General features: G+C 41.1%; 46 protein-coding genes and 1 pseudogene. 37 read left to right on the top strand and 10 right to left on the bottom strand.

The features are described from left to right. Positions 1-698 precede the first annotated feature (698 nt). The 21 genes from gvpJ (CUU66_RS11560) to CUU66_RS11660 all read left to right on the top strand — a co-directional run bounded on the left by gvpJ (CUU66_RS11560) (position 699) and on the right by CUU66_RS11660 (position 15,370). Complete coding sequence (gene gvpJ / locus CUU66_RS11560; RefSeq protein ID WP_101642268.1) at positions 699-959, top strand: gas vesicle protein GvpJ; 261 nt, start codon at positions 699-701, stop codon at positions 957-959. Between the two features lie 68 nt (positions 960-1,027). After that, positions 1,028-1,600, top strand: a complete 573-nt coding sequence (locus tag CUU66_RS11565) for a gas vesicle protein GvpP (protein ID WP_257967972.1) — start codon at positions 1,028-1,030, stop codon at positions 1,598-1,600. A gap of 28 nt (positions 1,601-1,628) precedes the next feature. Further along, positions 1,629-2,096: a gas vesicle protein GvpQ gene (gene gvpQ / locus CUU66_RS11570; protein WP_101642270.1), complete on the top strand. Its 468-nt coding sequence runs from the start codon at positions 1,629-1,631 to the stop codon at positions 2,094-2,096. Positions 2,097-2,122: 26 nt separating this feature from the next. Next, complete coding sequence (gene gvpA, locus CUU66_RS11575) at positions 2,123-2,383, top strand: gas vesicle structural protein GvpA (RefSeq protein WP_101642272.1); 261 nt, start codon at positions 2,123-2,125, stop codon at positions 2,381-2,383. A gap of 157 nt (positions 2,384-2,540) precedes the next feature. Beyond that, entirely contained in the window at positions 2,541-2,807 is a 267-nt protein-coding gene (gvpO, locus tag CUU66_RS11580; RefSeq protein WP_101642274.1) for a gas vesicle protein GvpO, read from the top strand. Between the two features lie 24 nt (positions 2,808-2,831). Then, positions 2,832-3,746 (top strand): gas vesicle protein GvpN, encoded by a 915-nt coding sequence (gvpN, locus tag CUU66_RS11585; RefSeq protein ID WP_257967973.1) that lies wholly within the window; start codon positions 2,832-2,834, stop codon positions 3,744-3,746. Between the two features lie 21 nt (positions 3,747-3,767). Beyond that, positions 3,768-4,544 (top strand): GvpL/GvpF family gas vesicle protein, encoded by a 777-nt coding sequence (locus CUU66_RS11590; RefSeq protein WP_101642276.1) that lies wholly within the window; start codon positions 3,768-3,770, stop codon positions 4,542-4,544. Beyond that, entirely contained in the window at positions 4,534-4,794 is a 261-nt protein-coding gene (locus CUU66_RS11595) for a gas vesicle protein GvpG (protein WP_101642278.1), read from the top strand. Before CUU66_RS11590 ends, CUU66_RS11595 begins: the two co-directional genes overlap by 11 nt. Positions 4,795-4,801: 7 nt before the next feature. After that, positions 4,802-5,611 (top strand): GvpL/GvpF family gas vesicle protein, encoded by an 810-nt coding sequence (locus CUU66_RS11600; RefSeq protein WP_101642280.1) that lies wholly within the window; start codon positions 4,802-4,804, stop codon positions 5,609-5,611. Positions 5,612-5,621: 10 nt separating this feature from the next. Further along, positions 5,622-5,897, top strand: a complete 276-nt coding sequence (locus CUU66_RS11605) for a gas vesicle protein (protein WP_101642282.1) — start codon at positions 5,622-5,624, stop codon at positions 5,895-5,897. Next, the gene (locus tag CUU66_RS11610) at positions 5,863-6,147 is read left to right on the top strand and encodes a gas vesicle protein K (protein WP_050183853.1); all 285 of its coding nucleotides are present in this window, start codon (positions 5,863-5,865) and stop codon (positions 6,145-6,147) included. The genes CUU66_RS11605 and CUU66_RS11610 overlap by 35 nt, the downstream gene beginning before the upstream one ends. A 27-nt stretch (positions 6,148-6,174) precedes the next feature. Beyond that, positions 6,175-6,507, top strand: coding sequence for a gas vesicle protein (gvpJ, locus tag CUU66_RS11615; protein WP_101642285.1), 333 nt, complete (start codon positions 6,175-6,177; stop codon positions 6,505-6,507). Positions 6,508-6,522: 15 nt separating this feature from the next. Next, positions 6,523-8,430: a YtxH domain-containing protein gene (gene gvpT, locus CUU66_RS11620; protein WP_101642287.1), complete on the top strand. Its 1,908-nt coding sequence runs from the start codon at positions 6,523-6,525 to the stop codon at positions 8,428-8,430. A 2-nt stretch (positions 8,431-8,432) separates the two neighbouring features. Beyond that, positions 8,433-8,831, top strand: a complete 399-nt coding sequence (gene gvpU, locus CUU66_RS11625) for a gas vesicle accessory protein GvpU (protein ID WP_101642289.1) — start codon at positions 8,433-8,435, stop codon at positions 8,829-8,831. A gap of 467 nt (positions 8,832-9,298) precedes the next feature. After that, the gene (locus CUU66_RS11630) at positions 9,299-11,332 is read left to right on the top strand and encodes a Na+/H+ antiporter (RefSeq protein WP_101642291.1); all 2,034 of its coding nucleotides are present in this window, start codon (positions 9,299-9,301) and stop codon (positions 11,330-11,332) included. Between the two features lie 45 nt (positions 11,333-11,377). Next, complete coding sequence (locus CUU66_RS11635; RefSeq protein ID WP_101642293.1) at positions 11,378-11,569, top strand: hypothetical protein; 192 nt, start codon at positions 11,378-11,380, stop codon at positions 11,567-11,569. Between the two features lie 96 nt (positions 11,570-11,665). Continuing rightward, positions 11,666-12,241, top strand: a complete 576-nt coding sequence (locus CUU66_RS11640) for a TetR/AcrR family transcriptional regulator (protein WP_101642295.1) — start codon at positions 11,666-11,668, stop codon at positions 12,239-12,241. 129 nt (positions 12,242-12,370) lie between these two features. Beyond that, complete coding sequence (locus tag CUU66_RS11645; protein WP_101642297.1) at positions 12,371-14,485, top strand: MMPL family transporter; 2,115 nt, start codon at positions 12,371-12,373, stop codon at positions 14,483-14,485. A gap of 16 nt (positions 14,486-14,501) precedes the next feature. Next, entirely contained in the window at positions 14,502-14,849 is a 348-nt protein-coding gene (locus CUU66_RS11650; RefSeq protein ID WP_101642299.1) for a hypothetical protein, read from the top strand. A 13-nt stretch (positions 14,850-14,862) separates the two neighbouring features. Next, positions 14,863-14,985, top strand: coding sequence for a hypothetical protein (locus CUU66_RS24850; protein WP_257967974.1), 123 nt, complete (start codon positions 14,863-14,865; stop codon positions 14,983-14,985). Positions 14,986-15,166: 181 nt separating this feature from the next. Further along, positions 15,167-15,370: a hypothetical protein gene (locus tag CUU66_RS11660; protein ID WP_101642301.1), complete on the top strand. Its 204-nt coding sequence runs from the start codon at positions 15,167-15,169 to the stop codon at positions 15,368-15,370. 447 nt (positions 15,371-15,817) lie between these two features. Here the strand turns inward: CUU66_RS11660 and CUU66_RS11665 are convergent, their stop codons facing one another. After that, on the bottom strand, positions 15,818-17,416 hold the full coding sequence (locus CUU66_RS11665) for a serine hydrolase domain-containing protein (RefSeq protein ID WP_101642303.1): 1,599 nt from the start codon (positions 17,414-17,416) through the stop codon (positions 15,818-15,820). Positions 17,417-17,565: 149 nt separating this feature from the next. Here CUU66_RS11665 and CUU66_RS25410 point away from each other — a divergent pair, with 149 nt between their 5' ends. Next, a complete protein-coding gene (locus CUU66_RS25410; RefSeq protein ID WP_142383723.1) occupies positions 17,566-17,652 on the top strand; it encodes an IS3 family transposase in 87 nt (28 codons plus the stop codon). 109 nt (positions 17,653-17,761) lie between these two features. Here CUU66_RS25410 and galU read toward each other — a convergent pair whose 3' ends face one another. Both galU and CUU66_RS11675 read right to left on the bottom strand, forming a co-directional pair. Continuing rightward, entirely contained in the window at positions 17,762-18,652 is an 891-nt protein-coding gene (gene galU / locus CUU66_RS11670; protein WP_101642305.1) for a UTP--glucose-1-phosphate uridylyltransferase GalU, read from the bottom strand. 121 nt (positions 18,653-18,773) lie between these two features. Further along, positions 18,774-20,300, bottom strand: coding sequence for a glycosyltransferase family 2 protein (locus CUU66_RS11675; protein WP_257967975.1), 1,527 nt, complete (start codon positions 20,298-20,300; stop codon positions 18,774-18,776). 360 nt (positions 20,301-20,660) lie between these two features. Between CUU66_RS11675 and CUU66_RS11685 the strand changes: the two genes are divergently transcribed. After that, positions 20,661-21,005, top strand: a complete 345-nt coding sequence (locus tag CUU66_RS11685) for a helix-turn-helix domain-containing protein (protein ID WP_101642310.1) — start codon at positions 20,661-20,663, stop codon at positions 21,003-21,005. A 391-nt stretch (positions 21,006-21,396) separates the two neighbouring features. On the opposite strand, the gene CUU66_RS11690 is transcribed toward CUU66_RS11685, so the two are convergent. Further along, a complete protein-coding gene (locus CUU66_RS11690; RefSeq protein ID WP_101642312.1) occupies positions 21,397-22,599 on the bottom strand; it encodes an MFS transporter in 1,203 nt (400 codons plus the stop codon). 453 nt (positions 22,600-23,052) lie between these two features. Here CUU66_RS11690 and CUU66_RS11695 point away from each other — a divergent pair, with 453 nt between their 5' ends. The 6 genes from CUU66_RS11695 to CUU66_RS11720 all read left to right on the top strand — a co-directional run bounded on the left by CUU66_RS11695 (position 23,053) and on the right by CUU66_RS11720 (position 29,981). Then, the gene (locus tag CUU66_RS11695) at positions 23,053-24,042 is read left to right on the top strand and encodes a LacI family DNA-binding transcriptional regulator (protein ID WP_101642315.1); all 990 of its coding nucleotides are present in this window, start codon (positions 23,053-23,055) and stop codon (positions 24,040-24,042) included. A gap of 123 nt (positions 24,043-24,165) precedes the next feature. Continuing rightward, on the top strand, positions 24,166-25,134 hold the full coding sequence (locus CUU66_RS11700; RefSeq protein WP_101642318.1) for a substrate-binding domain-containing protein: 969 nt from the start codon (positions 24,166-24,168) through the stop codon (positions 25,132-25,134). Between the two features lie 80 nt (positions 25,135-25,214). Beyond that, the gene (locus tag CUU66_RS11705; protein ID WP_101642320.1) at positions 25,215-26,729 is read left to right on the top strand and encodes a sugar ABC transporter ATP-binding protein; all 1,515 of its coding nucleotides are present in this window, start codon (positions 25,215-25,217) and stop codon (positions 26,727-26,729) included. Continuing rightward, positions 26,722-27,696: an ABC transporter permease gene (locus CUU66_RS11710; protein WP_101642323.1), complete on the top strand. Its 975-nt coding sequence runs from the start codon at positions 26,722-26,724 to the stop codon at positions 27,694-27,696. The genes CUU66_RS11705 and CUU66_RS11710 overlap by 8 nt, the downstream gene beginning before the upstream one ends. A gap of 13 nt (positions 27,697-27,709) precedes the next feature. Further along, a complete protein-coding gene (locus tag CUU66_RS11715; protein WP_101642325.1) occupies positions 27,710-28,744 on the top strand; it encodes a Gfo/Idh/MocA family protein in 1,035 nt (344 codons plus the stop codon). A gap of 190 nt (positions 28,745-28,934) precedes the next feature. Next, positions 28,935-29,981, top strand: coding sequence for an aldose epimerase family protein (locus CUU66_RS11720; RefSeq protein ID WP_101642327.1), 1,047 nt, complete (start codon positions 28,935-28,937; stop codon positions 29,979-29,981). 48 nt (positions 29,982-30,029) lie between these two features. Here the strand turns inward: CUU66_RS11720 and CUU66_RS11725 are convergent, their stop codons facing one another. After that, positions 30,030-31,091: a sulfite oxidase gene (locus tag CUU66_RS11725; protein ID WP_101642329.1), complete on the bottom strand. Its 1,062-nt coding sequence runs from the start codon at positions 31,089-31,091 to the stop codon at positions 30,030-30,032. A gap of 409 nt (positions 31,092-31,500) precedes the next feature. Here CUU66_RS11725 and ypfJ point away from each other — a divergent pair, with 409 nt between their 5' ends. The 3 genes from ypfJ (at position 31,501) to CUU66_RS11740 (ending at position 35,500) form a co-directional block, all read left to right on the top strand. Further along, positions 31,501-32,343: a KPN_02809 family neutral zinc metallopeptidase gene (gene ypfJ, locus CUU66_RS11730; protein ID WP_101642331.1), complete on the top strand. Its 843-nt coding sequence runs from the start codon at positions 31,501-31,503 to the stop codon at positions 32,341-32,343. 654 nt (positions 32,344-32,997) lie between these two features. Beyond that, entirely contained in the window at positions 32,998-34,779 is a 1,782-nt protein-coding gene (locus CUU66_RS11735) for a sensor histidine kinase (protein WP_101642333.1), read from the top strand. Further along, positions 34,754-35,500 (top strand): LytR/AlgR family response regulator transcription factor, encoded by a 747-nt coding sequence (locus CUU66_RS11740; RefSeq protein WP_101642335.1) that lies wholly within the window; start codon positions 34,754-34,756, stop codon positions 35,498-35,500. The genes CUU66_RS11735 and CUU66_RS11740 overlap by 26 nt, the downstream gene beginning before the upstream one ends. Here CUU66_RS11740 and CUU66_RS11745 read toward each other — a convergent pair. Further along, positions 35,481-35,708 (bottom strand): annotated as a pseudogene (locus CUU66_RS11745) (serine protease); the annotation flags it as partial. The gene CUU66_RS11740 and the pseudogene CUU66_RS11745 overlap by 20 nt on opposite strands. 571 nt (positions 35,709-36,279) lie before the next feature. Here CUU66_RS11745 and cstA point away from each other — a divergent pair. Continuing rightward, positions 36,280-38,082, top strand: a complete 1,803-nt coding sequence (gene cstA / locus CUU66_RS11750; protein ID WP_101642340.1) for a carbon starvation protein CstA — start codon at positions 36,280-36,282, stop codon at positions 38,080-38,082. Between the two features lie 319 nt (positions 38,083-38,401). On the opposite strand, the gene CUU66_RS11755 is transcribed toward cstA, so the two are convergent. Together CUU66_RS11755 and CUU66_RS11760 are read right to left on the bottom strand one after the other, a co-directional pair. Beyond that, positions 38,402-40,051: a M20/M25/M40 family metallo-hydrolase gene (locus CUU66_RS11755; RefSeq protein WP_101642342.1), complete on the bottom strand. Its 1,650-nt coding sequence runs from the start codon at positions 40,049-40,051 to the stop codon at positions 38,402-38,404. A gap of 92 nt (positions 40,052-40,143) precedes the next feature. After that, positions 40,144-41,031, bottom strand: a complete 888-nt coding sequence (locus CUU66_RS11760; RefSeq protein WP_101642344.1) for a DMT family transporter — start codon at positions 41,029-41,031, stop codon at positions 40,144-40,146. 200 nt (positions 41,032-41,231) lie between these two features. Between CUU66_RS11760 and CUU66_RS11765 the strand changes: the two genes are divergently transcribed. The 4 genes from CUU66_RS11765 (at position 41,232) to CUU66_RS11780 (ending at position 45,933) form a co-directional block, all read left to right on the top strand. Then, entirely contained in the window at positions 41,232-42,428 is a 1,197-nt protein-coding gene (locus CUU66_RS11765) for a class I SAM-dependent rRNA methyltransferase (protein WP_101642362.1), read from the top strand. A 209-nt stretch (positions 42,429-42,637) separates the two neighbouring features. Further along, positions 42,638-43,699, top strand: coding sequence for a hypothetical protein (locus tag CUU66_RS11770; RefSeq protein ID WP_101642346.1), 1,062 nt, complete (start codon positions 42,638-42,640; stop codon positions 43,697-43,699). Positions 43,700-44,118: 419 nt separating this feature from the next. Continuing rightward, positions 44,119-45,309: a ParM/StbA family protein gene (locus CUU66_RS11775; protein ID WP_101642348.1), complete on the top strand. Its 1,191-nt coding sequence runs from the start codon at positions 44,119-44,121 to the stop codon at positions 45,307-45,309. A gap of 12 nt (positions 45,310-45,321) precedes the next feature. After that, entirely contained in the window at positions 45,322-45,933 is a 612-nt protein-coding gene (locus CUU66_RS11780; protein ID WP_101642351.1) for a hypothetical protein, read from the top strand. A 117-nt stretch (positions 45,934-46,050) separates the two neighbouring features. Here CUU66_RS11780 and CUU66_RS11785 read toward each other — a convergent pair whose 3' ends face one another. Then, positions 46,051-47,961, bottom strand: coding sequence for an N-acetylmuramoyl-L-alanine amidase (locus tag CUU66_RS11785; protein ID WP_101642352.1), 1,911 nt, complete (start codon positions 47,959-47,961; stop codon positions 46,051-46,053). A gap of 165 nt (positions 47,962-48,126) precedes the next feature. Further along, positions 48,127-49,308: a NupC/NupG family nucleoside CNT transporter gene (locus tag CUU66_RS11790; RefSeq protein ID WP_101642354.1), complete on the bottom strand. Its 1,182-nt coding sequence runs from the start codon at positions 49,306-49,308 to the stop codon at positions 48,127-48,129. Positions 49,309-49,527: the final 219 nt, after the last annotated feature.

Here is a 49,527-nt window from a genome sequence, read left to right on the forward strand (position 1 = left end):
GGCTAACGCACGATGCACAGGATGTGCGAGCCAGGCGGGGCCACAGGACGTGGCCGTTCAAGCGTGGTAAGGGCGACTAAGCTTCTGTCTTCGCTATCGCTTGCCAATCAGCAAGTCTTCTTTATCAGGTGTCTGCTTTTCTTTTAGTGTCTTGCCTCTACTTTAATAAAGATCATCATTCAGCTTTTGGATGGAACTTTTCTTGAAAAGCACCGTCCTCCGCTTTTCGAGCAGGTGAGACCCCACAGGCGAAGCCGAGGAGGCTCAGCGCCCGCCCCTAAGGTCCGCGAGCATCCTCACGTTCCAATCAACCTCCTTGTTCAAAAACAACAAAGTTTGCGAAAAAAGCCTTTCATTTTTATAAATCTGAGCTTTTTTAGAATATAGTGTTTGACCAATAAAATTACAGATTACACCTAACAAGGATGAACATGGGATATATACATGTTCTTTTTTTCTTACATTTAAAAAGTAATCTGTATGTAATAAATGAAAATAAAGCCTTGAAAACATTGAAGCTGCCGCTTTTCTTATATTACTAAAAAGGAAAGGTATGATATTCCTGCATAAAATTGGTGTTTATGGTTAAGAAGTCCTCGTTTAGTGAGAGCTAGAGAAGGTATATAGAGACTAAACCCGCTTAAATTGTTCGTCCAAGTTGCCTCGCTGTATATCAAATTGTGAGAGGAGACAAAGACATGAGTGTTCAAAAAAGTACAGATAGTTCTAGTCTTGCAGAAGTAATTGACAGGATTCTGGATAAGGGGATTGTAATTGATGCCTTTGTAAGGGTCTCGCTCGTAGGGATTGAAATTCTTACCGTCGAAGCCCGCGTCGTAATCGCCAGTGTCGATACATGGCTCAGGTACGCGGAGGCTGTCGGGTTATTAAGTGATGAAGTTCAAGATGAAGGTCTTATGAATAGAAAACAATCTGCTGATGCGCAATTCAGTACGTAAATGATATGAAAAAAACTTAAAGCTAAGAAATACGAAAATAAATAGAACTAAGAAAGAGGTAATCGTTCATGGAAACACAAGAATTGCAAAACAAAGAAGTAAGTAACAGTAATGAATCAAGTAAGAATCAGACCGACACAAGCCAGTCTCAAAGCGGGAATCAGGGCGGAACAAATCAAGCTCAAAATGAAAAACAAAGCGAAACAATTCAAGCCCAAAATGAAAATCAAAAGCAATCTCAGAGTGAGAATCAATCAAATGAGAAAAAGGGCAATCCTTCATTGAATCTGGCGCTCCTGGGCGGAGTGATCGGTGCCGGGATTGGTCTGCTTGCCAACCAGGGAACTGGGAAGAAAGTATTGAAAAACTTAGGTGAATCCGAATTCATGAAGGTCGCCGGCCAAGAATTTCGAAAAACGGCACAGGAACTATTGGCGGGCCAAGCCCAAAGCAGTGTGAAACAGCTGGCTTCAGGTTATTTAAGCAAAATTGAAGAAGGTCTTCTGTCTCCTAAAAAGGGTAAAGGCAGCGGTGAAAATCAGCCATCTGATTACAAAGAAATCAAGGAAGAAAACAAACAGTTGAATGACCGACTTCAAAAAATTGAACAAATGCTGGGCGATCTGGCTGGATCTAAATAATACCGCTGCCCTTAAAGGGGGTGCCTGAATGGACAAACGTGTGAAAAAAGCGGCGGGGAAAGCCGCTAAGAAAGTAATCGACCATGCTCCTGAGCCTGTGAAGGAAAAAGTGAAAGAAGTAGTAGTGGAAAAAGCGAAAGAAAAAATCGTGGAGCATGTACAGGATAAAGCCCATGAATTTACGGAAAATCTGGAACATGCCAGAGACGGGTTCGCTGATAAAGTGCATGAAAAAGCGGGGGAAGCAAAGGAAAAAACCCAGGATGTCCTGCTGACAGCCCGGGAAAAACTGGGGAAAGTGGTTGAAGCCGGGGAGGATTTTCAGAAGAAAATTTCTTCCGGACAAAATCATGATGATGATCGAAAAGTAAAAGGAGTCAAACATATTAAAGGCATCAGCCAAGTAAAGACATCTAAGGATATCAAGGGTGCTACCAAGATCAAAAGCGCCGAGAAAATTAAATCAAGCAATGATATTAAGACGATAAGCTCTTAACCAGCAGATGAAAGGAGAAGGTAAGAATGGCACTACAAAAGAGTACAGACAGTTCAAGTCTAGCAGAAGTAATTGACCGTATTTTAGATAAAGGAATTGTAATCGACGCATTTGTAAGAGTATCCGTTGTAGGTATTGAGATTTTAACAGTTGAAGCAAGAGTAGTTATTGCAAGTGTTGATACATGGCTGCGCTATGCCGAGGCGGTTGGACTGCTTCGTGATGGAGTAGAGGAAAACGGGCTTCCGGCTCAATCAAATGAACGTAATGCACGCTTTAGTATTTAGTGTGAAATCCTATTCTTGGTTTTGCACTGTATTGAATGAAGCGAAAAAGAGAGTGCCTGCAGCGGAATTCAACAGGCATTTTAACAGAGCTAAGTAAAAGGCAGGCGAGGATTCACTAAGGATCCTGGCTTGCCGTGATTTTTAGCGGGAGGCCACTATGGAAATTAAAAAGATTCTTGGAAATGTTACAGAATTCTTCAATGAATTTGTAGCTCCAGTCCATAAAATCACCTCTGTAGAAGAAAGTGATCAAAATGGCTGGAAGCTTACGGTCGAAGTCATTGAAGAAAAGGAATATATGAAAAAGTATGCAAAAGATGAAATGCTCGGTGTTTATGATGTGTTCCTAAACGATGAGAAGGAAATAACATCCTATAAAAGACGGGATATCCGTTACAGAAGTTCACTTAATCAAGATGTGTAGGACGTGGGAGTAGGAGGAAAAAGAGTGACGGTCTTAAATAAAAAGATCCATAACAATGCAAAAGCCATGGTACAGGATGAAAAAACAGAAGACTTACTTTCCCGCTCATTACAATACTTGAAAGCTGGCTATCCTATCCATTTTACAGGCCCGTCTGGAACAGGGAAAACATCCCTGGCCCTCGCTCTTGCGAAAAGAAGAAAAAAACCAGTCATGCTCATACACGGTAATCATGAATTAAACAATAAAGACCTAATTGGTGATTTCACCGGATATACGAGTAAAAAAGTGGTCGATAACTATGTTCGTTCTGTTTACAAAAGAGACGAAAGTGTGACAGAGACTTGGAGGGACGGGCGTCTCCTAGAGGCAGTGAAGAATGGATACACTCTCATTTACGATGAGTTTACCCGGTCACGGCCAACCACCAATAATATCTTTTTATCCATATTAGAAGAAGGAATCCTCCCATTATACGGAACAAAAATGACTGAACCTTTTGTCCGTGTACATCCTGACTTTGCCGTGATTTTTACCAGCAACCCAGAAGAATACGCAGGAGTCTATCAAACTCAGGATGCACTGCTTGATCGGCTTATCACGATATTCATCGACCATAAAGACCTTGATCGTGAGGCAGCCATCGTTTCAGAAAAAGTAGATATCACTAAGAAAGACGCCAGAGCCATCACTGCCCTGATCGCAGAACTGCGGAAAGAATGCAAGACAGACAGCGGTCCGAGTCTGCGGGCATCGTTGATGATTGCCAAGCTGGCAAAAGAAATGGATGTTCCGATCGATGGTTCAGACCCAGCTTTTCAGCGTCTCTGCAAGGATATATTAGGACATCAAATAAGCCGGTGCATTGAAAATGATGATCCGCTTAAACAAGCGGAAGCATTGATTATCGATGCATGTAAAAATATGAAGGTAACCTAAGAAATAAAGGAGCGTTTTACAATGAGCCAGGAAGAGTCTATGGGGATTTATATTTTTTGCGGAATCCAGACAGAAACCGATGAATCCTTCGATACCGTTGAAATTGAAGGAGAAACAAAAGAACTGTTTACAGTCCGGTATAGGGATGCTGCCATTGTAGCGGCAGAAGTCCCGATGAAAATTTATCATCCGAATAAGGAAAACCTATTAATGCACCAAAATGCAGTTGCTAATGTCATGAAGAAAAACGACACCGTCATTCCAGTCAGCTTTGGAAATGTATTTCAATCAAAAGAAGATGTGGGTGTACTTTTGGAAAACTTATACCCGCAGTTTGAAAAGCTATTCCCGGAAATCAAAGGCAAGATTGAACTGGGCTTAAAAGTGATTGGAAAAAAAGAATATCTGGAGTCACAAATCAACGAGAATTCAAAAATTGATAGAATGGCGAAATCCGTTAAAGGAAAATCCGAAGCGGCGAGCTACTATGAGAGAATCCAGCTGGGCGGAGCAGCTCAAAAAATCATTACGTCCCTGCAGCAAGAAGTCAAGAGTGAAGTGAGTGCTCCCTTAGCAGAATTAGCTGAAGCTTCTAAAATAAATGATCCTATTGGGGAGAAGATGCTGCTGAATGCAGCTTTCCTGGTGGACCGGGACAAAGAAGCGGAGTTTGATCAAAAGGTAAACGAAATTCATGAAGAATGGAAGGATAAGGTTGACTTCAACTATAGCGGTCCTTGGCCCGCCTATAATTTCATTAATATCAGATTGAAAGTTGAAGATCCCGATGCTTCATAAATTAGTTTCGGCACCTATTAATCTAGTTATAAAAATTGGAGAAAAGGTGAAAGAAGAAGCTGATAAAGAGCTGTACGACCTTCCGACCATTCAGCAAAAACTGATTCAGCTGCAAATGATGTATGAGCTCGATGAAATTCCGGAAGAAGCTTATAAAGCAAAGGAAGAAGAACTGCTGATCCGGTACGAAACAGCGAAACGCTTGGAAATTGAACAATGGGAACAGATGACAAAAAAGAAGGAAGGATAGCAGGAAGATGGACGGTCTTATTTATTTGTATGGATTAATTCCAGCGCATGAATCAAGGGAACGAACACTTCCATCCTTAAAGGGCTTCGATGGCAGAGGTGAGATATATACGATCCCAATAGGCAGTATAACAGCCCTAGTTTGTAACCTTGATCCCCATGAGTATTCAGAAGACAGTATAAAAGATAAAACAAATAACGATATGGAATGGCTGCAGGAAAAAGCATTTCATCACCATGAAACAGTATTAAAGCTTTCAAAAATGTACACGATTATACCCTTGAAATTTTGCACATTGTATATGAATCAAACAAGCTTGGAAAAAACAGTCAGGGATCACGAAGCGAAAATGATGGATACGTTCGAATTATTAACTGGAAATGAAGAATGGAATCTAAAAATTTATTGTGATGATGAGCTCTTAAAAACAAAAGTGAGCCAGAACAATCCAGTTTTAGAAGCGAAAAGAGCGGAAATTAGTGAATTGCCAAAGGGTAAGCAATTTTTCGAAAAGAAAAAGTTAGATAAGTTACTAGAATCAGAACTTGAAGAAGAAAAAAACAAAGTCAGTGAAAAAATTCATGAGCATCTAAAAGAATTTGCTCTGAAAGGCAATGTTAAGAAAACCTGGGGCAGCAATGTGACAGGAAGAAAAGACGATATGACCTGGAATGGTGTCTATCTAATAGGTGATTCCAAGGTAGAGGAATTCCTGGGACAAATCCAGCAATATGAAAAGGATATGAAAGAAACAGGATGGCGGTTTGAGGCGTCAGGGCCGTGGCCAGCCTATCATTTTTCGAGCTTTTCAAAGTGAGGACGATTATATGTCACTTAGAGAAACGGTAGAAAACAAGGATATCGCGTTAATTGATATTTTGGATGTCATCCTTGATAAGGGTGTCGCAATAAAAGCGGATTTAGTGATTTCTATTGCAGGCGTCGATTTAGTTTATTTAGATCTGCGATTACTGATAGCTTCCGTAGAATCTCTCGTTCAAGCCCAGGCGGGTGGGCGAAAAACGATTTCGTCAGACCAATTTGATAGACAGAGGGAGGAGCTGATCCATGCAACCGGCCAGCCAGACAAATGGAAAAATTAATTTAGATCCAGACAATGCAGAACACGGACTCGCACAGTTAGTGTTAACAGTCATCGAATTGTTAAGGCAGATTGTGGAGAGACATGCCATCAGGCGTGTTGAAGGCGGGACCCTTACAGACGAGCAGATTGAAAATCTAGGCGAGGCATTAATGAACTTGGAAGAAAAAATGGAAGAATTAAAAGAAATTTTTGGTCTGGATGCCGATGACTTGAACATTGATCTTGGTCCTTTAGGAAGCTTACTTTAATTCAAAATACTAAAGGTGGAATTCAAAATGGCAATCGAACACAATATGCAGTCCAGTACGATTGTGGATGTATTAGAGAAAATATTAGATAAAGGTGTAGTTATTGCGGGTGATATCACAGTGGGAATTGCTGATGTGGAACTGCTGACGATTAAGATACGCCTGATAGTTGCCTCAATTGATAAGGCAAAGGAAATTGGGATGGACTGGTGGGAGAATGATCCCTATCTTTCTTCTAAAGCATCGGATAAAAATACAAAGGCTTTGGAGGAAGAAAATAAAAAGCTTCAGGAAAGGCTTGAAGCACTCGAAAAAAGCATGTCAAATAACCGTTTAAATTCAACTGAATTCAACTACTAATAGGAGGTCTTTACAATGGAAAAAGCAAAAGAAATGGAAAAACAAAATCAGGATAAGAAAACAGAAAGCAGCACGAACGGCAGTACGCTCATCCGTTCAATCGCAGGAGGTTTGATCGGTGCCGCAGTGGGTTATGCAGCAACACCTGAGAATGGGAAAAAGCTTGTAGAAGGTATGAGCGGGGAAAAATTAAAAAGCACAGGGGCTTCATTAGGTAAAGCAGTCAAGGATAAGTCGATGAAAGCGGTCGATTCTATTAAACAATCAGCCGGCAAGATCTTTGACAAGAAAGAAGATGTGGATATCGAAGGGTATTCAAATGAACAGGATTCAAAAGGGGAAAATGAAACCAGCGTTCAGTCTTCAGTTGGAAATGCAAAAGAATCTTCTGGTAATGAAGATGTTAACAGCCGATTAGACCGTTTGGAGGAAATGCTGACAAAGCTGATTCAAACAAAGAGCGGTGAAAGTAAAGGCCAGGATCAAGAAGAATCTAATCAAGCCTCCTCCTCCAATGAGTTTAAAAAAGACGAGTCCAGATCTAAAAAGGAAGATGAGTCACAATCAGAAGGCCAGGAGAACAATGCATCAGGGTCATTTTTGCAGGGTCCTTTGAGTAATCAAGATTCACAATCTCCAGAAGGCGATGAATCAAAGGCGTCTGGCAGACAGGAAGATAGGGAGGACAAGCCATCTCAATCAGAAGGCCAGGAGAATGGTGAAGATACAAAGGCAAAAGATAGCAGCCAGGGAGATAATGAGGACTCGGAGACACAAGAAGGAAATACAAGTTCAGAGCAGTCCCAAACAGCCGGAGATGAAGTCAGTGAAGACGCAAAAGCTGAATCCGGCAGTCAAGAGGAATCTAAAGATGAACAATCAGAGCAAGCCGAAGAAACGCCAAACAAAGAATACAAGTCCCTAAAAGAAGAAAATGAAAGGCTTCAGGACCGCTTAGGCAAAATCGAAGAGCTCTTATCCAATTTAGCTCAGGAAAAAAACGGCCAGAGCCAGGATTCCAATCAGTCTGACGGAACGGAAAAAGAGGATAACGCACAAAATTCTCAAAAAAAAAACGGGTTAAATCCTAACGGAGAGGAACAAGGCTCAACAGATGATCAGGATGATACCGAAGAGTCTGTAAAGCCGGAAGGTCAAACGGACAATGACGCGGGAGATTCAGAGGATGATGAGAAGGAAGATCCGCAGGCTAAGGCTAATGGTGGGGATACTGAAGAAGAAACAGAAACCCAGGAAGATAGTAATCAGGAAGCTTCAGATAAAGATCAAGAGGTAAAGAATCCAGTGGAAATTCAGGGTGACAGCCAGGAGAATGATGGAGCAGAAGGCCAGAAAGAAAGTGAAGAGTCTGATGCTGAGGAAGACAATGAAGAAAAGAATAGTGGCAAGCTAAAAAATCAATCAGAAGACCAGGCAGACAGCCAGGAGAATGACAGCAGCGATGGCCAGAAAGAAAGTGAAGAGGCTGATACTGAGGAAGACAATGAAGAAACAGATAGTGAAGAGGTAAAGGAGCAGGCAAACGATCAGGAAGACAGCAAGGAAAATAAAGGCGACTCAGATAATCAAGACCCTGATGAAGAGACTCAAGATGGGAACAGCGAACAGGACGATTCTGAAGACCTAGAGGAAAGTGAAGAGGAAGAGACTGAAGGGAAGGATAAAGAGGCAAAGGGTAAGAAGCAAAACCAAGATAGCGGGAAGAAGAAAAGTAAGGGCAAAGACCAAACTGAAAACAATTCAGTAAATGATCAAGCTGATAAGAGTAAAAAAAGCAATTCAGATAAAAAAGGGGTAAAGTCCAAAAAGTCTGATCAGGCAGAGAAGGTAGATTTCTATAATGTTCTTAACGATGATCAGGACACCTATCTGCTACTAAACGAAATAAAAAAGGAGACCTGATGATGAGTTCTGGCATAATGAAAGACAATATACTTGAATTCTTTGTCCAAGCGGCCAATAAGCATGATTTCTCCTTGGATATCACTTTAAACGTTAAAGGTTCAGTTATTACTGGAACGATGATATCTGCCAAGGAGTATTTCAATACGATGAGTGAAACGTTCGAAGACGGAAATGAAATTGCACAAGCATTAAGCGAACAGCTTGGGCGTGCCGGAGAGGCGGCTCAAAACAATGACGATTCCGAAGCCTATTTTCTCCATATGAAGGATACCAAGGTATACGTCGGTGATAGCAAGCCTACCCCGTCCAAGGGGAAAATACTCTGGCGGGGCAAATTAAATGAAATAGATGGGTTCTTTTTAGGGAGAATATACGATAGCAGCGAAAATGAAACATAGTAGTGAACGGAGTCCATCCTGCAAATTCTTCAATAGAATACATTCATATTTTCCTGGCTGTTCCTAATTTTTTCTGGGAAGAGTCCTGTTTTTCCATTAGCTGCGCCTGCAAGTCAGAATAGTCTGGGTACAATAGGTGCTCAGGCTATTTAAGCTGCGGTTCAAGTGATGCATGAGAAAATGTCTCAATATTGGAACTCAGGAAAATAGGGAATGAATGTTGCTTACTTACCCGTAAATCGAAAACCTGAGATAATCTCCCCCGATATCCTTACGGCTATGGAGTAAGTCCAGCTAAAAAAGCCTATTGGGGCTTTGAAGGCAGGATCCAACCCTCACACAGCCGCAGTGCGTACAATAAGGATAGTCCTCTGTCCTTTGTTATACTTAGAACTATATAGGCAAACTATGGTTGTGTTAAGTGAAATTGGAGAAAATAGAACAGTACTTCTGGGGGGAGAGCTTAAATGGATTTATTGATGACCGTATTATTGCTGCTTATATGTTTACTACTATCCAATATCATCAGCCATTATATTCCATCCATTCCTAATGCGTTAATCCAGATCGCTTTTGGAATTATAGCGGCCATTGTATTTAAGGATATATCAATTGAAATTGAAACAGAATGGTTTTTGCTGTTGTTTGTGGCTCCGCTTTTATACAACGATGGGAGGCATTTCCCACGTGAAGAATTATGGAAAATGAGGGCTCCTATATTTGGAAACGCTATTATCCTTGTTTTATTAACAACAGTAGGCGGAGGATATTTTATTAATTGGCTCATACCTGATATTCCTTTGGCAGCGGCATTTGCTCTGGCAGCGATTCTATCGCCTACGGACCCGGTAGCTGTAAACGGGATTGTTAAACGTATACGTATTCCAGAAAAAGTTCTTCATCTCGTCAGAGGGGAATCTCTAATCAATGACGCATCAGGTTTAGTAGCATTTAACTACGCAGTAGCAGCGGTAGTGACGGGATATTTCTCATTAAAAGAAGCCATCTTTGATTTTACATATATGTTTTTAGCGGGTGCCTTATTGGGTCTTATTCTTGGGCTTTTGATCACATGGATACGATTTACCCTTCGTAAACAGGGAATTACTGATGTTACCTTTCACTCATTGCTGCGAATTATGACGCCATTTGTTATTTTTATGATTACGGAAGAGCTCTTGCATGCTTCTGGTGTCATTGCTGTAGTGGTAGCCGGAATCGTCCATGCATTAATAAAAGAACGTACTGAAACCATCATTGCGGAAGAACAGGTGCTGACCGAAAACATATGGTCGATTGTCTTGTTTATCTTAAATGGAATTGTCTTCCTTCTGTTGGGAGTGAACATTCCTACGTCCATGGCCGAGACAGTGAAAAACCCTCATATTGGAAACTGGCTGGCTATTGGATACGTGATTGCCATTGGAGTGGCTATATTGGGGATCCGCTTTATTTGGTCTTATTTCTTTTCCTATTATGAATATCGCAATAAACAAGAGCAAGCTGCCATGAAGCCAACTATGAAGAATATGCTGGTCATTAGTTTAACGGGTGTCCGCGGTGCAGTTACAATGGCGGGGGTTTTGTCGATTCCATTCCTTGTAAGAAATGGCGGTGCATTTCCCGAGCGTTCCTTAATCCTCTTTTTAGCTGCTGGAGTTATTCTTTTTACTTTAATCGCTGCGACTGTCTTTCTGCCCCTTCTCAGCGAAGAATCAGCAGAAGGCGATACATTAAATCTGATCGGTGTGAACGAAGCCAAGCAAAGGCTGTTGTTATCCGCGATTAAGAAACTTCGTTTGGAAATGAATGAGGAGAACGAACCTGCGGCTTATGAACTTATTACTGAATACAAGACGAGGTTTCAGCAAATTCAACCTGAACTGAATCCGAGCGATCAGGACACCAGTCAATACCTGCAGAAAATGAAAGAGATCCGATTGTTGGCGTTAAAGGTGGAAAGAAAATATATCCACGCTCAAATGCACAAAGGGGTGTTGGATGAAGACATGTTTGAATCATTCGAACGGTCTCTTGATTACCGGGAAGAGGCTCTGTCATATAATGTCCAATCAGGATTCCTGTATCTTATAGGGAAAATGATGAGAGGATGGAGACGTTATAGAGGCCATATTCCTGAGGACAGGGAAACCAGAATAGCGAAATTTGGGATGGGCCGGGAAATTCAGTTAAAAGCATTGCAAACGGCTCTTAAGAGCTTAAAGGAATATGAAGCGGAACACCAGCGTAGAGCCAAAATGGTTCATACAGTTATTTTAGATTATAAAAGAATGATCAATCGGTTAAGAAGGCCGACTATAACATACAATGAAAAAAAGGAAGAACAAAAAGAAGAACTGCGGCTTAAAGTCATGGATGTAGAGCGATCGGAAATTCGCAGACTGTATGAATCTGGAGATATAAACAGAGACATGGCCAAAGAATTGAGAAGGTTTGTGAATTACCACGAGAGTGTGGCTTTATACGAATACGTTGAATAGTGAAAAGCATTGGATAGAAATTGTAACAAGAATGGAGCCCCTTATATGAAGTACATCAAATCGCAGATGCAGCATCTGATCAAAGACAATAGAGACTTACAAAGGCGGCTGAAAGAGATCATGAAGGAGCACAAGCTTGAGAAAGATTTTGCTCTAAAGGCTCTGTATCACTCTGAGGTTGCATCAGGCGGCAAATATCAGACAGCTTATCAGGCGCTTGACCCGGATAAAAAATAGTTTATTACCAATGGATCTGGTTCTCCGAACGAAAAGAAATGCCTTGCCCTTTTTTCCACCTTAAGGTTTCTTTATAATAGGGATGGGGTGAAGCGTATGGCACGGGAACGAAAGTTTTCCACCAATGATTTATTTGCAGCGGTAAAGCATATTTTAATTCAGCATGGCTACGAAGGATTCACTTTTAGTCTTTTGTCAGAAAGGCTTGAGGTTTCTAGGGGCGCTATATATAAATACTATCAAAATAAAGAGAATTTAATAACCGATTTTATGGTCCGCGAAATGCAGCTGTTTATAGCTGACCTGCAAAAAATTGAAGAACAAACAGGATTTGAGTCCCAATTCGATTTTCTTCTGGATATAATTTTTAAGAAAAAAGAAGTACATCAGCTCATCGGTGTGGCTCAGCACATTTTAGCCAGTCCAAATGAAGAAATTTATGAGAATAAAGAGAAGTTAAAGAAAATCCCGCTGGAAATGTATCAATCTTTACAAGGTTTTATAAGACTTGGAAAAATAGAGGGAAAAGTAAAGCCTCATCTTCCCGACAGCCTTCTCCTGGGTATGATTCTTCAAACAATCGCAATCCCGAATCACTTTAGAATTCCAGAGGCAGAGTGGGTCGGCTCCATAAAGGAAATCATCAGCCAGGGAATGTTTACGAAGTCATAATTGACACAAATGTCACTTTTGCATAATAATAAAAGTGGCAGATGTGCCAATTATTTTTTGTTTAAAGTGACATATGTGTTACTTTGGTGAGTTGAGTTATGGCGAAAAAGCAGGAGGGAGATCAATTATATGAATGCGTTTTTACAGTCCGTAACGGACCGTGTGTCATCAAAAAGGGGAATGTGGACAACACTTGCCATCTGGCTCGCACTTACGGTACTACTTGCGATTTTGGCCCCGAGCGCGAAGGATTACGAAACATCCAGTATAAGTTCACTCCCATCTGATGCAAAATCCGTTCTTGCTCAAAAGAAGGCAGATCATTACTTTAAAGGTAATGACGGTCTTCCTGCTATATTAGTTTTTCAAGCAGAGCATAAGGAAATTATGCTTTCGCAGTTCGAAACATTTCTAAAAGAAATTCAGCAGATGGATGGAATTAAAGAGGCTGTTCCTATCACTACTATGCCGCCTCAAGCAGCAGAAAACTTCATCTCAAAAGATGGCAGTACCGTTCTTCTGCCCTTAACATTTGAGCCATCCCTTGAAACAAAAGAAATAAGAATATTGCTGGATCAGATTACCGAACTTAACAAAAATTCTACAGATTTAACTCTTTATATCACTGGGCCTGCAGGAATTGCGGTGGATATCCTTAATCTCTTTTCCCGGGCGGATCTTGTACTTTTATTATCAACGGTCGTGTTGATTCTAATCCTGCTGATTGTTATTTATCGTTCTCCATTATTAGCTCTGATTCCGCTGCTCGCGGCAGCTTTTGTATATGAAGTTGTCAATGGTGCACTGGGAATCATGGGAAAAGCAGGATTACAGGTAAGCAGCCAGACGTTTTCCATTATGACCATCCTGTTATTTGCAGCCGTTATTGATTATTCTTTATTTGTTTTTTCACGGTATCGTGAAGAATTGAAAAAGCATGAGAGTAAATTTAACGCCATGCAGCTGGCTATGAGGGAAACCGGATTGCCTGTCTTCTTTTCAGGGGGGACCGTTTTAGCGGCCATGCTTGTTTTGTTCTTTGCTAAATCCGGGGATTATCGAAATTTCGCTCCTGTATTTGCAACGGCCATGCTCATTATCATGCTGGCTTCCATTACACTGGTGCCTGCCTTGTTTGCCTTATTTGGAAGAAAGTCGTTCTGGCCTAGAATTCCAAGGGTAGGAGACAAAACTGCAGCCGCTAAATCGGTATGGGGCAGGATTGGCCATTTCGTAGTTAGAAAACCAGTGCTGTCCATTGTGGTGATTGGAGTCATTCTGCTGGCAGCCGCACTAAACATGTTCAATCTAAAATATGAATTTGATACGATAAAGTCCTTCCCAGAAAATATGTCTTCAAGAATGGGCTATGAGATATTAGAGGAGAAGTTTGAAAAGGGTGACCTGGCCCCGACAACCGTATTGTTTGAGGCTGATGAACCGGTATCTTCCCGGCAGCAGGGCGCTTTGCTCAAGGAACTCTCTGACCAGCCGCTGGTGAGCACCGTCCGTCCAAATGGAGTGTCTGCTGATGATAAAGTCATTCAATATGATCTGACATTTACGGAAAACCCGTATGCAGCTGAAACGATGGACGCATTAGAAAAAATGAGAAATAAATCAAGTGAGCTGCTGGAGGGAAGCAATCTGGAGGGAGAACTTCACTTTGCTGGAGAAACAGCTGAGAAAGTAGATGACCGAGCAGCGAATGACAGAGATCTAGTGGTGATCGTCCTGCTTGAATCACTCCTCATATTCATACTGTTAATTATTCTGACCAGGTCTATTAAAATGCCAATCTATATGATGGGTACTATTTTAATCTCGTTCCTTGCGGCAGTTGGTTTAGGCATGTTCCTTAGCAGCCTGTTCTTTGATATTGCTGCAATCAGTAACCGGGTACCGCTTTATGCCTTTGTCTTCTTAGTTGCCCTTGGGATTGATTACAATATTATGTTAATCTCAAGATTTATAGAAGAACGCGGGAAATATTCCGTAAAAGAAGCAGTCGAAATAGCCGTCTCAAACACAGGCGGAGTTATTTCATCGGCTGGTATTATTCTTGCAGCTACTTTTGCTGTCTTGATGACACAGCCCATCCAGTTATTATTCGTTTTCGGCTTTATTGTTGCGGTAGGCATTCTGCTTGATACATTCCTAATTAGGGGCATATTGCTCCCAGCGTTAATCGTACTTCTTGAAAAAGATACAGCTTCAGTAAAGGAGCGGGCTGCATCTAAATAATCATTTGAGGATAGCCATGAAGCCATTCGGTTTCATGGCTTTTTTGTTCAGTGGAAATTCTGCATATAAGATCATCGAATCTAAAGGAGCAACGTATTACGGAATCGCTATGGGATTAGCCAGAATCACTAGAGCCATCCTAAAAAACGAGCATGTTATTCTGCCGGTTGGGGCTATATTAGATGGGGAATTGGGGCACCGTGACGTATGTATCGGCGTACCATTTGTAATTAACCGGAGCGGGATCAAGAGCATTGTAGAGCTAACCTTAAACGATAGCGAAAAAGAGAAGCTGGCAAACTCTATTAAAAACTTAAAGACATTCAAGCTAAAGTTTGGCAGTAGGTTCAATATTCTTATTTAAGGGAGTCTTAACTATGTTAGTAGGAACTTTCCATCCGTTCGATAATCTGGCCGTCTCTGCAGCCGTTGCCGCAATACCAATCCTTTCACTTCTCTCTACTGCCGGCCATATCATAGGCAAAACCCATCACCCTTAGTTTCTGCAAATACAGCAGGGGGAGTCATGTCGAAGCTTGTAACTCTACAATCCATTGCCATAACATCAGCCGCAGCAGGCGAAACAATGAAACGGCCTTTGACACTTCAACTCCTGTTTTGGACCGTTAGCGTTTGTTGTTAGGGTCATTCTAGTGATGTAAAAGACAGAAGCGATATCTTATGAGGAATCGCTTCTCAGGCGCTGTCGAGAAAATCTCGGCGGCTTTTCTACTGTTTGGATATACGCGCATCGATCCAGCCTGGGCTGGTGCAAACATCTGGTTCCTTGCACGGTATCGGACCCTGCATGGTCTTGCCGGGGGTCATCGAAGCGCTGCCGTTTACAGAGAATTACCGCTCGGCATAAGCATATTCTTAAAATGAAAAGCATAAAGAATGCTGGGTAAGCATAAGGCACCAAACATAAGCATAGGAGGAAGGCAGATAATCATAAACTATGAAAACATAAGCATAAGATCAAGAAACGTAAGCATAAACCTCCAACATATAAGCATATCTCAATATAAGTTAAGCATAAACCCTTTTGTGTGCTTCTACTTCTATCAAATTTAATAAAAATGCTTTCCGAAAAGCCTGTTTTTCCATAGCTGGGGATTCAAGCTGCCAAAAGGGGTACCAATAATAGGGCTCATCCGTTAAAAATATTTGTTTTTCGGTGAAAATCGGCCGGAATTTCACCGTGCTAAAGCACTCGTTCGACCTCGAAAGTTCACACGGAAGCGGAAAACATCACTAAATTCGCTAAGTCTTTTAAAATGGCAAACTTTCTTTTTATCTAACGGACTTCTCCTTCCATAGGAACCACTTTTATTATTGTTGAATAACAGGTGCCTGTATGCCTAGCTTCGGGAACCGCCAGGCGTTATCGAATACCAGGTCAATAGTACGGTTTATTTCAGTAAAGCTTACTAACCCATAATCAGTCATAAATAGATTACTTGCTATTGCTTCAGTTTCTAATTCCTGGCTTGTTTGCTGATCCTTAATGATTAGTGAGTTTCCTTGTATAGAGACCTTATAAGTATCTCTCCCGTTACTAAATGTGCCTTCATAGTTAATCCAGTCAGCTGTATTGGCGGTATAAATCTGTTTAAACTCTGGTGATGCCTTTCCATTTATCATGATACATTTAGATGGCTGCTCAGCGGAACAGGCGGGAAAGCCAACAGTGAAAGTAACAGCACCGTTATGGTCCCGGGTATAATAAGTGTCGATGCTGTGTCTCAATAAATCGTATGTTTGGTCATTATGCTTAAGAAACCAGTTTCCATCATCTTTTAAAATAGTAATAAGACCCTTATAGCTGTGTAGAAAGGTTCCTTCATAGGCTGATAAATCGGGTAACCCTTCGGAAGGGGCTGAATCAATATCATCTTGACTGCTTTGGTCTAATAATGCGTCCACTATCTTATATCCGGCCTGGAAGATGTTTTCTCCGTTTGCCAATGCAATGACGGCAATCCCTTTTTCGGGAACTAGGATAAACTGGCTGGAGTACTGACTTCCATACTGTCCGTAATGCCAGAACCGTTTAATTCCGCCTTTTGATTCCTGGAAGAATGAAATGCCGCACCCTGCATCCGTTAACTTGAACCATCTAGTCTGCTGAGTTCTCATCTCTTGTAAAGAGGAGGCAGAAATAATCTGCTGGCCCTCGTATACGCCTTCCTGCAGATGCATCAGTGCGAACTGGCATAGATCTTTTATAGAGGAAAAGGCATAATACGAAGGATAGCTTTCCATGTCATTGTAAAATTGATGCAAAACTTCCAATTCTGCACGGTCATTCTTATGATGAGGCATTGCTAAGGGGTAAGTCATGGCTTTCAACGGATCATAAGTAGTCTGTGTCATCTTTAATGGTTCAAAAAGAAGTTCCTGCATGAGGGACGCAAACGGCTTGTTCGTTACCTGCTCTGCAACAAATCCGGCGATATTCAGTGCATGATTGCCATAGGAGTAGGCAGTTCCTGGATGGAAAAGGACGGGCAGCGTTGGCACCACTTCTCTCATATATTCATCAAGAGTGTGCTCGCTGCTTAAGTCACCTCCTGTGGGCAGTCCAGATGTATGAGATAACAGCATACGAATAGTAATTTCATTGGACCATTCCTGGTCAGCAGCCGTAAACCATGGTACATATGCCTGTACAGGCTGGTCTAAATCAATCAATCCTTTTTCCACCAGCATCATGACAAGAGTTCCCGTAAAAAGTTTGCTTACGGATGCGATACGAAACAGCGTGTCGGTCCGGATGGGGGAACCCCATTCCTCAACAGCAGTCCTTCCGAACCCTTTTGCAAAAATAACCTCGCAATCTTTAATAACAGCCACTGCCGCCCCTGGAATATTATTTACTTTCATTGAATCTTCCATAATAGTTTGCACTTTTTCAAATAAATCGGTCATCACTCAGGTCTCCTACATATACATTGTGTTCGGTAGATAATTCAATAAAGGAAAGAGAAGTTCCTGCTTTATTTGATGTATTTCTTGTATAGGTATACCAGCCAATGGTAAACGTCCTATAAAACTTTGAATTCCTGGGTTAGTGAGCTATTAATAGGCAGAGGGAACAGAGAAATGTCAAATTAAAAAAGATGTCCCCTGTTCAATACAGAGATCATCTTCTTGAGGAAGTATAATAATTTTTTTAAAAATGAATGTCCTTTACAAGTATACAGATTGTCAAAGACCTGTAACTTATTATTCATCCGTTTTGTAAAATTAAAATTTGCATTTTTTAAGTTGCTCTTAAATCTTCAATAACACATTTTCATTAGTACTTACTATTTGCTTCATATAACTTAAAATTTCACTCCGAAGATCCTCATGCTGAAGAGCGAAGTCAATCGTGGTTTTAACAAAACCAGCCTTCTCTCCAACATCATATCTTTTTCCTTCAAAATCAAATGCATAAACCTGTTGAATTTTGTTTAACTTCTGAATGGCATCAGTTAACTGTATTTCTCCGCCCGCTCCAGTTTCATGCTGGTTTAAAAACGTAAATATTTCAGGTGTTAGAATATAACGGCCCATTATTGCCAGATTAGACGGAGCTGTTCCTTGAGCAGGTTTTTCAACAAAGTTTTGTACTTCGTACCGTCTACCTTCTTGTGAAATTGGATCAATAACTCCATAACGGTGAGTTTCCTCATTAGGGACGGATTGGACCCCTATTACAGATGAAGAAGTGTGCTCAAATATATTTATTAGCTGCTTTAAACACGGTGTTTTGCTTTGAACAATATCATCACCTAGTAGAACAGCAAATGGTTCATTACCGATAAAGTTGCGTGCACACCAAACAGCATGCCCAAGGCCCTTTGGTTCTTTTTGACGTATATAATGAATATCAGCAAGGTTTGTAGAATACTGGACCTTATCGAGTAAATCAAACTTCCCTTTTTCTATTAAATTTTTCTCAAGCTCTGGTGCGTAATCAAAGTGATCTTCAATTGCCCGTTTCCCTTTTCCGGTTACTATAATAATTTCTTCAATTCCTGAACGGATTGCCTCTTCGACAATATACTGAATAGTTGGCTTATCAACAATAGGCAGCATTTCTTTAGGTTGAGCCTTAGTGGCAGGTAAAAATCTAGTGCCAAAACCTGCTGCAGGAATGATTGCCTTTTTTATTTTCATAAGAGCTCTCCTTAATAGTGAGTATTTTAGATTTCTTAAATTTTCCGAGAGTAATCATAGTATATAGCTTCCCACTTTTTTCTTTATCCTAGTAATATAAATGATGTTAGTAACCTACTAATTAAGCAGTATGTCTGCCTCGTAAAGTCCAAATTTGGTAAAGCATAAATAAAGATGTATAAATTGTTAAATAGGTCAGTGCTATCCAGCCAGCTTTTAAATAAGGTTGTATAGCAAGCTGTACGGACTCACTTGTTAAGTAACTTCTATAATCAAAGCATAAGTAAACAATAGCTATAATTAAAAGAGCTACAATTATAATACCTTCAACAAGTTTGCTTCGTGTAGCACCTCTCTCGGCATTATACTGGATGGCCCATCCGTCTTTTTTGTTTGCAGATAATTTTCCTAACCATACATTAGCAAACGTAATTAAGTTGACCCACAAATAGATTTCAGGACTGATCAGTAAAGCTGCTAATATTACGTCTATTATTCGATGCATTGGGGTCTTAATTGCTAAAATAGTATTGAGGACAGATGCAAGTGCCACTGGAATAACCCATATCCAGGACCAATAAAATTGATCGGTCGCAAGGGAAAGAGCTAATAAAATTATGAACAACAAGCGTACGCTAAGGTCAATGAACGTTTTTATTTGCGATCTCCATATTTTTCCTTTGTGGTTTGATTTTACTCCTATATCTTTGTTTGTAAGTAGTTCTACAGTTCCTGATTGCCATTTATTCCTCTGCTGCCTAAAGGTGTGATATGATTTCATTGCATCTACAAAACAGCGAGCAGTTGGACTAATTAGTGTTTTCCACTTTGATTTTTGGATTTGCCAAGTTAATAACATGTCTTCTACATCACTTTCATCCTGCCAAGGACCATCTAGCTTATTTTCTTCAATAATGTCTTGTAATGCCTCAGGTCTAAATAATGTTGCTTGCCCGCCTAGTACATATGTACTTCCACCTCTGTATTGAAGATCTAATAGCCAGCTTGCCATGTCTTGTTTTTGTTGATGTGTCCACCAACGTGCAATTGCTCCACCATACTCCCCAGTTCTAATCTTTTCCTCGTAATGAACATCATCCTTTGAAATTAAACTTTTCTTTTTTGGCATTCTCATAGTATATTTAGCCATCACTCCACCAATATTTCGAGAACTCATTAACCCTTCCCATAATTGAGTTAGTGCATCTGGGGCAAGCCTGCTATCCGCATCCATGCCAAGTATCGCTTTAACGGATGTCTTATAATATTCCTGATAAATAGTCAGTTTTTTATCATATAAATCCAAAGGGTCCCCATATATACTTTTCCATGCAGCATTTAACGCTCCTACTTTTCTGTGTTTATTGTTTTTTGTAGTTAAAACTTTTAATCTTAATCTAAACTCCTCTCCTGCCTCTAATGCGACTTCTTCTGTCCTATCCGTGCAGTTATCCGCAATGACAATAACATCAAGCTCAACATCTCTTGGCAAGGTTTGGTCCCCTAAACCAGCCAAACAGTCTCGAATTGATTTCTCTTCATTATGCGCAGGAATAAATGCTAAAATTCTCGGTTTCATATACGTATGTCTGACATTGGAAGCATTTGAAACAATTGATTCGTTTGCAAAACTAAATGCGTTTTTCATTCATTATCCTCCCAACATATAAAAGTCTTTCTATAGGCAGCAATTCTATTGAAGATATTAGTATCCTCTTTAAATGCTATCTTCCGAAATATCTTGCTACTAGTAGCTGTGTTCACTAAAGAACTTAATTCAGCAATTATTGTTCTTTTTATCGAACGCTTAATAGGAGTATAGTGGAAAATAGAGAAATTTAAAAATTCTAAAAATAGGTAAAATGGCTTATTTAGTATCATTTTATGTATGTTTTCTCGTTTTCTCTCTCATTTCCTCATTTTTTTGTATTTTATTAAGAACTAAACGTTCTATATAATGAATGGATATTGATCAGATTTTTCGAAATGCATTAAAAGGAGAAGGGGTATGATAGGGAAAGAGATAAAGCGGATAAGACAAAAAAAGGGCTATTCCATTTCTAAACTGGCAAAAATGGCCGATGTTTCGAAGTCATATTTAAGTCAGATTGAAAGAGGACTGCAAACCAACCCCTCTTTACAATTCTTAATGAAGATATCAAAACCACTCGATACGAACTTTGAAAATCTATTTGTTGAGAATAAACATATTACGGGTATCGGGGATGACTTGGATGAAGAATGGAAGCTTCTAATTACACAGGCAATTAACGCAGGAATGAGTAAAGACGACTTTATAAAATATCTTAATTTCATTGAATACCAAAACTGGTTGGACAAAGATGAAGAATGAGAATCTTGTTGTGTACTTGAAAAAATATGAAGTGGATATTTTTTAAAGATGAATTTATTAAGAGACAGGATAATAAAGAGATTAAGACAATACTTAATATTGAATAAACTCTTATAGTGGACTATTGTGATACTGTCGGATATAAGAGTTTATAATTTTTCCTAACAATTTAAGCCGGAGTTTGGTTAGGGTGACATTTGATTCTATATAAATTTTTATGCCGCTTCAACGGATAGTATTAAATTGATTCCTCTTGAAAAATATGGGGAGCACCGGATTCGTTAATAAGATAGAAGTATACTCTATGGTTTTAAATACTATAGAAACCGTGCAACCCATCAAAAAGGGACATCCCCGTTCAGGATATCCCTCCTCAATAAGTATATTAATTTTACGTTAAAGCGTTCATATCCGCTTTTCCTGCATGTTCTTTTTTTCCGTGCATGAAGTAATAAAGAACTATGGATGCCAGTGATAAGACGCCCATGATGATATACAGGGTGCTATAGCCGGTTACTGGAATGATGAAGCCCAGAACATAAGGACCAAACCCAAGTCCAGCGTCTAGAAAAATAAAGAAAGTGGATGTAGCCAGCCCCATCCGGTGCGGCGGGGTTAATTTAACCGCTACAGCCTGGGTGGCTGACTGCATATTACCGAAACCTAATCCGATCAGAACGCCTGCAAGCAGCAGCGTAACGCTGTTACTGACTGTACTTAGAAGCAGCAAGCCGGCCGCTAAGACGATAAAAGCCGGATACATAACATAGTTGGCACCTTTCACATCCATCAAACGCCCTGTGAATGGACGCGAAAGCAATACAGCGATAGCATACACGATGAAGAAGAAACTGGCTGCATCTACAAGATGGACTTCAATGGCATAGAAGTTAATGAAAGAAAGAACACTGGAATAACAGAGAGCAACAGCCAGTGTAACAAGTGCAATAGGCAGTGCCTTAGGCTCTACAAAACTTGAAACGGCAAACCCTTTTACTTGAGGAGTTTTGACTGAGCCGTCCAATGGTGGAACTTGGACGATAAAGGCAATAAGCAAACTGATAATTCCAAGTATGAGACAGAAGCTGAAAATCATCTGGAAGGTTGTATGCTGGCTCATATAAATCCCGATAAAAGGTCCAATGGCTGTGGCAAGGGTCGCACTCATGCTATAATACCCAATTCCTTCCCCTTTCCGCTTGCCTGGTATAATCTGAGCGACAATCGTACCGGTTGCCGTGCTGGCTATGCCGAGTGTAGTGCCGTGTATTAAACGGGTCACAAGCAGAAGGGTGATTCCGCCGTTGACAAAATATAAAAGAGTGGACAATGTAAAGAATATTAACCCGATGAACAATGTCCGCTTCCGGCCGATTGAATCAATAAAACGGCCGATAAACAGACGTCCAATTAAAGTCCCAATTATAAAAATCCCCGTTACAAGTCCGGCCTCGCTTGTAGATGCATCATATTCATCAACAGTATAGACTGCAATGGTTACCATCAATAAATAGAAGATCAAGGTCAATAAAAAATTGACGGAAGAAACAACAATAAAATCCTTCGTCCATAATTTTGATTCTGAAGTATTCACTTTTTTATCCCCTCTCTAAAATTTTTGTCAAAATCTGCACAACATGGCAGGATAGGGAGCATTAAGGAACTCACTATAAATAGTTAACTTAGATAATATTTATAAACTATAACTATATTAATGTACCAAAAAAAACAGCGGCATGTACAGAGTTAGTATCACGAACCCACTATAAAACTAATCTAAAATAGAAATTTACTTTTTTTATGTAATTGATTACATAAAAAACATATCTCTGGAATTGGCTCAGTAATTATCAGTATAGGTATTATTTCTTCCCAGTCTCCTAATCTTTACATGTATCAGTCTTATTTCCGTGTTTATGCTCATTTTTTTCAAAATTACCCCCTTAGATCCAATTGACAGAATATTTGGTATGTATTACCATGTAAATGTAATCGATTACATTTACGGGACATATTAGTAAAGGGAAAGAAAGCAGGGGTTTTAGGGATGGCAAATATACAGCAGGTTGCCAGTTTGGCGGGTGTATCGGTAGCTACGGTATCTAGAGTGGTAAATGGACAAATAACAGTCTCCCCAAAGACAAGAATTAAAGTGGAACAGGCAATCAAGGAACTCAATTATGAACCCAGCATGCTGGGCAGAAATTTGAGAACATCAGAAAGCCGCATTCTCCTAGTCTTGATCCCTACCATTTCAAATCCATTCTATTTAGAAATCATCAGAGGAATAGAGGATATCGCTATCAGCCAGGATTACAATATCCTTTTATGCCAGACTGACACGAATCCTGAACGGGAAAATATTTATTTTAATTTAGTCCGTAAAAAAATGGCTGACGGCATTATTTCAATGGATCCGGCGGTCAACATAGAGACGTTGGTAGCCCTGTCTGAACATCATGCTATCATTCAATGCAGCGAATATACAATCAATAGCGGCATCCCTTTTGTATCAATAGATAACGAAGGAGCATCTTATCGGGCGGTAAAACATCTCATCAAGCTTGGACATGAAAAAATAGCTTTGATTAATACCGATGAAAAATATTTGTATGCAAGACAGCGGCAAATGGGATATCAAAAAGCCCTAGAAGAACATGGCATCCCTGTTGATCAAGGATATATTTTTCATGCGCAGCAAATAGGTTTAGAGTATGGCCAGCAGGCAATGAAAAAAATCTTGGATATGGATGAAATGCCGACTGCCGTTTTTGCTGTATCTGATTTATTGGCAATCGGTGCTCTTAAAGAAATAAACAGTCTGGGATTAAAAGTGCCGGATGATATAGCCCTGGTTGGTTTCGATAAGATCGATTTTTCTAATATGACCAATCCAACTCTCACAACAATTGCCCAGCCTATGTATAAGATGGGAACACTCGCAGCGAAGATGCTGATTAATAAGATTAAAGGCGAGCGGGTTGAAAGCATCATTTTAGACCATGAATTAGTCATTCGCGAATCGACCTCAGGATAGCTTGCAGCTGAGATCAGCGTTCTGTTATTGAAATATTTTAATGATAGAACGCTGGCCTTAGATGTAAAGGAAAACGGTTACATAAAAGGAGAGCTTTTTATTAAAGTAAGGGGGGAATAGGTTTTGAAGAAATGGTTAGTGTTATGTATGTGTTTGGTGACAGTACTTGGTCTGGCGGCTTGCAGCAGCAGTAAAAGCAGCAGTGATGGCGGCAAGAAAGACGATACCTTGAAAATTGGCATCTCTCTTCCATCTGCTACACACGGATGGATGGGTGCATTAATCGACAGTGCCGAAAAGCAGGCAAAAGAATTAAAGAAAAGCGATGGTATTGAGTATGTGCTTACTAATGCGACAGATCCGAACAAGCAGGCAAATGACATCGACGATTTAATCTCCCAGGATGTGGATGCTATTGTGATGCTTCCTATCGAATCAGCTGCCCTTACTCCAGTCGGCCAAAAAATTAAAGATGCAGGCATTCCTTTAGTCATTGTTGACCGTGAATTGGAAAATGATGCAGCCACTGTTGTTGTAAAAGGTGACAATGAAGGGATTGGTGTAAATGCAGGAAAATACTTCATTGAAAAGTTAAATGGAAAAGGTAAAGTGGTCGAAATCACAGGACCGCCAAGCTCAGTTACCGAACAGCGTGGAAAAGGCTTTAAAGAAGCGATGGAAAGCTCTGACGGCATTGAAGTCATCGCTTCTCAGAGCGGTGACTTCTCAACAGAAAAATCCTTGGAGGTCATGCAAAACATTTTGCAGGCAAATTCTCACATTGACGCTGTTTTCACTCAGGATGACGGCATGGCTCTAGGAGTGCTGCAGGCTATAAAAGAAGCTGGCCGTAAAGATATTCAATTCATTACTGGCGCAGGGGGCGGCAAGGCAGTATTTGAAAACATGAAAGAAGACGGCTTGATTACGGCTACATTCCTATACTCACCAACTATGGTTAAAGATGCTGTGAAAATTGCTGCAGATCTAGCAAAAGGCGGGAAACCAACAGAAAAAATGGTGGTAAAGGAAGCTACTCAGGTCACAAAAGAGAACGTCGAAGAACACTATGACCCAGAATCTAAATTCTAAATAAGCGAGAGGGAAATACTATAGTTGTTTTTAGACAGTTATGGTATTTCCTCTTTTCCTATAACGGAGGGATAAATAATATGTCTGCGGATCCTTTCATGATAATGAAGAATATTGAAAAATCTTTTAACGGTGTACCGGTCTTAAAAAAAGTGACCTTGGAGATTCAGCGGGGTGAAATCCATGCTTTGCTTGGTGAAAATGGAGCAGGGAAATCCACCTTGATGAACGTCTTAGGGGGCGTCCACCAGCCGGATAATGGATTAATCAACCTTAACGGAGAAGCTGTTAAAATGACCACTCCCAGAGTCTCTCAGGCACATGGAATCAGCTTTATACATCAGGAACTCAATGTAGTGCCTGATCTGAGAGTCTATGAAAATATGTTCCTAGGTTCTGAGCTGAGGAATAAAATAGGTTTTTTAAAAGTAGAAGAAATGTGCAGGCAGACAAGCAGCGTACTGGAACAGCTTGGAGTCAGCATTAATCCAAAAGAATATGTACGAAATCTGGATACTTCCTATAAACAATTAATTGAAATCGCCAAGGCTCTGCTGCACAAATCATCGCTGATCATTATGGACGAACCGACCTCTTCACTGGCGGAGCACGAGGTAAATCGTTTATTCAAGTTAATGAATAATCTGAAGAACTCGGGTGTTTCCATCATCTATATTTCCCACAAATTAAAAGAAATCAAAAAGGTTTGTGACCGTTATACGGTTCTCCGTGATGGAGAAGTTGTTGGAACGGGATGTATCGAGAATGAAAGTCTGGATACCATTACGAAACTTATGGTTGGAAAATCTATTTCTGAAGACCGTTTTATACACGGACATTCATTTGGGCCCGTGCTGCTTGAAGTAAATCATTTAACGAGTGAAGGATTATTTAACAATATTGATTTTACAGTCCGGAAAGGTGAAATACTGGGCTTTACGGGTTTAGCTGGGGACGGCAGGACAGAACTTTTTGAAAGCTTGTTTGGTTATCGGAAAAATTACTCTGGCAGCATAAAGATAAATAACCAGCCGGTGAAAATAGATCACCCTAGTAAAGCCATAAAAGCAGGAATTGGCCTCGTTCCAAAAGATCGAAAAGAAAATGCCATAATCAAGGATTTGAGCGTTGTACATAATATGAGCTTATCTGCTATGAGAAACTTTGAAAAGTTTGGGTTTATCCGGGATCAATTAGAAAATCAAATCTTTCAATCTTATAAAGAAAAATTGAATATAAAAGTACATAATGCTGGTATTACCATCGACAAGCTAAGCGGAGGCAATCAGCAAAAGGTCATTATTGCGAAGTGGCTTGAAGTAAATACAGATATCATTATTTTTGATAATCCAACTCAGGGGATAGATGTTGGAGCAAAGCAGGAGATTTACCACCATATCATTACATTGGCTGAACAAGGAAAAGCAGTCATTATATTATCCTCAGAAGCGCCGGAGGTTTTAAAGATTTGCCATAACATTTATGTCATGTACCAGGGGGAAATAACAGCCCGATTTAAGGGAGAGGAAGCAACAGAAGATGAAATTATGAGCTATGCAACTGGCTCGAAAAGGGAGGCTCACCAAATTGGCTAATTTAGAACTAAAAGAATACAATCAGCAAACATCAACTACAAAGACCCGCCTCTCTTGGCTGTGGTCAGAGTACAGTGTCATCATTGCATTTTTAATTATTTTTATCGCGGCATCCATTATGAGCCCTAGATTCCTGGATATTAATAATCAGCTGAATATATTGATGCAGGTTTCTATAATAGGAATTGTTGCCCTGGGAATGACGGTTGTTATGCTTTCAGGCGGGATTGATTTATCGGTTGGTTCAGTCCTTGTATTGGTCGGTGTCATTTCGGTACTCGCATTAAATGCTTCCGGAAGCATTTTTGTTGCCATTTTAACTGCATTGGCCATAGGATCAGCAGCAGGCTTTTTAAATGGATTAATGGTGGCAAAAGGCAGGATTGCATCTTTCATTGCCACATTGGGCATGATGGCGGGAGCGCGCTCGATTGCATTATATATTGCCGAGGGAGGCAGTGTGTCAGGAAAAGTATCCGGTTTCACTGCAATTGCCAACAGTGATTTATGGCTGATTGATTACCCAATCATAATCTTCTTGATCATGACAGTCCTTGTCTATGTCCTCATGCATAAAACTCGCTTTGGACGGTATGTGTATGCGCTTGGAAGCAATGAGAAGGCAGCACTCTTATCCGCCATACGTGTTGACCGTGTCAAGCTGGGTGTCTATAGTCTGGCAGGGTTATTAGTGAGTGTTGCAGCGATTATTGAAACATCCCGGCTAAATTCCATATCCTCATCAAGCTCAGGTGTTCAGTACGAATTGGACGCGATTGCTGCTGTTATAATCGGCGGAACGAGAATGACAGGCGGCCGAGGTAAGATCATCGGTACATTCTTTGGGGTTCTGATTCTAGGTATCTTAAATAATATGATGAATTTGATGAACGTCTCACCGCATCTTCAAGGATTTGTAAAGGGATTGATTATTATCGTAGCCGTTTTATTCCAAAAAAGAGAATAGGAGGATCAGTGATTTGGAATTAAAAGCAGGGATTATTGGATGTGGTTCCATCACTAAATTCCGCCATGCACCAGAATATAAAGCCAATCCATATGTGAAGCATATTGTTTTTTACGACCGGAATCCCGAAAGGGCCGAAGCGTTAGCAGCTATGTTCGGCGGCAGTGTCGCACTTTCTGTTGATGAATTGCTAGACGATCCTACAATCGATATCATAAGCGATTGTTCATCCAATGAATTTCATCATATCTATTCCACTAAGGCATTGCTTAAGGGCAAGCACGTTTTATGTGAGAAACCTATTTCTCTAACCATAGAGGATGCAAATAAAATAATTGAAGCAGGTAAGAAATCAGGGAAAATTCTAATGGTCGATCATAATCAGCGATTCACACGTGCACACCAAAAGGCGAGGGAAATTATTGAGAGAGGAGAACTTGGAAGAGTTCTAACGTTTAAAACCACTTTTGGGCACAAGGGTCCTGAGCATTGGGGAATTAACAAAACAAATTCAACATGGTTTTTTAAGAAAGAACGATCTCGTTTTGGAGTCGCTGGTGACCTTGGTATACATAAAGTGGATGTCATACATTATTTGCTCAAAGATCAAATTGAACAAGTCAGCGCATTTCAAGGCGCACTGGACAAAGTTGATGAAAATGGGCTTCCTATCGAAGTTTGCGATAATATCGTCTGTTCTCTAAAAACGGTACAAGGACGCTTAGGCACAGCATCTTTTTCATGGACTTATTATGGAGAAGAAGATAATAGTACGATCATTTACTGTGAAAAAGGAATCCTAAAAATATATCATGGGGACGAATATCAGCTCCAAATCATTTATAATAACGGTGAAATCGTGAATTATCAGTTAGAAAGCATCCAGACAAACGATCATCAGACTAACAGTGGTGTCATTGATGAATTTATTGATTGCGTACGTTTTAATAAAGCCCCGCTGGTTTCCGGCGAAGATGCGCTGGCTTCATTAAAGGTCATATTGGGGATTATGGAAGCAGCAGAAACAAATACGGTGGTTATGATTTAGACAGCCTTTCCTTCCTTGAAGGAGAGGCATTTTTTTTAGGAAGATGAGCGAAAGGTATTGGCAAGTACTGTTTCTAGTGAAAACGTCTTCATACAGTGTATACTAGAATTAATAGTAGCAAAGAAACATCCTTTAAGGGTGGAGACAGAGCACTCATACATTTATTTTACATGATAGGAGTTTATACATAATGAGAATACTAGACGAGAAGTTTGCGGAACACAACGGACAGCCTGTAACAGCTTATACTCTGATAAATGACCAAGGTATGGAGGTAACCGCGATTGACTACGGCTGCATTATTACGAAGATACTTGTTCCGGACCGGGAAGGCAGAATGGAAAATGTGGTGTTAGGCTTTGATACACTGGAAGACTATTATCAGCATTCTCCTTATTTCGGTGCAGTGGTAGGGCGTCATGCCGGCAGGATCGCAAACGCTGAATTTACGTTGGACGGGAACACATACCAGTTAGAGAAGAATAATAACGGCAACCATCTTCACGGAGGCTTACAGGGTTTTGACAAAGTAATCTGGGATACAGAGGTAAAAGAAGAAACAGATTCAATCCGTATTGAATTCACCTATTTAGCCAGGGACGGTGAAGAAGGATATCCAGGAAACCTGCATATGAAGGTAGTATATGAGCTGAATAATCAAAATGAGTTCAAGATTTCTTACGAAGGAGTCAGTGACAAAAAAACCGTAGTGAACGTTACCAACCATACGTACTTCAATCTAAGCGGAGATCTGAAAGAGGACATCCTACATCATACTTTGATGCTAAAGAGCAGCCGTTTTCTAGAGCTTGATGAAGAATTGATTCCGACAGGAGAGCTGCTGTCTGTAGATTCGACTCCTTTTGATTTTAGAAGTGGCAGAAAAATTAAGGATGGAAAAGAGTCAGCACATCCTCAAAATATTCTGGCTGGAAACGGCTACGACCACCCGTTTCTTCTAGATGAACAACAAAACAAGGAAATCCACTTGTTTGATGAAGAGAGCGGACGCAGCCTTGTTATTGAGACTAGTGAGCCTGCGGTTGTCCTGTACACAAGCAATCAGTTAGAGGCAGGGTTCTCCATTCGCGGAACTGCTTCAAGAGAATATCTGGGAATCTGCCTAGAAACCCAGGGTCTGCCGGATTCTTTAAATCATCCGCAGTTCCCGTCGGCTATTTTAGATAAGGATGAGGTATATACATCTCAAACCGTTTATAAATTTTCATCTAAATAAGTGTTGAACTCCTACCCAGTCTACTAGGCTGGGTTTTTACATGGCCGCCTATTCCACCTTTACCTTAATCGTATCAATCGCGTTATATCCGTACCCCTTTCGGTTCCAAAAGGGCGTCATCGGCTGAACTCTACGACAGGAATCGGCTGCTCTTGTCATAATGGTGTATTCACCCTTTTCAGTTACAAACCAAGTGAAGGACCATGACACCCATTGATACTCTGCGTTATGTTCATTCTTTAATTCAGTGTCCACCCAGGTCTCTCCTTTGTCAAAGCTAATCCCGACTCTTGTAATCCTTCCTTTGCCGGTCCAGGCGATGCCTTTAATTACGTTTGTCCCGGTATTTAAAATCTCCATATTCAGAGGTTTTTGAATGGTGGAGTTAACATGGATCCCTGTAACCGGAAAAGCCTGTTCATCATTGGTTTTATTTGGGTAATATACATAATCAATGGTTTGAAATGGACCTGCGAATTTAGAGTCAATGAAGGTGATTTGCTTAATCCATTTAACAGATGCCATCGCATACCACCCTGGCACAATCAGCCTTAATGGATATCCGTGCTTAAACGGTATGGGCCTGCCGTTATATTCATAGGCAATAATGGTGTCTGGATGCAAAGCCTTGTTTAATGGGAGGCTTCTTGCATACGCATAGACGTTGTCCAGGTCTTTTCGTTCTCCGAAATCGTGACCCTCTATCACCACTTCAGCGGCTTCTTCTCTTATGCCTGACGCTGCAAGCAAGGTTTTAAGAGAAACGCCCTTCCAAGTTCCCTGGCTGATTGCTCCTTTTTCCCATTGTTCACCAAATACCTTTGGCTCAAATAAATTCCGCTTATTCCCGGAACATTCCAGTACAGCCTTTATGGTCTTTGAGGGCATGTTCATAATGTCTCGCAGGGAAAATAATACAGGTGAATCAACCAAACCTATTATCGGCAGAAAATAATGTAACGCCGTTAATGCAGGATAAGGAAAATGATTTCGTTTATAAAAATAGGGGTAATCTATTGTATCAGACCGAAGAAAATGAATAGGTGTTTCCTGATTTTCCGGTTCTATATTCCTTGTAGTGAGATAAGGCTTTGCTCCAGGCTTAGTCATAGGTACCTCCGATTATTTAGGATGGTACTTCAAATGTATGCTGCTTTCATCTATTTTGGGCCAGTCCCGATATGAATCAGCAGAACGGATACTAAACTGATGGACCTTTTTATTAAAGGCGCCTTTCTAAAAGATTGTTGTTTGTTAATAAATTCTGTGAACTTACCCTATTGTTAAAGTCGAGGAGGCTTAGCGCCCGCCCCTAAGGTCCGCGAGCATCCTGTAGTGGAAACCAACCCCCTTGTTCAATAACAACAAAGTTTGCGAAGAGTGAGTAAAGACTCTCAACAGAAGAATTGGAATTAAATGAGCGGCGGATAAAGCTTTAGAAAGGCCCCATCAGGGGTATAACACAAAAGTAAATTATATGTTATCCATACCAGCAAAAATTGAATAGGGAGGAACCACTATGCAATGGAAGGGAAGAAGAGGGAGCTCAAACGTCGAGGACCGAAGAGGAATGGGCGGTAAAACAATCATGGGAGGCGGTATCGGCGGCATCATCCTTGTGCTGATCATTACCCTGATGGGAGGCAATCCTGGCGACCTTTTAGGCAATATGACAGATCCTGGGTCAAATTCGAGTGCACCTTACGAAGAATCTGAGCGGGAGAAGGAGCTTGCTGATTTTGTATCCGTGGTGCTGGCAGATACGGAGGAAGTTTGGTCAGAACAATTCAAGAAGGAAGGTCTGCAATATAAAGAGCCGACCCTCGTCCTATATACTGACAGTGTTCAGTCTGCATGCGGGACAGCGGGATCATCGGTAGGTCCATTTTACTGTCCCGGCGATCAAAAGCTCTATATTGACCTCAGTTTTTATGACGAACTTCAGCAAAAATTCCAGGCCCCAGGCGACTTCGCCATGGCTTATGTGATTGCACACGAAGTAGGCCATCATGTACAAACCTTACTCGGAACCACAGAAAAGCTGGAACCTCTCCGTCAAAGACTCAGTCAAACCGAGTACAATAAATACCAAGTCCGCTTTGAATTACAGGCTGATTATCTGGCAGGCGTCTGGGCCCATCATGCCCAGGGTATGGACTTGCTAGAAGAAGGAGATCTGGAAGAAGCCCTAACTGCAGCGAGCGCCGTCGGAGATGACAGCATCCAGAAAAAAGCGCAGGGGTATGTGGTCCCAGAGAGCTTTACTCATGGCACTTCTGCCCAGAGGAAAAGCTGGTTTTATAAAGGATTTGAATCCGGCACTATTGAAGGCGGCGATACCTTTAAGGCTGGGAATTTATAAGTAAAGCACCAAAAGCATTCAAGAGCCGGGATCCATATTGGATTCTGGCTTTTTTGGCCAAATCAAAAGTGACGAGAGTATTGTATTAGGCATGACGTTTATGTATATGATGAGCACTAAGGTAAATGCAGCGGCTGGAGCTGGCTGTTGCTGCGGGGATATAAGCATATCATCCATATGGTAAGCATAAAGCCCATAACATCAGCATAAAGCCGATAAGATAAGCATTGGATTACTGCATATAAGCATAAAACCTCTAAAGATAAGCATAAACCTCGGAAACATAAGCATAAACCTTCGGAACATAAGCATAAGCCTCCAAAACATAAGCAAAAAATGTCAGCCAATAATTAAATCGCCAAAAAAATCCGACGAAAATATATAAAAGTACTGTCTCTAGAGGCGGTCAAAACACTTTTTTAAAATTTCCCTCGAAAATACACGAATAATCCAAGTTTCACCAGGCCATTAGTTAAAAACCCCCCCCTATTTGCCAGGTCAGGTTCGCGGCTTGTTAATAAAGTCATCACTGTAAATTTTAATAGTCAGATCAAAAATGTGCTTCCTATTTAAATTAAGCCTTTTTTCCGTATTCGACAAAAAATGAACCTATGTTGTAATATGAGATAACTAATTAGCTTGAAGGTGAAAAAGATGGTTAATCTTATTCCGTTAATGATTGAAAGAGTCGGAGTGATCTTGATTGTAGTGTTTCTGCTCTCTCAAAGTAAAACCTTCCGACAGATCATTCACAGAGATCAAGGTGTTAAAGATAAGGTCATACTGATTGCCATATTTGGGTTGTTTGGAGTGATCAGTAATTATACAGGGATTCAAATCCACTCAAATTCAGCAGCAGAAAATAGCTGGCTGATCGGTATAGAGCCTGATAGTGCGATTGCAAATACTAGAATAATGGGGATAGCGATAGGGTCACTTCTGGGCGGACCGATTGTCGGGCTCGGTATAGGAGTGATTGCCGGTGTCCACCGGTTCTTTCTTGGGGGCTTTACTGCAGCAGCCTGTGCCATTTCAGCCGTATTAGCTGGGGCTGCAGCAGGGTGGTTTGGATTGTCACGAAGGAAAAAAAACGTGATTACCCCTGCTTTTGCTGTTGGCATCGGGATGCTCATGGAAATGACACAGATGGGCATTATCCTTCTCGTAACCCGGCCGTTTGACCCTGCGTGGGATTTAGTGAAGGTAATAGGCATTCCAATGGTCGCTGTAAACGGTCTGGGTATGCTTCTTTTCATGCTGATTATTCAATATATCCTGCGTGAGCAGGAACGTGCAAAGGTGCTTCAGACCAGCAAGGCATTCTATATCGCGGACCGGACTCTGCCTTTTTTCAGGCAGGGGTTAAATCAGGAATCCTGCAGGGAAGTGGCTGTCATCATGCTTCAGCTGACAGACGCCGACGCAATCGCCATTACAGATTCAGAGGGTGTGCTGGCCCATGTAGGTGCAGCTTCAGACCATCATGTGCCCACCAAAGGATTTTCAACAGAGCTCACGAAAAAGGTTCTTCGGGAAGGCAGGGTGCTGACAGCTAAAAGCCGGGAAGAAATTTTGTGCAGGCATAAGCCCTGTCCGCTAAGGGCAGCCGTTGTGCTGCCGCTGATGGTGCACAATAAAACGGTGGGAACGTTAAAATTGTATTTTAATAATCCAAGCGATCTTACGGAAGTGGAAAAGGAACTGGCTGAGGGTCTCGCCAACTTATTCTCAACCCAATTGGAGCTTGCGGAGGCCGAACAACAGAGTAAATTGCTGAAAAACGCTGAAATAAAAGCCCTTCAGGCACAGGTTCATCCGCATTTCTTATTCAATGCCATTAATACCATTTCTGTTCTATGCCGGACAAATCCGGAGAAAGCACGAAAATTATTGCTGGAGCTCAGTCAGTTTTTCAGAAGCAACCTTCAGGGTGCAAGGCAGATCCTGATTCCATTAGAAAAAGAAATTGAACATGTTAAAGCGTATCTGTCTCTAGAGCAGGCCAGATTCCCGGATAAATATGAGGTTCTATTTGAAATCGAACAAGGTCTGGAAAAAAGCCATGTTCCGCCTTTCATCCTTCAGCCGCTGGTAGAAAACAGCATCCGTCATGCGTTTTCAAGAACTAGGATCAAGGGTGAAGTGATGGTCAAGGTCTATTCCGATGAACATTTCCTGCACATTGAAGTCAGTGACAATGGTAAGGGCATTCCTCCTGAAAAGCTGGAGCTGTTAGGGAAAGAGGCGGTTGAATCCAGACATGGCACAGGCACGGCACTGGTTAATATTCGCGAACGCTTAACCGGCATCTATAACAAGGAAGCCTTGTTTGAAATAAAAAGCCGAAAAGAGACAGGTACGGAAATCGCCATTAGTATTCCTCTAGAGAAAAAAGGAGCATGGGACTATCATGATGACAGCATTTATAGTAGATGATGAACCGCTGGCAAGAGATGAATTAAGGTATCTATTATTAAGGACGCGTGAAGTGGAGGTGCTCGGTGAATCGAGCAGTATGTTCGATGCATTAGAACAGATTAAAGGACTGAAGCCCGATCTTGTCTTTCTGGATATCGAGCTGTCTGAGGATAGCGGACTTGAGGTTGCAGCGCAAATTAGAGAAATGGAACATGTACCCGCTATTATTTTTGCCACAGCCTATGATGAATTTGCCCTGCAGGCATTTGAATTGAATGCTGTTGATTATGTATTGAAGCCATTTGATGAAGAGAGGCTCAGGCAGACTCTTGATAAAATAAAGGCCATCAGAACGATTGGTGGTATCGCAGCACCAGCAGCTGCAGGAATCAGACCAGCTTCCGAACAGCAGCTTGGAAAGCTCGCCGTAACTTCCGAGGACAAAATTGTCCTGGTTGATAAAGGATCCATTGTATATATTGCTACCGCAGAAGGAAAAACACTGGTTAAAACAATGGAAGCCGAATATAAAGTTTCTGATACTTTGACTGCGGTCGAAAAAAAATTGCATGCCCACGATCTGGTGAGAGTGCACCGAAGTTATCTTGTAAGCCTGAATCATATCGCTGAGATCGAACCGTGGTTCAATTCGACTTACAATTTGCTGATGAAGGACGGTTCCAAGGTTCCAGTCAGCCGGACATATGTGAAGGATTTAAAGCAGCTGATTGGTTTTTAACCTGGACAACGGCTACACCAGATATGACATCATTAGGAAACTTTAATGTATTCTGCTGATGATATTGGGAGATTTCTTGAGCTGAACGAAGCTCTACACCCATATACGGCCTGTGTATTTCTCCGTAACGTTCAAGATCTTCGATAACTGGAATTGCGGTATTGATCGGAATGGATAACCCGATTCCCTCAACTGCATTCTGGGCAAGCAAAGGGCAGCACTCCATGTACCAATGAAATGTTAGAGCGCTTTTTAAAAACCAGAGAGCTATATGTTAAAATAAATTAGCTGTTTTTTACTAAGGCTCTTTTCTAAAAGATTGTTGTTTTTTTTAAGTTTTTTACGGCACCCTATTGTTCAGTCAGGTCGATTGGAGCGTAAAGTGCGAGACTCCTGCGGGAGCAGCGGGACAGGTGAGACCCCGCAGGCGAAGCCGAGGAGGCTCACCGCCCGCCCCGCGGAAAGCGAGCATCCTGGAGAGGAAATCAACCTCTTGTTCAATAGCAACAAAGTTTGCGAAAACAGCCTTTACAAAAATGAGCCTTGTAAAGGGCTCTTTTTTTGCTGGTGAATGAATAATTGAAGCCAGCCGGAACTCACCATCTAAAGAAATCTCCAAAATAGGCTAATAGCTTACGAATTTGAAAACGCTCGCATTGCATTTGGGCCCTCCATTTTTGCAACTCACCTTTCATTTTTTGTTTGTTATCGTGAAAACGCTGTCAAGCTGTTTTCATGCGGTATATTCAAGATGTACAAAGTTATGGGGGTGCTTGAAAATGAATGCGATTACAATGGTAATTGGCTCAATATGTATTCTTATGATAGCTTATCGATTATATGGTACATTCATGGCCGCTAAGGTCTTAAAATTAAAACAAATGGATGAACTCAAACAAACACCGGCCCACGCGCTGGATGATGGAAAAGATTATGTTCCTACAAATAAATGGGTTGCTTTTGGACACCATTTTGCAGCCATAGCTGCTGCCGGTCCTCTTGTAGGTCCGATCCTTGCGGCGCAATTCGGTTATCTGCCATCCTTACTCTGGCTGTTAATTGGAGCGGTAATCGGCGGGGCGGTCCACGATGCTGTCGTTCTTTTCGCTTCTATGCGTCAAAACGGTGAATCCTTAGCAGAAGTTGCCAAGAAGGAATTAGGACCCGTAGCGGGCTTCTGTACAGGCCTGGCGATGCTATTCATCATTACCATTACAATGGCTGGCTTATCCATGGTTGTTCTTCATGCTTTGGAAAACAATCCGTGGGGAACTTTCGCCGTAGGGATTACGATTCCGATTGCAATGGGCGTAGGCTTGTATCATCGAAAAACAGGAAATCTAAAAGCTGCTTCCATCGTTGGATTTGCGCTGATTATGCTTGCCGTTTTCTTTGGACCTGCCATTCAAGGGACGTTCTTAGGCGACCTGCTGACACTTGATGTAAAGCAGTTATCACTTATTCTTCCAATCTATGCGTTTTTCGCAGCAGCATTGCCAGTCTGGCTATTGCTTGCACCACGCGATTACTTGAGCAGTTTTATGAAAATCGGTGTGTTTGCGGCATTAATCGTCGGAGTATTCGTTGTAAACCCAACGATTCAATTCCCGGCTTTAACAGAATTTGTTCATGGCGGAGGTCCAATCCTAGCCGGTCCGGTCTGGCCGTTCATTTCGATTACGATTGCCTGCGGAGCAATCTCAGGATTCCATGCCTTTGTTGGATCCGGGACAACGCCAAAAATGCTGGACCGCTGGAATGATATTAAAGTAGTCGGCTTCGGAGCCATGCTGGTAGAGTGCGTGGTAGGAATCATGGCGCTAGTAGCAGCAACGGCCCTTCAGCCTGCAGACTACTTCGCGATCAACTCCACACCTGAAGTATTTAAAACATTAGGAATGCAGACGGTTCATTTACAAGAATTAAGCAAAGAGATTGGGTTGAGCCTGGAGGGACGTACAGGAGGGGCAGTTACACTTGCCGTTGGGATGACGTATATCTTCACAGAGATTCCTTGGTTCAGTAAGCTGGCATCGTTCTTCTTCCAATTCGTTATTATGTTCGAAGCACTATTTATCTTAACCGCGATTGACTCTGGTACACGTGTTGCCCGCTACTTGATCCAGGACTTCGGAGGAGCTTTCTACAAACCGCTCAAGCGGGTAGACTGGCTGCCAGGTAATATCTTTGCAAGTGCGCTTGCCTGCTTCTTATGGGGTTACCTGCTATTTTCAGGAGACATTGGTTCTGTATGGGCACTATTCGGAGTATCCAATCAGCTCATGGCTTCAATCGGCTTGATTATAGGTGCTACCATTATCCTGAGAATTGCAGACAAACGCCGTTATATGCTGACATGCCTGATTCCGCTGGCATATCTGTACGTAACCGTTAACTACGCTGGGTTCTGGATGGTTAAAAATGTATACCTGAATTCAGCAAATGCAGGATACAGTATCCTTAATGGAATATTATCCATCATCATGCTTGTGCTTGGTGTGATCATCATGGTCACAGCTGTGAAAAACTGGTTCGAAACATGGAATAGCCCGGCTGTTAAGTTGGAAAGACGGACGGCATAACTAAAGATAAAGGCAGGTCACTGTTATAAGTGGCCTGCCTTTATTTTTTTATGAGTTTAGAAGGTATATTCTCTTTCTCATTATCGATTTTATGTTCTGTATACTTGTAAGGAGACTACCGTCACTAGTTTAAGAGTGACTTTCCGGGTTTAAGAGCCAAAATTAAATTTTAAGAGTGAAAATCAACCTTTAAGAGTAAAAACTCAAATTGTAAGAGTAAAAATTCAACTTTAAGAGTTTCGCTCCTTACCTGGCCTGGTGCATACGTTGTCCCATGATATTAAAAAGAAGAACCTCTAAAAGGTGCTTCCCTCAACAATCAGTCCAGCAGCTTCTGAATCACCTTATATGTCAGGTTCGGCACAACTTCCAGAGAATAAGACATTTCCATCCGTTCTAGTTTTTTATGGGCATCCAATCCATAAGGCCCGATATTGATAACAGGTACATTCAGGTCCCGTACGTCACTATAGTCCACGAAATGCTTGGTTCCCCAACCAGGGTTATTGCTGGAAACGGCATTGATTCCTTCATCATCATCACTAAGCGCGATAAAGCTCATGTCAGAAATATAGGGGAAAAAATTTCTTGTAACTATGGGATGCGGATAACTCGGCTGGATTTCCTCCACTGCATGATCTAAAGCCTGAATCAAAGATTCTTCGTCCGCTGTTTTCCCAGTTAACTCTATCCGCGGAGAATAAAGTGACGAGTAGAATAAAATGATGGCCGGGCTTTTATCTCTCATCCATTTCCACGCTTCTTCGACCACTCGGGCAGCAAACATCCGGGTATCTAATTCTGTGTCCAATAAAAGTGCCTGCTTAAACTCTGCCATATGGTTAATATAGGCATCACCATTTTCTTGAACAAGCAGTTGTTCCATTTCTTCATATAGAAGCACTTTAGGCTCCCAAGGGTGATTCGCATAGGGTTCACCGCTTATCGTACAGAATCGCTTATATCGGTCTTCATACATATTTAAAGCATGGCGGAACGCTATCTCAGCCTGTTCTTTTAACTTATGAAGTACATCCTTCGGTGACCATGAATGAATAAAGAAATTGTAATATACGTAAGCCGAAAGAGCTGTCTGAACCGTATAGGAAGGCTTAAGGTCCGTTTGTTTTAAGGAAACCGGAGGCACCGTGGTTTCGCCAAAAGCCTCATTGCATAGTTCTGGATTATAATTAATCTGCCGGGTTAATTCAGCGGCAATGAAGTTTGGATCCAATCCTTCAAAGCAGGAACCCACATGAGTTTCAGCACCTGTAATGTAGAAGGAGGGCAGAAGCTTGCCGACGGTTCCCTTATAAATGTAGCGGTTTTCGTCACCCTCAAACCGCGGGGAAACAAAGTCAGCATTTATGGCTGCTACATAGTTGAATCTGTGTTCTTCCTTCCATTCTTTAAAGGTTTTTAAAGCAGAAAGAACACCGTGTGAGCCATCCTCCTCATCACATTCTGAAAGGAACACTATATTCCCGTCTAACTCGTCAGGATGCTCCGAGAAATATTTGATCAGGTAGAGATGGCTTGCAACACCGCTCTTCATATCCAGGACGCCTCTCCCAAACATCCAGTCACCGGAATCTAAATGCTCTTTTGCGGAGTCAGGGAGATTTTCCCGCAGCAGGGCCTTTTGCAGCTCTTCGGGGGAGCAGGCAACGGTTTTTAATTGGTTAAAATCATCAATACCGACCGTATCCATGTGGCCCATCAAAATAACTGTGCGGTTTGAAGAGCCTTTTGTCCCTTTCACAAAGGCAAGGACATTATATCGTTCCTGTTCGTCTTGAACAGTTGGAACAAGAGCTAAATGGGAAGGGTGTTCTGTGAAATATGGAAAGGAAGAAAGCAGGGTATATAAGGAGTGAGCCATTACTTTTTCGCCATCCGTATTCACTATACTCTCAATGTTAACAAGCTGTTTTGTAAAAGTAAGAACTTCATTGCGGCATTTCAGCATCGTTATTACTCCTCTAGTGTTTTTCTATAAAAATTACTTGTCTATTAAAACCTCAAGAATTGCCCGGGAAATACAATATTAAAAAAATGTTATCATCCCTTGGCTTTTATTTTAGTACCATGGTGACTGGATAGATAGATACCAATAAATACAAGAAGACCTCCAAGAATTTGAGGAAATGTAATGGAATTTCCTGTTAATATACTTATTATTGCAGTAAAAACAGTCAGTAAATTTAAATAAATGGCTGCCTTGCTGGCACCGATATGATTAATGGATATATTCCAGAAGATAAAGGATCCAACCGATGGGAATATACCAATATAGATAATACCCGTTAAAGCCTGACTGCTGAATGAATAATTTAAGTCGGCTGTGAGGACAAACGGGAGAAGCAGGCCCAGCGCAATGAGTACAGAAGCCGCAGTAGCAGAAATGGGCGGGATATGCCTGATTTTTCTGCCGATGATCGAATAAAGAGTCCAGACGAGAATGACCGCAAGCATGATAAGGTCTCCTTGATTATAATCAAGCTGGAATAACTGTTGAAGCTGTCCCTTTGTGAGTACCAGCAGGACGCCCAGCAGGGAGATGACTAAACCGAGGCCATTGATTCTTGTCATGCTTTCTTTTAAGAACAGTGCTGAAAACAGAACGATTAGTGCTGGATTCATGGAGTTTACAATGGCTGCGTTCAGCGAAGTTGTAAATCTAAGAGCTTCGTATAATAGAAAGTTATAGCCGACAATCCCGAGTATTGAAAGGATGAGTAAGATTCTCCACTCCTTCCATACAGTCTTCCAGTTTGGCTTTTCAATGATCTGAGCAAGAGGGAACAGAAGGACTGCTGCAATCAGCCAGCGGGTGAATGTGAGCTGTAGAGGAGGCATTTCAGCTACCACATATTTGCCGAATACATAATTTCCTGCCCAGAATAAATTGGCCAGAATAAGAAACAGGTAGACCGAAGACTTTTTCACAAAAACATCTCCTCAAATAAAAATTCATTTTTCAATAAATATAGCAAACTACCTAAACGATGGGCAATTTTTATTTCGTACAGCTAAATAACTTGGCAGGGAACGGGCGGATGGCCATAAAAATCCTTTATAATGGTTCGGCCCAAGAATTTTTGTGTAAAATAGGGACAGAAGAATCAAAAATTAGATGGGATGAAAACATGTACAAACAAATTCAATTACAGATCAAGCCCAAGTATGTAAATAAATATAGAGGCGGATATCCCCTTATTCTTAAAGAAGCTATCCAAAATATAAATGAGCTTAAAGAAGAGGGAACCATCGTGAACCTTGTCGATGGCAAAAATACATTTATTGCCAAAGGGTATTATGGAAAACAAAATAAAGGCTATGGCTGGATACTCAGCCGCAGCGAAAAGGAACAGATTGGCCAGAAATTTTTTGAGAAGAAGCTCGAGGAAGCCATTGAGCTTAGAGAGCCGTTTTACAGGAATACGGAAACAACCGCTTTCAGAGTTTTCAATGGCGAGGGAGATGGAGTTGGCGGCATCACCATTGAATTCTTCGACGGCTACTATTTAATAAACTGGTACAGCAAGGGGATTTATGAGTTTCGGGATGATATTATAAATGCTTTGCAGTCCGTAGTCGATTTTAAAGGAATTTACCAGAAGAAAAGGTTCGATACGAAGGGCCAATATATTGATGAAGATGACTTTGTTATGGGAGAAAGAGGGCATTTCCCGATTATTGTAAAAGAGAATGGGGCCAACTTTGCAGTGTACCTTAACGAAAGTGCAATGGTAGGTGTATTTTTAGATCAAAGAGACGTGCGGAAAACGATAAGAGATAAGTACTCTCAGGGTAAAAGTGTGATTAATACCTTCTCCTATACAGGCGCGTTCTCTGTGTTTGCGGCGCTGGGTGGAGCTGTTAAAACTACGAGCGTTGACCTGGCTAACAGGAGCCGGAGCAAGACGGTTGAGCAATTCAGTATCAATGAGATTGATTACGAAGCACAGGATATTATTGTGGAAGATGTGTTTAATTACTTTAAATATGCCGTCAGGAAAAACCTGAAGTTTGATATGGTCATTCTGGACCCGCCAAGCTTCGCCAGGTCAAAAAAATATGTCTTCAGCGCAGAAAAAGACTATAAAAACCTTATGAAAGAAGCCATTGCAATCACCGAAGATAATGGAATAATAATTGCATCTACCAATGCGAGCTCCTTTGGGATGAGCAAGTTTAAAGGTTTTATTGAAACAGCCTTCAAAGAATCTAACAGCAGATACACCTTATTAGAGGAATTCACCCTGCCGGAGGATTTTCGAACAATCAAGGAATTCCCTGAGGGAAATTATTTGAAGGTAGTATTTATAAGAAAGAATAAGTAAAGAGCAGGAAGAAGGTTATCCATTCATCTTCTTCCTCTTTTTGGTCTTTAAAACAATTGGATAAACAGCTAAATCAATGTAGATATAACGTTTTTAGCACAATTTAAGCTGTTCAGGAAAATTAGGTATTCACCTAGTCAGCTATCCTTACATACTCTAAACCATGCAAAGGGTACATCACTCCATTTTAAAGAAGGACGTGAGGATAGGTGACAGGTAAAGTTCTCAATTATTTTGTTTGCGGTCATACTGCGAGAGGGTTTTATAACATTAGTGAATCAGCACTGCCAACGCTTAATCATTTATTTGTGTTAAAAGGTGATAGTGGAAAAGACAGTTCGGACCTCCTCTGGGGGATTGGTAAGGAATTAGTCGAACAGGGGCATAATGTGGAGTATTTACACAGTCCCTTTGACAGCAAAAGACTTGATGGGGTGGTAGTTCCGGGACTTGGAGTAGGTGTGGTCAGAGAAATGATAGCTAATGGTGCCCGTACACTCCGCTGCAGAAGAGATACTATTGACTTCCAGCATGAAAACAGCAAAAAGGCAGACCTATCCGCTCAAATTGAAGAAAAGTGCAAGCAGGCTTATGACTCTTTTTCGACAGCACTGGCCATTCATGACGAATGGGAAGAGTTTTATATTCATAATATGGACTTTGATAAAGCCAACCAATTAACCGATGAACTGATTCAGTCTTTTTTAGGAGAGAAGGAGTTAAATAAAAAAGCAGTTGTGAAACACCGGTTTTTAGGAGCAGCCACACCGCAGGGGTCAGTGGATTTTGTTCCTGTGTTAACCGAGGATATTCAAAATCGCTATTTTATAAAAGGGCGGCCTGGCTCCGGGAAATCCACTCTCCTTAAGAAGCTGGCTAAAAAAGCGGATCATAAGGGATTCGATGTTGAAGTCTATCATTGTGGTTTTGACCCGAACAGCCTTGATATGGTTATTTTAAGAGAATTGGGGATTGCGATATTCGACAGTACGGCACCGCATGAGTATTTTCCTGCCAGAGAAAGTGATAGGATCATTGATATGTATGGATCAGTTATTGCAGAAGGGACAGATGAAAAGTTTGCTGCACAGCTTGCAGATGTTGCACAGCGTTATAAGGGTAAGGTCCAGGAAGCCACTGCATTTTTAAAAGAGGCAAAACTCCTGCAGGATAGGGCAGAGCAAGAGACCCTTTCTGTCAGCCCAGCTATTCTAGCTAAAATCAAAGAAGAAGTGCTTACCGAGATAAACAGAATCTCCTTAAAAAGCTAATAAAGAACGGCCGGGAAGTGTATTTTTATACTTCCCCTTTTTTATTTTGTAGTTTTTGAAGGAACCTAAGAGAAATTGTCTGTATTTGTCGTTGAAGAGAATTTGTAAAACGATGGAAAATTTACTTAAAAATAAATATGTATACACATTGTGTTTACAAGTATACAAAAACGTATACAATTGTTTACGAAAAGCGTTTACATGTATACAAATGTGTATACATGTTGATATGACGGGATGTATACACATTTGTCTTTGTTGTTTACAAAATTGTGTACAAGTTTACAATTTTGTAAACAAAAGAAAGTCCTTCCAAAGTCCATTGTAAATTTAAGAGAATTGATTTACCATAGAATGTAATAAAGCTTTTTAAATAGCTTTAGTAAATTAATATTTCAATAGGGAAGGATAGATTTTACATGAGAAAAAGCAGAGTTGCTGCAGTTGATGTTGGAAATGATTCCTTAAAAGCAATTTTCGGAGATTTGGACTACGAACTTAATATACCCAATGCCATAGCTAGAGATATCGAAGATCGTCCTATCATTGGAATTGAAGAACTAAACAGCAAAGATCCGTTAGACGGAATACATATCAGACTTCATTCACCGGCCTTAAGTGAAAACAATGCTATTTACCGTGTTGGTACACTTGCGACGAAAAGCGATAACACATCTGAATTAGATCCAGGAAGCAGTAAGTCTGAAGAAGATCAAACGCTTGTAATGCTTTTTGCTTCTCTGGCGCTGGATGCAGTAAGAGAAGAAAACTCTCCTTTATTTAATCGTTCAAATAACGTAATTGATGCCAGCTATACCCTGGGCACTGGCCTTCCGTTAAGAGAAGTAAAAGAGGGTAAGGATGCAGGCTACCGTTCAAGACTGCTGGGTTCGGTGCATCAGGTTGAGTTCCTGGTAACTCCAAAATACCAAGGGATTAAAGTCAATATTAAGTTTGATGAAGTAAAAGTTTATCCAGAAGGCTTCGCTGCTTTCATTAATCTTGTAATGGATAATAATTTGAACATCATTAATAAGGATTTAGTGAACAAGAGCATTCTGATCCAGGATATCGGAGGTCTTTCAACCGATATAGCTGTTATTAAGAACAGAAATGTAGATGATGACAAAGCTCAAGGATTTAACCTTGGAGTATCGGCAGCACTTGAGCAGATTCGTGAAGAAATCAGAAGCAAGCATGGCGTTGAATTAGACAGCCGCCGTGATGTGGTTGAGATTATCACGAAAAAGAATGATCGCAATCATATTATGGTTAAAGGAAGCCGGACAAGCGTACACGATATTATTGACCGCATCCTGCTTGAACTGGCTAAAAAGCAGTACCGCCTGTTAAGGAATATGTGGGCAAAGAATTCTCAGACAGAAATCTGCTACTTTGTAGGCGGTGGTTCTAATATCCTTAAAGATTATCTTAAAACGTTAAATAATAACCTTGATGGGTACAATATTGATTTCTTTGAGGACGAAAAGGAAAGTATCTGGATGATGGCAAATGCTTATTACAAATTGATTTCCGATCATCTTCGCAGAACACAAAAGGATCTTCAGAAAGATAAAAAGGCCGAGGAAAAGAAGCCTGTAAAAGCTTAGTAGGGTGATACTATGAGTACAAGTTCATCAAGCGGGATCAGGAGGGGACAAGCTCTGTCCTTTCGTATCCCTTCAGATGCACCGGATCATGTTATTAAGCAGCTGCAAAAGCTGAAGGAAACTGAAAAACGGAATTTTTCCAGTAAAATTGCCGACTATGTTATGAATGGTGTGAGCACAAACCTCCTAAAGGACAGGGAGACAATCAGCATTCCGATACCAAAGCAGCTAAGCAAAGCGCAGCGGGATTGGCTTAAACATGAACATTCTGAAGCACTTTTAGGCAGTATTCTATACCAATTGATTTCAGATCCGATCCGTGCAGCATCCTTGCTTGCAGCTTTGAACAGCAATTCGCTGGATATTGATCAAGCGTTGTACCTCCAGGAAGAGCCGAGGCTCGTTCCTGGTAAGGTTGTAACAGGTGCAGATGATCTGAAGGTAGAACCGGAAGAAGAATTCGATTTTGATACAGATGAGACGCGGGCTGGCTCATTAGATGATGATCTAAATAATTTTAACTGGAATCATTTAAGAGACAGCCAGGACGCACCCGAGGAATCTGAAGAAGAAGAAGGACTCGAGGATTTACTGGGAGATTTCCTGGCGCAGATGAATAAATGAGCAAAACCCTCTGTCAGATATGGCAGAGGGTTTATTTTACTATCATATATTATCCTGGTATAACAAAACAAAAAACAGATTTAAACGTAATATGCATATTTATTCATATGCTTTAATTTAGGGATTGATTATATCCACATCAGCCGCTTTCACAAAAGCATATCGGTGATTAAAATGGATTCGGTAGTATTCTTCATTCCCATATACCATTTTATGAACACCATAAGGGGTGAGAGTGAAGACCTTAGCATTATAATAATCAGCTTTTACCTTTTCCTCAGCAGCATATACCTGTCCTTCGCCAATGGTATATTGGAGAGGTGTGATCGACTTGTATGGGATATCTGCAGGATAAGCAGCGGCTTCAGGATAAGCACTTCCGTACACAGGTATACTGGTTTTCCCCTCTTTAGGTGTAATCAGAATGTCTGTCTTCCCAGGAACGGTCAGTTTTCCATCAGGGTTGTAGAACCAGGCTTTCTTACCGCTATACCAGATTGCACTCCAATCTCCCTCTTGGCCAGCAGAGGCGAATGTCTGCCCTGCTTTAAACTTATTGCCCCAATTAAGCGCTTCGAAAGCTCCTGCATTTGGCAGAGCCGCATCTTTGAAATAGGGTGCATCAAAGCTTGGAGCTGTATATAAATAAACAAAATTGGATGGATGTTTCCTTAAGTTGCCGTCTTGAACATCTACGTATTGTTCATTGGTCTGGAAGTGAGGCTTTAGCGTAACCATTTTCCGAGAACCATGGCTTGGTGTGATAGGAGCTCCGAGTAGTTCCATGTAATGTTCCCAATCCCAAAAAGTTGCAGGATCTGAATGCATCCTGCTCTGATTAAGGGGTGCGAGACCTGGAACTTCATCATGGCCAATGATGTGGGCGCGGTCTAATGGAATATCATATTGTTCGGCTAAATACTTCACAAGAGAAGCGGACATGCGGTACATCTGTTCGGTGAACCATGTGGCTCCTTTCAGCGCAAATCCTTCATGTTCAAGGCCGATCGAATGCATATTGAAATACCAGTTCCCGGCATGCCACGCCACATCTTTATTTTTAATCATCTGGGTAATATGGCCATCTGATGAACGGATTACATAATGGGAAGAAGCAGCATAAGAGCGGGCAAATAACATAAGTGTTGGATCATACCCAACCTCAGTATCATGAAGAACAATATAGCGGATATCAGGTCCGAAATTTGGCCTGTCAGCTACATCATAATTGGTATAATTGCCAGGATTAGAACTTAATTGCTGATAAAAAGCAGGGATAAATTGAGTTTTTAAACTATTCGGGGCTTCTGTTTCCGGGTCTTTGTTTGTTTGCTTAAGCTTCAAAGAGTCGGCAGTAGATTTATTAGGAACAAAGTGCTCAGCTGCAAGCTGTACCTTTTGTCCATCTAGTGTTTCTCTTGCTTCCCCCTGGTTGATCGTTTGATATACCTGGTCAGCAAAGTCGAGGGCTATGGCAGAATCATCGGAACCGCTGTATTTAGCCACAGCGCCATACCACTCAGACTCATTCTCAGGCAATCCTCCTGCTGTTCCTTCAGCGTACTCAGCAAGCAGCGCTGCTGCCCCCCTGATGTTTTGGACAGGATCCTGTTTCAGAGCCTCGGGACTTAGATTCAGAATTTTTGCTGCTTTTTCTAAAGTGTGGAAGCTTTCGTCTGAGAAATCCACATCAGCAGTCTCTTCATCTCCTTTTGCTGAGGAATGATCTATAACACTTGTCAAATGCATGATACCGTAACCTCCGGCAGTGCTTGGCTTTCCATTATGGTGTTCCCAGCGTGATAAATTGTAGGAGACAGATAGCAAAATGCTTTCAGGAACGTTAAATTCCTGGGCAGCCTTTTTGAATGCTTGCTGGATGGAATCTGCCTGAATGGATGGTTCAGAAGCTGAAGCTTTTGGTATGGAAAGGCCTAGGCTGGAAGTATTTACAGGAAGGACAAAGGCAGTACCGGTCAAGGCGAAAAGGGCAGCAATTAGGCTGAATCGTTTAATGGTTCTTTTCAAAGAATAACCTCCTCTAAAATGTTATAAGATGAGGTATTCTTTTGAAGAGGCGCTACCCCTTTTTTATTTTGAGAAAAAAAGTAAAATGAATCTAAATGACTATCGGTTTATTAGGAAAATATTTCTATATGCGTTAAAAAACCGGGAACATTATCCCGGTCATCTTCAAAGAACAAAACTGACTATAATCGCTGAAAGCACACTTACCAAAGTAGCCCCATATAAAAGCTTCAGACCGAACCGTGCAACCACGTTTCCTTGATCTTCATTAAGTCCCTTAACCGCTCCGGCAATGATCCCTATGGAAGAAAAGTTTGCAAATGAGACTAAGAAGACAGAAATGATTCCAAGCGTTCTCGGTGAGAAGTGACCAGCCATTTTCGAAAGCTGTTCCATGGCTACGAATTCATTCGTAACCAGCTTCGTAGCCATGATTCCCCCTGCATCTACTATTTCATCTGCCGGGATGCTCATTAAAAAGGCAATCGGCGAAAATACATACCCGAGCATCTGCTGGAAGGTCAGATTGAAAATTAAATGGAACAGATTATTAATAAGTGCTATTAAAGCCACAAATCCCAGCAGCATGGCTGCAACGACGACAGCCACTTTGAAACCGTCCATGATATATTCGCCTAGCATTTCGAAAAAAGACTGTTTCTCCGCTTCCTCTATTTCTAGAAAATCTTCATGACTGCCTACCGTATATGGATTAATAATGGATACGATGATAAACCCTCCGAACAGGTTCAGAACGATAGCAGTCAATACATATCTTGGATCAATCATGGTCATATAAGCTCCGACAATCGACATAGATACAGTAGACATAGCTGATGCGCACATGGTATACAGGCGCTGCGATGTCAGCCTTCCGAGCTGTTTTTTTACTGTTATAAAGACTTCCGACTGTCCCACTATCGCAGATGCAACTCCATTATAAGATTCCAATTTACCCATGCCATTGACTTTGCTTAATATAAAACCAATGCCTCGCATAATGAAAGGCAGTATTTTTGTATACTGCAATATCCCGATTAAGACTGATATGAAAACGATAGGAAGGAGTACATTTAAAAAGAACGTATAAGCTCCTTCATTCATTAATCCGCCAAACACAAAGTTAATTCCTTCTCCCGCATATTCCAAAAGCTTTTCAAATAATCGGGCAACGGCACGGATGATTATTAACCCAAATTTAGTATTCAGGAGGATATAGGCCAATACTAGTTGAATAACGAGCATGAACAATATATTCTTGTATTTGATTTCTTTACGGTTGTTACTTGCGATAAAGGCAAGTACGAAGACAACTGCCAGTCCAAGAATAGAAATGAAATAATTCATTTTTTTCCCACTTTCTACATAGTCTCAAGGTGTAAATTTAAGGGTATATGTAATCATAAATTTAATATGTTCAAGACTTCTTCATTTATGGCTCTTTTCTAAAAGATTGTTGTTTTTTATATGTTCTGTGAACCGACCCTATTGTTAAACAGGTTGATTGGAACGTAAGGTGCGAGACTCCTGCGGGAGCAGCGGGTATTGTCCAGCTCCGGACTGACA

Origin of the sequence: Peribacillus deserti, assembly GCF_002863585.1 — a bacterium.
Taxonomy (GTDB): domain Bacteria; phylum Bacillota; class Bacilli; order Bacillales; family DSM-1321; genus Paraperibacillus; species Paraperibacillus deserti_A.

Excerpts from the sequence above, each read along its gene's own strand:
- gvpJ (WP_101642268.1), top strand. The coding sequence starts at position 699 with ATGAGTGTTCAAAAAAGTACAGATAGTTCTAGTCTTGCAGAAGTAATT.
- CUU66_RS11565 (WP_257967972.1), top strand. The coding sequence starts at position 1,028 with ATGGAAACACAAGAATTGCAAAACAAAGAAGTAAGTAACAGTAATGAA.
- gvpT (WP_101642287.1), top strand. The coding sequence starts at position 6,523 with ATGGAAAAAGCAAAAGAAATGGAAAAACAAAATCAGGATAAGAAAACA.
- CUU66_RS11765 (WP_101642362.1), top strand. The coding sequence starts at position 41,232 with ATGTACAAACAAATTCAATTACAGATCAAGCCCAAGTATGTAAATAAA.
- CUU66_RS11695 (WP_101642315.1), top strand. The coding sequence starts at position 23,053 with ATGGCAAATATACAGCAGGTTGCCAGTTTGGCGGGTGTATCGGTAGCT.
- galU (WP_101642305.1), bottom strand. The coding sequence starts at position 18,652 with ATGAAAATAAAAAAGGCAATCATTCCTGCAGCAGGTTTTGGCACTAGA.
- CUU66_RS11735 (WP_101642333.1), top strand. The coding sequence starts at position 32,998 with ATGGTTAATCTTATTCCGTTAATGATTGAAAGAGTCGGAGTGATCTTG.
- CUU66_RS11720 (WP_101642327.1), top strand. The coding sequence starts at position 28,935 with ATGAGAATACTAGACGAGAAGTTTGCGGAACACAACGGACAGCCTGTA.
- CUU66_RS11645 (WP_101642297.1), top strand. The coding sequence starts at position 12,371 with ATGAATGCGTTTTTACAGTCCGTAACGGACCGTGTGTCATCAAAAAGG.
- CUU66_RS11650 (WP_101642299.1), top strand. The coding sequence starts at position 14,502 with ATGAAGCCATTCGGTTTCATGGCTTTTTTGTTCAGTGGAAATTCTGCA.
- CUU66_RS11775 (WP_101642348.1), top strand. The coding sequence starts at position 44,119 with ATGAGAAAAAGCAGAGTTGCTGCAGTTGATGTTGGAAATGATTCCTTA.
- gvpJ (WP_101642285.1), top strand. The coding sequence starts at position 6,175 with ATGGCAATCGAACACAATATGCAGTCCAGTACGATTGTGGATGTATTA.
- gvpA (WP_101642272.1), top strand. The coding sequence starts at position 2,123 with ATGGCACTACAAAAGAGTACAGACAGTTCAAGTCTAGCAGAAGTAATT.
- CUU66_RS11740 (WP_101642335.1), top strand. The coding sequence starts at position 34,754 with ATGATGACAGCATTTATAGTAGATGATGAACCGCTGGCAAGAGATGAA.
- CUU66_RS11675 (WP_257967975.1), bottom strand. The coding sequence starts at position 20,300 with ATGAAAAACGCATTTAGTTTTGCAAACGAATCAATTGTTTCAAATGCT.
- CUU66_RS11780 (WP_101642351.1), top strand. The coding sequence starts at position 45,322 with ATGAGTACAAGTTCATCAAGCGGGATCAGGAGGGGACAAGCTCTGTCC.
- CUU66_RS24850 (WP_257967974.1), top strand. The coding sequence starts at position 14,863 with ATGTTAGTAGGAACTTTCCATCCGTTCGATAATCTGGCCGTCTCTGCA.
- CUU66_RS11685 (WP_101642310.1), top strand. The coding sequence starts at position 20,661 with ATGATAGGGAAAGAGATAAAGCGGATAAGACAAAAAAAGGGCTATTCC.
- CUU66_RS11790 (WP_101642354.1), bottom strand. The coding sequence starts at position 49,308 with ATGAATTATTTCATTTCTATTCTTGGACTGGCAGTTGTCTTCGTACTT.
- CUU66_RS11635 (WP_101642293.1), top strand. The coding sequence starts at position 11,378 with ATGAAGTACATCAAATCGCAGATGCAGCATCTGATCAAAGACAATAGA.
- cstA (WP_101642340.1), top strand. The coding sequence starts at position 36,280 with ATGAATGCGATTACAATGGTAATTGGCTCAATATGTATTCTTATGATA.
- ypfJ (WP_101642331.1), top strand. The coding sequence starts at position 31,501 with ATGCAATGGAAGGGAAGAAGAGGGAGCTCAAACGTCGAGGACCGAAGA.
- CUU66_RS11590 (WP_101642276.1), top strand. The coding sequence starts at position 3,768 with ATGAGCCAGGAAGAGTCTATGGGGATTTATATTTTTTGCGGAATCCAG.
- CUU66_RS11640 (WP_101642295.1), top strand. The coding sequence starts at position 11,666 with ATGGCACGGGAACGAAAGTTTTCCACCAATGATTTATTTGCAGCGGTA.
- CUU66_RS11595 (WP_101642278.1), top strand. The coding sequence starts at position 4,534 with ATGCTTCATAAATTAGTTTCGGCACCTATTAATCTAGTTATAAAAATT.
- CUU66_RS11600 (WP_101642280.1), top strand. The coding sequence starts at position 4,802 with ATGGACGGTCTTATTTATTTGTATGGATTAATTCCAGCGCATGAATCA.
- CUU66_RS11605 (WP_101642282.1), top strand. The coding sequence starts at position 5,622 with ATGTCACTTAGAGAAACGGTAGAAAACAAGGATATCGCGTTAATTGAT.
- CUU66_RS11725 (WP_101642329.1), bottom strand. The coding sequence starts at position 31,091 with ATGACTAAGCCTGGAGCAAAGCCTTATCTCACTACAAGGAATATAGAA.
- CUU66_RS11665 (WP_101642303.1), bottom strand. The coding sequence starts at position 17,416 with ATGACCGATTTATTTGAAAAAGTGCAAACTATTATGGAAGATTCAATG.
- gvpQ (WP_101642270.1), top strand. The coding sequence starts at position 1,629 with ATGGACAAACGTGTGAAAAAAGCGGCGGGGAAAGCCGCTAAGAAAGTA.
- CUU66_RS11660 (WP_101642301.1), top strand. The coding sequence starts at position 15,167 with ATGAGGAATCGCTTCTCAGGCGCTGTCGAGAAAATCTCGGCGGCTTTT.
- CUU66_RS11610 (WP_050183853.1), top strand. The coding sequence starts at position 5,863 with ATGCAACCGGCCAGCCAGACAAATGGAAAAATTAATTTAGATCCAGAC.
- gvpU (WP_101642289.1), top strand. The coding sequence starts at position 8,433 with ATGAGTTCTGGCATAATGAAAGACAATATACTTGAATTCTTTGTCCAA.
- CUU66_RS11630 (WP_101642291.1), top strand. The coding sequence starts at position 9,299 with ATGGATTTATTGATGACCGTATTATTGCTGCTTATATGTTTACTACTA.
- gvpO (WP_101642274.1), top strand. The coding sequence starts at position 2,541 with ATGGAAATTAAAAAGATTCTTGGAAATGTTACAGAATTCTTCAATGAA.
- CUU66_RS11755 (WP_101642342.1), bottom strand. The coding sequence starts at position 40,051 with ATGCTGAAATGCCGCAATGAAGTTCTTACTTTTACAAAACAGCTTGTT.
- CUU66_RS11705 (WP_101642320.1), top strand. The coding sequence starts at position 25,215 with ATGTCTGCGGATCCTTTCATGATAATGAAGAATATTGAAAAATCTTTT.